66 protein-coding genes and 2 pseudogenes are annotated in these 56,125 nt (G+C 38.4%); 8 read left to right on the forward strand and 60 right to left on the reverse strand.

The window, feature by feature from the left end; genetic code table 11:
* Positions 1 to 321 (forward strand): annotated as a pseudogene (locus B5D30_RS13730) (IS1634 family transposase); the annotation flags it as partial.
* 241 nt (positions 322 to 562) lie between these two features.
* Here B5D30_RS13730 and B5D30_RS08925 read toward each other — a convergent pair.
* The 7 genes from B5D30_RS08925 to glmS all read right to left on the reverse strand — a co-directional run bounded on the left by B5D30_RS08925 (position 563) and on the right by glmS (position 10,523).
* Positions 563 to 2,755 carry a UvrD-helicase domain-containing protein gene (locus tag B5D30_RS08925; RefSeq protein ID WP_078807728.1) on the reverse strand — a complete coding sequence of 731 codons (2,193 nt, stop codon included), beginning with the start codon at positions 2,753 to 2,755 and terminating at the stop codon, positions 563 to 565.
* Between the two features lie 419 nt (positions 2,756 to 3,174).
* Positions 3,175 to 4,938: an aspartate--tRNA ligase gene (aspS, locus tag B5D30_RS08930; protein WP_078807729.1), complete on the reverse strand. Its 1,764-nt coding sequence runs from the start codon at positions 4,936 to 4,938 to the stop codon at positions 3,175 to 3,177.
* A 28-nt stretch (positions 4,939 to 4,966) separates the two neighbouring features.
* Positions 4,967 to 5,320: a DUF2200 domain-containing protein gene (locus tag B5D30_RS08935; protein WP_078807730.1), complete on the reverse strand. Its 354-nt coding sequence runs from the start codon at positions 5,318 to 5,320 to the stop codon at positions 4,967 to 4,969.
* A gap of 24 nt (positions 5,321 to 5,344) precedes the next feature.
* On the reverse strand, positions 5,345 to 6,019 hold the full coding sequence (locus tag B5D30_RS08940; RefSeq protein WP_078807731.1) for a hypothetical protein: 675 nt from the start codon (positions 6,017 to 6,019) through the stop codon (positions 5,345 to 5,347).
* Between the two features lie 74 nt (positions 6,020 to 6,093).
* Entirely contained in the window at positions 6,094 to 7,377 is a 1,284-nt protein-coding gene (gene hisS / locus B5D30_RS08945; protein WP_078807732.1) for a histidine--tRNA ligase, read from the reverse strand.
* A gap of 306 nt (positions 7,378 to 7,683) precedes the next feature.
* The gene (locus B5D30_RS08950; RefSeq protein WP_234984649.1) at positions 7,684 to 8,499 is read right to left on the reverse strand and encodes an MIP/aquaporin family protein; all 816 of its coding nucleotides are present in this window, start codon (positions 8,497 to 8,499) and stop codon (positions 7,684 to 7,686) included.
* Positions 8,500 to 8,711: 212 nt separating this feature from the next.
* Entirely contained in the window at positions 8,712 to 10,523 is a 1,812-nt protein-coding gene (glmS, locus tag B5D30_RS08955) for a glutamine--fructose-6-phosphate transaminase (isomerizing) (RefSeq protein ID WP_078807733.1), read from the reverse strand.
* A gap of 304 nt (positions 10,524 to 10,827) precedes the next feature.
* Between glmS and B5D30_RS08960 the strand changes: the two genes are divergently transcribed.
* Positions 10,828 to 12,042, forward strand: a complete 1,215-nt coding sequence (locus B5D30_RS08960) for an FtsW/RodA/SpoVE family cell cycle protein (protein WP_078807734.1) — start codon at positions 10,828 to 10,830, stop codon at positions 12,040 to 12,042.
* Positions 12,043 to 12,099: 57 nt separating this feature from the next.
* On the opposite strand, the gene B5D30_RS08965 is transcribed toward B5D30_RS08960, so the two are convergent.
* The 5 genes from B5D30_RS08965 to B5D30_RS08985 all read right to left on the reverse strand — a co-directional run bounded on the left by B5D30_RS08965 (position 12,100) and on the right by B5D30_RS08985 (position 16,155).
* Entirely contained in the window at positions 12,100 to 13,257 is a 1,158-nt protein-coding gene (locus B5D30_RS08965) for a hypothetical protein (RefSeq protein ID WP_078807735.1), read from the reverse strand.
* On the reverse strand, positions 13,235 to 13,936 hold the full coding sequence (locus B5D30_RS08970) for an ATP-binding cassette domain-containing protein (RefSeq protein ID WP_078807736.1): 702 nt from the start codon (positions 13,934 to 13,936) through the stop codon (positions 13,235 to 13,237). The genes B5D30_RS08965 and B5D30_RS08970 overlap by 23 nt, the downstream gene beginning before the upstream one ends.
* Before the next feature lie 101 nt (positions 13,937 to 14,037).
* Positions 14,038 to 14,349 (reverse strand): hypothetical protein, encoded by a 312-nt coding sequence (locus B5D30_RS08975; RefSeq protein WP_078807737.1) that lies wholly within the window; start codon positions 14,347 to 14,349, stop codon positions 14,038 to 14,040.
* A gap of 254 nt (positions 14,350 to 14,603) precedes the next feature.
* Complete coding sequence (locus B5D30_RS08980; RefSeq protein WP_078807738.1) at positions 14,604 to 15,260, reverse strand: ABC transporter ATP-binding protein; 657 nt, start codon at positions 15,258 to 15,260, stop codon at positions 14,604 to 14,606.
* Positions 15,253 to 16,155: a hypothetical protein gene (locus B5D30_RS08985; RefSeq protein ID WP_078807739.1), complete on the reverse strand. Its 903-nt coding sequence runs from the start codon at positions 16,153 to 16,155 to the stop codon at positions 15,253 to 15,255. Before B5D30_RS08985 ends, B5D30_RS08980 begins: the two co-directional genes overlap by 8 nt.
* Positions 16,156 to 17,147: 992 nt before the next feature.
* On the opposite strand from B5D30_RS08985, the gene B5D30_RS08995 reads away from it, so the two are divergent.
* Complete coding sequence (locus B5D30_RS08995) at positions 17,148 to 17,891, forward strand: helix-turn-helix domain-containing protein (protein ID WP_078807741.1); 744 nt, start codon at positions 17,148 to 17,150, stop codon at positions 17,889 to 17,891.
* A gap of 186 nt (positions 17,892 to 18,077) precedes the next feature.
* Here B5D30_RS08995 and dnaX read toward each other — a convergent pair whose 3' ends face one another.
* The 39 genes and pseudogenes from dnaX to rpsL all read right to left on the reverse strand — a co-directional run bounded on the left by dnaX (position 18,078) and on the right by rpsL (position 43,637).
* The gene (gene dnaX / locus B5D30_RS09000; protein ID WP_078807742.1) at positions 18,078 to 19,766 is read right to left on the reverse strand and encodes a DNA polymerase III subunit gamma/tau; all 1,689 of its coding nucleotides are present in this window, start codon (positions 19,764 to 19,766) and stop codon (positions 18,078 to 18,080) included.
* A gap of 617 nt (positions 19,767 to 20,383) precedes the next feature.
* Complete coding sequence (gene rplQ / locus B5D30_RS09005) at positions 20,384 to 20,764, reverse strand: 50S ribosomal protein L17 (protein ID WP_078807743.1); 381 nt, start codon at positions 20,762 to 20,764, stop codon at positions 20,384 to 20,386.
* A gap of 49 nt (positions 20,765 to 20,813) precedes the next feature.
* Complete coding sequence (locus B5D30_RS09010; RefSeq protein WP_078807744.1) at positions 20,814 to 21,752, reverse strand: DNA-directed RNA polymerase subunit alpha; 939 nt, start codon at positions 21,750 to 21,752, stop codon at positions 20,814 to 20,816.
* 87 nt (positions 21,753 to 21,839) lie between these two features.
* Positions 21,840 to 22,226 (reverse strand): 30S ribosomal protein S11, encoded by a 387-nt coding sequence (gene rpsK / locus B5D30_RS09015; RefSeq protein WP_078807745.1) that lies wholly within the window; start codon positions 22,224 to 22,226, stop codon positions 21,840 to 21,842.
* A gap of 23 nt (positions 22,227 to 22,249) precedes the next feature.
* The gene (rpsM, locus tag B5D30_RS09020) at positions 22,250 to 22,615 is read right to left on the reverse strand and encodes a 30S ribosomal protein S13 (RefSeq protein ID WP_078807746.1); all 366 of its coding nucleotides are present in this window, start codon (positions 22,613 to 22,615) and stop codon (positions 22,250 to 22,252) included.
* Positions 22,616 to 22,638: 23 nt separating this feature from the next.
* Positions 22,639 to 22,755, reverse strand: a complete 117-nt coding sequence (rpmJ, locus tag B5D30_RS09025) for a 50S ribosomal protein L36 (RefSeq protein ID WP_002288710.1) — start codon at positions 22,753 to 22,755, stop codon at positions 22,639 to 22,641.
* Positions 22,756 to 22,780: 25 nt separating this feature from the next.
* Entirely contained in the window at positions 22,781 to 22,999 is a 219-nt protein-coding gene (gene infA / locus B5D30_RS09030) for a translation initiation factor IF-1 (RefSeq protein ID WP_078807747.1), read from the reverse strand.
* A 116-nt stretch (positions 23,000 to 23,115) separates the two neighbouring features.
* On the reverse strand, positions 23,116 to 23,763 hold the full coding sequence (locus tag B5D30_RS09035) for an adenylate kinase (protein ID WP_078807748.1): 648 nt from the start codon (positions 23,761 to 23,763) through the stop codon (positions 23,116 to 23,118).
* 72 nt (positions 23,764 to 23,835) lie between these two features.
* The gene (gene secY, locus B5D30_RS09040) at positions 23,836 to 25,161 is read right to left on the reverse strand and encodes a preprotein translocase subunit SecY (RefSeq protein WP_078807749.1); all 1,326 of its coding nucleotides are present in this window, start codon (positions 25,159 to 25,161) and stop codon (positions 23,836 to 23,838) included.
* A complete protein-coding gene (gene rplO / locus B5D30_RS09045; RefSeq protein ID WP_078807750.1) occupies positions 25,161 to 25,601 on the reverse strand; it encodes a 50S ribosomal protein L15 in 441 nt (146 codons plus the stop codon). Before rplO ends, secY begins: the two co-directional genes overlap by 1 nt.
* A gap of 34 nt (positions 25,602 to 25,635) precedes the next feature.
* Positions 25,636 to 25,818, reverse strand: coding sequence for a 50S ribosomal protein L30 (gene rpmD / locus B5D30_RS09050; RefSeq protein WP_078807751.1), 183 nt, complete (start codon positions 25,816 to 25,818; stop codon positions 25,636 to 25,638).
* 13 nt (positions 25,819 to 25,831) lie between these two features.
* Positions 25,832 to 26,332: a 30S ribosomal protein S5 gene (rpsE, locus tag B5D30_RS09055; protein WP_078807752.1), complete on the reverse strand. Its 501-nt coding sequence runs from the start codon at positions 26,330 to 26,332 to the stop codon at positions 25,832 to 25,834.
* A 20-nt stretch (positions 26,333 to 26,352) separates the two neighbouring features.
* A complete protein-coding gene (rplR, locus tag B5D30_RS09060) occupies positions 26,353 to 26,718 on the reverse strand; it encodes a 50S ribosomal protein L18 (RefSeq protein WP_078807753.1) in 366 nt (121 codons plus the stop codon).
* Positions 26,719 to 26,845: 127 nt separating this feature from the next.
* The gene (rplF, locus tag B5D30_RS09065; RefSeq protein WP_078807754.1) at positions 26,846 to 27,382 is read right to left on the reverse strand and encodes a 50S ribosomal protein L6; all 537 of its coding nucleotides are present in this window, start codon (positions 27,380 to 27,382) and stop codon (positions 26,846 to 26,848) included.
* 30 nt (positions 27,383 to 27,412) lie between these two features.
* Entirely contained in the window at positions 27,413 to 27,811 is a 399-nt protein-coding gene (rpsH, locus tag B5D30_RS09070) for a 30S ribosomal protein S8 (RefSeq protein ID WP_078807755.1), read from the reverse strand.
* A gap of 36 nt (positions 27,812 to 27,847) precedes the next feature.
* On the reverse strand, positions 27,848 to 28,033 hold the full coding sequence (locus tag B5D30_RS09075) for a type Z 30S ribosomal protein S14 (RefSeq protein ID WP_078807756.1): 186 nt from the start codon (positions 28,031 to 28,033) through the stop codon (positions 27,848 to 27,850).
* A 15-nt stretch (positions 28,034 to 28,048) separates the two neighbouring features.
* Positions 28,049 to 28,591 (reverse strand): 50S ribosomal protein L5, encoded by a 543-nt coding sequence (gene rplE / locus B5D30_RS09080; RefSeq protein WP_078807757.1) that lies wholly within the window; start codon positions 28,589 to 28,591, stop codon positions 28,049 to 28,051.
* 25 nt (positions 28,592 to 28,616) lie between these two features.
* Positions 28,617 to 28,922, reverse strand: a complete 306-nt coding sequence (gene rplX / locus B5D30_RS09085; protein WP_078807758.1) for a 50S ribosomal protein L24 — start codon at positions 28,920 to 28,922, stop codon at positions 28,617 to 28,619.
* A gap of 31 nt (positions 28,923 to 28,953) precedes the next feature.
* Positions 28,954 to 29,322: a 50S ribosomal protein L14 gene (gene rplN / locus B5D30_RS09090; protein ID WP_078807759.1), complete on the reverse strand. Its 369-nt coding sequence runs from the start codon at positions 29,320 to 29,322 to the stop codon at positions 28,954 to 28,956.
* Between the two features lie 45 nt (positions 29,323 to 29,367).
* A complete protein-coding gene (gene rpsQ / locus B5D30_RS09095) occupies positions 29,368 to 29,631 on the reverse strand; it encodes a 30S ribosomal protein S17 (RefSeq protein WP_078807760.1) in 264 nt (87 codons plus the stop codon).
* 19 nt (positions 29,632 to 29,650) lie between these two features.
* Entirely contained in the window at positions 29,651 to 29,839 is a 189-nt protein-coding gene (rpmC, locus tag B5D30_RS09100; RefSeq protein ID WP_078807761.1) for a 50S ribosomal protein L29, read from the reverse strand.
* Positions 29,839 to 30,261 carry a 50S ribosomal protein L16 gene (rplP, locus tag B5D30_RS09105; RefSeq protein ID WP_078807762.1) on the reverse strand — a complete coding sequence of 141 codons (423 nt, stop codon included), beginning with the start codon at positions 30,259 to 30,261 and terminating at the stop codon, positions 29,839 to 29,841. Before rplP ends, rpmC begins: the two co-directional genes overlap by 1 nt.
* 3 nt (positions 30,262 to 30,264) lie before the next feature.
* Positions 30,265 to 30,921: a 30S ribosomal protein S3 gene (gene rpsC / locus B5D30_RS09110; RefSeq protein WP_078807763.1), complete on the reverse strand. Its 657-nt coding sequence runs from the start codon at positions 30,919 to 30,921 to the stop codon at positions 30,265 to 30,267.
* Positions 30,922 to 30,935: 14 nt separating this feature from the next.
* Positions 30,936 to 31,283, reverse strand: coding sequence for a 50S ribosomal protein L22 (gene rplV, locus B5D30_RS09115; protein WP_078807764.1), 348 nt, complete (start codon positions 31,281 to 31,283; stop codon positions 30,936 to 30,938).
* A gap of 17 nt (positions 31,284 to 31,300) precedes the next feature.
* Entirely contained in the window at positions 31,301 to 31,579 is a 279-nt protein-coding gene (gene rpsS / locus B5D30_RS09120; RefSeq protein WP_078807765.1) for a 30S ribosomal protein S19, read from the reverse strand.
* 75 nt (positions 31,580 to 31,654) lie between these two features.
* Positions 31,655 to 32,488, reverse strand: coding sequence for a 50S ribosomal protein L2 (gene rplB / locus B5D30_RS09125; protein ID WP_078807766.1), 834 nt, complete (start codon positions 32,486 to 32,488; stop codon positions 31,655 to 31,657).
* A gap of 20 nt (positions 32,489 to 32,508) precedes the next feature.
* On the reverse strand, positions 32,509 to 32,799 hold the full coding sequence (locus tag B5D30_RS09130; protein WP_078807767.1) for a 50S ribosomal protein L23: 291 nt from the start codon (positions 32,797 to 32,799) through the stop codon (positions 32,509 to 32,511).
* Positions 32,799 to 33,425 carry a 50S ribosomal protein L4 gene (rplD, locus tag B5D30_RS09135; protein WP_078807768.1) on the reverse strand — a complete coding sequence of 209 codons (627 nt, stop codon included), beginning with the start codon at positions 33,423 to 33,425 and terminating at the stop codon, positions 32,799 to 32,801. The genes B5D30_RS09130 and rplD overlap by 1 nt, the downstream gene beginning before the upstream one ends.
* Before the next feature lie 25 nt (positions 33,426 to 33,450).
* Positions 33,451 to 34,083, reverse strand: coding sequence for a 50S ribosomal protein L3 (gene rplC, locus B5D30_RS09140; RefSeq protein WP_078807769.1), 633 nt, complete (start codon positions 34,081 to 34,083; stop codon positions 33,451 to 33,453).
* Positions 34,084 to 34,109: 26 nt separating this feature from the next.
* The gene (gene rpsJ, locus B5D30_RS09145; RefSeq protein WP_078807770.1) at positions 34,110 to 34,418 is read right to left on the reverse strand and encodes a 30S ribosomal protein S10; all 309 of its coding nucleotides are present in this window, start codon (positions 34,416 to 34,418) and stop codon (positions 34,110 to 34,112) included.
* A gap of 483 nt (positions 34,419 to 34,901) precedes the next feature.
* Positions 34,902 to 35,486, reverse strand: a complete 585-nt coding sequence (locus B5D30_RS09150; protein ID WP_078807771.1) for a YdcF family protein — start codon at positions 35,484 to 35,486, stop codon at positions 34,902 to 34,904.
* A 103-nt stretch (positions 35,487 to 35,589) separates the two neighbouring features.
* A complete protein-coding gene (locus B5D30_RS09155) occupies positions 35,590 to 36,546 on the reverse strand; it encodes an LptM family lipoprotein (protein WP_078807772.1) in 957 nt (318 codons plus the stop codon).
* Between the two features lie 32 nt (positions 36,547 to 36,578).
* Positions 36,579 to 37,547 (reverse strand): LptM family lipoprotein, encoded by a 969-nt coding sequence (locus B5D30_RS09160; RefSeq protein WP_078807773.1) that lies wholly within the window; start codon positions 37,545 to 37,547, stop codon positions 36,579 to 36,581.
* A 351-nt stretch (positions 37,548 to 37,898) separates the two neighbouring features.
* Positions 37,899 to 38,511, reverse strand: a pseudogene (locus B5D30_RS09165) (hypothetical protein).
* Positions 38,512 to 39,282 (reverse strand): TMEM175 family protein, encoded by a 771-nt coding sequence (locus B5D30_RS09170; RefSeq protein ID WP_078807774.1) that lies wholly within the window; start codon positions 39,280 to 39,282, stop codon positions 38,512 to 38,514.
* Positions 39,283 to 39,467: 185 nt separating this feature from the next.
* The gene (locus tag B5D30_RS09175; RefSeq protein WP_078807775.1) at positions 39,468 to 39,884 is read right to left on the reverse strand and encodes a pyridoxamine 5'-phosphate oxidase family protein; all 417 of its coding nucleotides are present in this window, start codon (positions 39,882 to 39,884) and stop codon (positions 39,468 to 39,470) included.
* A gap of 111 nt (positions 39,885 to 39,995) precedes the next feature.
* A complete protein-coding gene (gene fusA / locus B5D30_RS09180; RefSeq protein WP_078807776.1) occupies positions 39,996 to 42,080 on the reverse strand; it encodes an elongation factor G in 2,085 nt (694 codons plus the stop codon).
* Between the two features lie 233 nt (positions 42,081 to 42,313).
* Positions 42,314 to 42,784: a 30S ribosomal protein S7 gene (gene rpsG / locus B5D30_RS09185; RefSeq protein ID WP_078807777.1), complete on the reverse strand. Its 471-nt coding sequence runs from the start codon at positions 42,782 to 42,784 to the stop codon at positions 42,314 to 42,316.
* Positions 42,785 to 43,223: 439 nt separating this feature from the next.
* Positions 43,224 to 43,637, reverse strand: coding sequence for a 30S ribosomal protein S12 (rpsL, locus tag B5D30_RS09190; protein ID WP_078807778.1), 414 nt, complete (start codon positions 43,635 to 43,637; stop codon positions 43,224 to 43,226).
* A 314-nt stretch (positions 43,638 to 43,951) separates the two neighbouring features.
* On the opposite strand from rpsL, the gene rpiA reads away from it, so the two are divergent.
* Positions 43,952 to 44,632, forward strand: coding sequence for a ribose-5-phosphate isomerase RpiA (rpiA, locus tag B5D30_RS09195; RefSeq protein ID WP_078807779.1), 681 nt, complete (start codon positions 43,952 to 43,954; stop codon positions 44,630 to 44,632).
* A 136-nt stretch (positions 44,633 to 44,768) separates the two neighbouring features.
* On the opposite strand, the gene hisJ is transcribed toward rpiA, so the two are convergent.
* The 3 genes from hisJ to B5D30_RS09210 all read right to left on the reverse strand — a co-directional run bounded on the left by hisJ (position 44,769) and on the right by B5D30_RS09210 (position 47,941).
* Positions 44,769 to 45,608: a histidinol-phosphatase HisJ gene (gene hisJ / locus B5D30_RS09200; protein ID WP_078807780.1), complete on the reverse strand. Its 840-nt coding sequence runs from the start codon at positions 45,606 to 45,608 to the stop codon at positions 44,769 to 44,771.
* A 23-nt stretch (positions 45,609 to 45,631) separates the two neighbouring features.
* Entirely contained in the window at positions 45,632 to 46,828 is a 1,197-nt protein-coding gene (locus B5D30_RS09205) for an acetate kinase (protein WP_078807781.1), read from the reverse strand.
* A 114-nt stretch (positions 46,829 to 46,942) separates the two neighbouring features.
* The gene (locus tag B5D30_RS09210) at positions 46,943 to 47,941 is read right to left on the reverse strand and encodes a class I SAM-dependent methyltransferase (protein ID WP_078807782.1); all 999 of its coding nucleotides are present in this window, start codon (positions 47,939 to 47,941) and stop codon (positions 46,943 to 46,945) included.
* 235 nt (positions 47,942 to 48,176) lie between these two features.
* On the opposite strand from B5D30_RS09210, the gene B5D30_RS09215 reads away from it, so the two are divergent.
* The 4 genes from B5D30_RS09215 (at position 48,177) to B5D30_RS14340 (ending at position 49,656) form a co-directional block, all read left to right on the forward strand.
* Positions 48,177 to 48,767, forward strand: coding sequence for a hypothetical protein (locus tag B5D30_RS09215; RefSeq protein WP_078807783.1), 591 nt, complete (start codon positions 48,177 to 48,179; stop codon positions 48,765 to 48,767).
* A gap of 162 nt (positions 48,768 to 48,929) precedes the next feature.
* On the forward strand, positions 48,930 to 49,136 hold the full coding sequence (locus B5D30_RS09220; protein ID WP_078807784.1) for a hypothetical protein: 207 nt from the start codon (positions 48,930 to 48,932) through the stop codon (positions 49,134 to 49,136).
* Between the two features lie 42 nt (positions 49,137 to 49,178).
* Entirely contained in the window at positions 49,179 to 49,373 is a 195-nt protein-coding gene (locus B5D30_RS09225) for a hypothetical protein (RefSeq protein ID WP_078807785.1), read from the forward strand.
* A 151-nt stretch (positions 49,374 to 49,524) separates the two neighbouring features.
* Positions 49,525 to 49,656, forward strand: a complete 132-nt coding sequence (locus B5D30_RS14340; protein ID WP_268802114.1) for a hypothetical protein — start codon at positions 49,525 to 49,527, stop codon at positions 49,654 to 49,656.
* 48 nt (positions 49,657 to 49,704) lie between these two features.
* Here the strand turns inward: B5D30_RS14340 and B5D30_RS09230 are convergent, their stop codons facing one another.
* The 6 genes from B5D30_RS09230 to B5D30_RS09255 form a co-directional block, all read right to left on the reverse strand.
* Positions 49,705 to 50,046: a P-II family nitrogen regulator gene (locus B5D30_RS09230; RefSeq protein ID WP_078807786.1), complete on the reverse strand. Its 342-nt coding sequence runs from the start codon at positions 50,044 to 50,046 to the stop codon at positions 49,705 to 49,707.
* A gap of 31 nt (positions 50,047 to 50,077) precedes the next feature.
* Positions 50,078 to 51,313: an ammonium transporter gene (locus tag B5D30_RS09235; RefSeq protein WP_078807787.1), complete on the reverse strand. Its 1,236-nt coding sequence runs from the start codon at positions 51,311 to 51,313 to the stop codon at positions 50,078 to 50,080.
* A 262-nt stretch (positions 51,314 to 51,575) separates the two neighbouring features.
* Entirely contained in the window at positions 51,576 to 53,042 is a 1,467-nt protein-coding gene (gene galT, locus B5D30_RS09240) for a UDP-glucose--hexose-1-phosphate uridylyltransferase (protein WP_078807788.1), read from the reverse strand.
* Positions 53,043 to 53,064: 22 nt separating this feature from the next.
* Entirely contained in the window at positions 53,065 to 53,271 is a 207-nt protein-coding gene (locus tag B5D30_RS09245; RefSeq protein WP_078807789.1) for a hypothetical protein, read from the reverse strand.
* A gap of 247 nt (positions 53,272 to 53,518) precedes the next feature.
* Positions 53,519 to 54,553 (reverse strand): aldose epimerase family protein, encoded by a 1,035-nt coding sequence (locus B5D30_RS09250; RefSeq protein WP_078807790.1) that lies wholly within the window; start codon positions 54,551 to 54,553, stop codon positions 53,519 to 53,521.
* 114 nt (positions 54,554 to 54,667) lie between these two features.
* Positions 54,668 to 55,834, reverse strand: a complete 1,167-nt coding sequence (locus B5D30_RS09255) for a galactokinase (RefSeq protein ID WP_078807791.1) — start codon at positions 55,832 to 55,834, stop codon at positions 54,668 to 54,670.
* Positions 55,835 to 56,125 lie beyond the last annotated feature (291 nt).

The following is a 56,125-nucleotide window of genomic DNA, read 5'->3' on the forward strand; positions in this document are numbered from 1 at the left end:
CGAATCATGAAAAGTGAATTTAAAGCTCGCCCTGTTCATCTTAGTCGTGATGATAGGATTCAAGCACATTTCATTACTTGTTTTATTTCGATAACGATTTTCCGTATTCTTGAGAAACTTCTTCACGAGCAATTTTCGTCACATGATATTATTACAACGTTAAAAGAAATGAATTTCTTAAATGTACATGGGGAAGGTTATATTCCAACGTACACACGCACTGAGTTAACGGATAGATTACATGATTTAGCAGGGTTCAATACAGATTATCAATTGCTCTCTCAAAAAAAAATAAAAAATATTTTAAAATCCTTAAAATGAGAAAAACGTACGCACTTTTGAGGTGACACGGAACTCCCTATAAATGTTAGTATACCAACGTTTATAGGGAGATTTTCTTTTGTCAACTGTCAAACTTGGGATTATAAATCAATTTTAAGTGTTACGCAAGCAGTTGTTAAGAATTTTTAGACATTCTGCACATTTGTGCTACTCTTGTATTCAAGTTTTACTCTACTTCTAAAAAATAGGCAACTCACAAGGAATCACCTATCGTTCTTCGCTATTTCTCTACAACTTCCACATCAATTTTTTCCAAATATTCTCCTAAATCTTCTTTTTCCCCTGTCGATTCATTTTTTACTTCCCAAGTTTTTCCGATTTCTTGCTCTAAGTTCATCTCTTTCAAATAAGGTGATATTTCCCGTGGGTCATCAAAAACAAATGTCATAGAGTTTTTCACACGTGTTATCGCTACATAAAAAATACGCCTCTCCGTTTCTAGTTGTTCTGGTGTTTTAGCATGATGAATAGGCCATGTTCCATTCGTACTTGATAAAATATAGGTGTGGTCATACTCTCTTCCTTTCGTTCTAAAAGCTGTTGTCAAGTGAATATTCGCTCCTATATTCATTTTTTCATCATACGAATTTTTTGTCTTTCTCAAGTCAACCATAAATTTATAGAAATCATCTCGATAACTTTTTGCTAACAGCGACAATTGCTCTAATGGAGGTTCTAAATGAAACATATCGTCTTTTCCGAAGGCTTTTTCAAAGCTTAAAAAATCTTTTTTCAATAATTGAATCAGTTCAGCGACTGTTTCTGTTTTGAAAAATTCCTCCATTATTCTCGCTAGTGACGCTTGGTGGTGAATTAAATTTTTGCCCCACTTTATTTTTTCAGAATCAGGCATCTTCGCAATCATTTTTTTCATCTCCTCCAAAGTCCGAACCTCATCATATCGCCTACCAACATGATTCAAAAACACTTCTTTTTCTTTCTTCTTTAACTTATACTTAAAAATCGTTTCTATCAACGTCATATAATTCTCTGATTCCATATATGCCAATGCTTCTTCTGTCTTTCCTTGTTCATATATCATTTTTATTTTCAGAAGTTCTATAATGTCATCAAATGCACCCCCAATGAAAATATTTAAATCATCCTCTGAATAAAAAGAGATTTTGTGGTGATTTAGTAAAACTTGTAATGGCACTAAATGAGATTTCTTTCTTGCAATAATGCCAACTTTTTCGTTTTTCTCGTGATTTTCTTTTATTCTATCCAACAAATCCTCCAAACCATCTTCTACATTCAAAAATTCTACCTTTGCATTTTCTTGCACATATGCTGATATTTCCTTTTTTTCTCTAAATGTATTATTGTTTATCAGTTGTTGAGACATCTCAATAATATTTTTAGGCGATCTATAATTTACATCTAAAACATACGTTGTAAATTCTTCATTTAAGATTTTTTCAGGTTGTAAAATAATGCCCAACGCCGCTCCTCTAAATTGATAAATCGACTGATCATCATCTCCTGCTAAAACTATGTTGGCATTATAATGTTTTTTCAACTCATTTAACATAAAAACATCTAAGGGGGAGCTATCCTGAAATTCATCTACAATCAATGTCATCTTCTCATTCGAATCCTCTTTTTCCCAATGAGTATTGATATATAAAAATGTCAAATAAAGCTGGTCAGTAAAAGTATATCTAGCATTTGTAAACAAGCGTTCTTTAATTTCTTTTGAAAATCTCAATAGTTTCAGCAGTGACGTAAGCGTTACATTTTCAATTTCCTCGTTAGCTATTAACTCTTGCTTGCTAGTTGTTTTCTCAGATTTTCTAAATAATTCCTCAACCGATACTAAAAAATCTGATAAAAATTCTTCCGAACCTATCTCTTTCAAAAATCGAATATGTTCTTCTATCTTGTCTTTCTTCTCCACCATATCATCTGTAAACCCAAGCAATTTACTGTTTTCAATTAAATCAAAAATTTTCTTTTGCTTATTAACTGCAACTCCACCTTTTTTATGAATTAATTCAGCAATATACTCAAATTTTTTCTTTTGAACAATATCACCACAAAAATTGGTCAAAAGCCTGTTTTTCTCATTTTCTTCAATGAGTTTGGGATAAACTTTGAAGAATCCTTTACGTATAAAACTATCACCAAACGAATTCAACGTCATCACACAGAGTTTGGATTTTATTTCACTAAATTGCTCCTCTCTATTTAACCTTTCTTCAATTTCTCCTGCTGCTGCTTTCGTAAAAGAAAATAAAATAAATTTTTGATTCTTATCTTTTTCTATTTTTCGTTTACAAAACTGTAGGATGCTTTCTGTTTTTCCACTTCCTGCAGGTGCTAAAAGTTTAATAAAGTTTTCATCACTATTAATAAACTTCTGTTGACTCTCGTTAATTAAAAATAACTCTTTCTTTTTTTGTTGTTCAATCATTTTTTTCTCCTATTCTATTTTGCAAGCCTTTTCAATTCGAAAATACTACCACTCCTAATATCGGTAAATTCAATATTATTCTTCTCCTATAATGATTGAAATTATTCATTATTGAAAAAACAACCCTCCTGTCAAATTATTTTGAATAATTATCATTGATAAAATCACTAAACTCTCTAATTCACTCCTGTTTCTGTTATCATTTAGATGAGTAGTTAGGGCTGCAAGTTCTAACTACTTTGTAGTGTACTACAAAGGCTTTTTCTTCTATTTTATATCGCAAAATCAAAAAAAGAGTGGGACAAAATTCAAAGTCTAGTCTAAATGAAACAATAGAAAAATCGCATGAAATCAACATTTGAGAAAATGAAATTCCTGCGATTTTTCTATTCTTGCTAGTTTTGTCCCAAGTTTTACCTCTATTCTTCCACAACTCTAAGCCTCAACTCACCAAGTTGTTCCGCACTCACAACGCTTGGTGCATCACTCATTGGGTCGCTTGCTTTTGCATTTTTCGGAAATGCGATGACTTCACGGATATTGTCAGTATTTGCCAAAATCATAGCGAAACGATCAAGACCTAGGGCTAATCCGCCATGCGGTGGGAAACCATAGTCAAGTGCTTCAAGTAAGAAACCAAATTGCTCATTGGCTGCCTCTTGTGTAAATCCTAGAGCTTTGAACATTTTCTCTTGCAATTCTCGGGTGAAAATACGCAAACTTCCTCCGCCAAGCTCATAACCATTTAACACAATATCATATGCCTCTGCATAAACATTTGCCAAATCATTGTTCTCTAGCTTTTCTATATCCTCTTTAAAAGGTAGGGTAAATGGATGATGTGCCGACATATAGCGATTTTCTTCTTCACTCCATTCAAACATTGGCCAATTCACAACCCAAAGGAAATTGAATTTACTCTCATCAATCAAGCCCAACTCTTTTCCAAGGCGTGTGCGAAGTCCGCCAAGTGTCGCTGCGACTATTTCTTTCGTATCCGCTGCAAAAAGGAGCATATCGCCAGATTTTGCCTCACACAACTCTAGCAATTCACTTTCAATCTCGCCCAAGAATTTTGCAATCGGACCTGTTACTCCCTCATCCGTTACTTTGACCCATGCAAGACCTTTTGCACCATATTGTGTGGCAATTTGTGTTAATTTATCAATATCTTTTCGAGAATATTTTTCAGCTGCTTGAGGAACGCAAATCGCTTTGACTTGCCCGCCATTTTCAAGAGCAGAGCTGAAAACTTTAAACTCTACGTTTTTTGCGATTTCGCTCAAATCAACTAATTCCATACCAAAGCGTGTGTCAGGCTTATCACTTCCGTATCTACTCATCGCCACGTCATAATCCATACGTGGAAACGGAAGAGTGACATCAATTCCTTTCACTTCTTTCATCACACGTGCAATCATGCCCTCTGTTAATGTTTGAATTTCTTCTGCTGATAAGAAACTTGTTTCTAAGTCAATTTGCGTAAATTCTGGCTGACGGTCACCACGCAAATCTTCATCACGGAAACATTTAGCAATTTGATAATAACGGTCAAATCCTGCATTCATCAACAACTGCTTGAAAATCTGCGGACTTTGTGGCAATGCGTAAAAATGCCCTTCATGAATACGACTAGGCACAAGATAATCCCTCGCACCTTCTGGTGTCGATTTGTTCAAAATAGGTGTTTCTACATCTATAAAATCTTGTTCATCCAAGAAATGACGTGCCGCTTTTGTCAATTTGTGACGAAGTTTAAAGTTTTCAAGCATTTCAGGACGACGTAAATCGAGATAACGATAGCGTAAACGCGTGTCATCACTAGCCGTCGTGTCGTCTGTAATCTCAAACGGTGTCGTTTTAGAAGAACTCAAAATTTCAACTTCGTTCGCCTCAATTTCAATGCCTCCTGTTTTTAGTTTGTCATTCTTGCTTGTTCGTTCAACGACTTTCCCTGTGATTTCCACCACAAACTCGCTCCTAAGTTTTTCAGCAGTCGCTACAACATTCTCGCTTGCCAACTCTGGATTCACCACCACCTGCACAATGCCTTCACGGTCACGAATATCCAAAAATACAAGCCCGCCAAGATTGCGACGACGTGCCACCCAGCCTTGAACGGTCACTGTTTGATTGAGGTATTCCTCTGTAATATTTCCACAATAGTTTGTTCGTTTTTTCATGATAGTTCCTTTCAATTTCTTTTTTTCCTTACGCTACTCTCAAAATCTTTTCCATCGCCTTGCCTTTGGCAAGTTCATCAATCAACTTATCCAAAAAACGCACTTTTTGCGTTATCTCGTCCTCAATATCTTCCACACGCACACCGCAAACCACGCCTTTTATCAAACAGGCATTGGGATTGAAAAGTGGGGCTTGTTGAAAAAATTTTTCCAGTTCAAGCTCCTCTTGAAGTGCTTGTGAAAAAGTTTCTTGATTGTATCCTGTCAGCCAGAAAATGATTTCATCAACTTCGGCTTTCGTACGTCCTTTTCGCTCTGCTTTTTGGATATAGGCAGGATAAACGTCAGAAATTTTGATTGTATAAATCCTCGGTTTTTTCATTACTTCGCCACTCCATTCTTTTTGCTACGCTTTTTTCGTCCAGCGTATCTCCGTAAAACCAATAGTAAATCCCGCTTGAATTGCCACATTCATGCTTTTTACATGAGAAAATTGCGTGCCGTATAACAATAAATTTTCCGGATAATCCGCTAACGTCTTGTTTTTCATTGCACGCACGAGTTTTGAGGCAATTCCTCTGCCTTTTGCTTTTTCGCTCAGCAGTTCAACTCCTACTTCCCACGCAAATCGTCCGCCCTCGCTCGCTCCAGCAACTGCCAACATTTCACCTTGCTCAATAAACGCCGCACCTAATTTGTCAGGAAATGCTTCGTCAAATGAGAACGAATGAACAAATCGTTTGTCCTCTTTGAATTGCAAAATTTCTTCTGGCGAAAAAAACTGAATCTCTTCCCCAAGCGACACGTTTTCCTCCGTATTCGGAATGAAAAACGGTGCCACCCCTGCAATCTCAAAGCCAAAATCGTCCAATACTTTCCGCAACTTAACGAGATTCACTTCTTCCATAAACCATTGATTTTCCTCTAAAGCATAGAGTTCTTGCAATTTATTCGTCAATTTTTCGCAATTTGTCCGCACGAACATTTTGCCGTCAAGCAACGCAATACAGCCGTCCGACTTCGCCCAAAAACGCATTTCATCCTTTGGCTCTGCCGTTTGAAAAATCGTCCGTTGCCTCATCAATTCCTCAAAAGGAGTCACATAATCGAGAGCTAGTTGTTTATATAATAATTTCTTTTGATTTTCTATTTTCCTCACCCTTTTATCAAATCATCGTAAATCACAGAAAAATCACGGTACAATTCTTTTAATGGATAGGCTTTTTCTTCACGTGTATCGGCATTTTTCACATTTGCCTCTGCTTTTTCTAACTCACCCTCACCAATCGTAATCACAAGTTTTGCCGCTAATTTGTCAACCGTCTTAAACTGAGCTTTCGCCTTACGATTGAGAAAATCTCGTTCTGCCGAAAAGCCTTGCTTACGAATAGATTGCACCAACTTCAACGTCTCAACATTTACCGCTTCACCAAGGGATACTACATAAACGTCCACTTGATTTGGATTAGGAATTTCTACTTTTTCTTCCTCAAGCAAAAGTAGGAGACGCTCAATTCCTAGTGCAAAGCCAAAACCGCTCGTTTCAGGTCCGCCAAAATATTCTACTAGCTTGTCATATCTGCCACCTGCTGCAACGGTCAATTCCTTGCCAGAAATAGTTGCCATCAATTCAAAAATCGTATGATTGTAATAATCCAGCCCTCGAACCATATTGGTATCAATCACATAAGGAATTTCCAATGCCTCAAGCATTGTTTTCACCGTTTCAAAATGTTTGCTACTTTCTTCATCTAGGAAGTCCAATATAGACGGAGCATTTTTGACAACTTCTTTGTCCTTAGCATCTTTTGAGTCCAACACACGCAACGGATTTTCATGTAAACGACGTTTAGAATCCTCACTTAATTCCTCAAAATGTGGCATGAGAAAATCAATCAACGCCTTGCGATAATTTGCCCGACTTTCAGTATTTCCTAGCGTATTAATATGCAAACTTGTGTTTTTTATCCCAAGTTGCTCAAAATACGTCATCACCATCGCCATACTTTCCACATCTGTCGCAGGATTGTCGCTACCAAAAACTTCCGCACCTATCTGATGAAATTGACGATAACGCCCTTTTTGCATACGCTCGTAGCGGAACATTGCACCAGCATAATAAACTTTGTACGGTTTTTGATATTCTGGAGCGAACAATTTATTTTCCACAAACGCACGTACAACAGGAGCCGTTCCCTCTGGTCGTAGCGTAATATGCCGTTCCCCTTTATCGTAAAAATCGTACATTTCTTTTGAAACAATATCCGTCGTATCTCCCACGCTTCGTGAAATCACCTCATAATGTTCAAACAACGGTGTACGGATTTCTTGGTATTGATGTCCGCCAAACACGAGACGTGCTTTTTCTTCTACGAATTGCCATTTGTAACTTTCACTCGGTAAAATGTCATTGGTTCCTTTTGGTCGTTGTAACTTCATGCTATCCCTCCAAAAAATAAAACTCACCCTAGAAAAATCTCTAGGGCGAGTAAAGTTCATCATCACACGCGGTACCACCTATTTCAAAGGGAATTTCCCTTCCTCAAACGCTATATCGGTGCGTACCGTTTCCCTCCAGATTGTCCATGACCTCTCTTGCACTTCTTTTCAGCAAACAGAAGTTCTCTTTGCCAAGAGTATTGTCAATAATTTCTTTCATTGGTACCCTTACTATACTTTGGTATCTTCGTTCTGTCAAGAGGTAGGTATAAAAAAACCGAGATTTCTCTCGGTAGTTTGGTAAATTTAGCCCGCAAGTCCGCCATAAAGGAATTTGAATAACGCTACGGCTAAAACACTTGCTAAGATTGGTGCTACAACTGGAATCCAAGCGTACCACCATTGACTGTCGCCTTTGTTTTTAAGGATTGATTTCGGTAGTATTGCGTGCAACATACGTGGACCTAAATCACGTGCCGGGTTCAATCCCGGTCCTGTTGGGCCCCCAAGAGAGGCTACAAGCGTCATTACTAGAAAACCAAGAGCCAAATGTCCGATTTCTAAACTTCCCGCATGGAAACCTTTTTCCGCCACTTCTGCACCGAAAAAGTTTTTCGTGATACAAAGTGCTGCAAAAAATAGAACAAATGAACCGAAAAATTCATTTAAAAATCCATTCAAGCGAGTTCCTGCGTTATCAATCGTAGAAAACGAACCTAAAATGTGGTTTGTTTCTGTCGTTTTGTTAAAGAACGGACGATAAACTGCCACGACAACTAATTGCCCTGCAATCGCACCTAAAAATTGAGCGATAATGTACGGTGCAACGTGTGCCCAAGGAAAATAGCCTGAAACTGCCAATCCTAGTGTAAATGCTGGATTGATGTGGTTTCCTGAGATATTCCCAAACATAAGTGCTGGAATCATTACACCTGCACCATATCCCCAAGCAATTGTCATCCAGCCTGAAGCATGACCTTTTGTGCCACGCAAATCAACGTTTGCGACCGCACCATTTCCTAAAATAATCAAAAATGCTGTTGCTAAAAATTCTGTGATGTACTTTAGTGTCCAACCATTTGAGTTGGCAGCGTCCATCAATTGTGTCCATGATACACCCATGAAAGTGACCTCCTAATGATAATCGCTTTAAAACCACGCCTTAAAGCAATCTCCGTCTGAAAAATTTCCGATAATATTTTTATAAATATAGCTCAATTTTAGATTTTAGCAAGTTTCATGGAAAAAGTAAATCTTTTTCACGCAATGGAAACGATTTTATTTTTTCAATAAGAATAAAGTCTACCTACTCTAAGAATAGATAGACTTTTCCTTTATTCCACGGTAACAGATTTCGCAAGGTTTCTTGGTTTATCCACGTCTAAACCACGCTGTAATGTTGCGTAGTAGGCAATCATTTGCGTTGGTACGACCATTGCTAGACTGGTCAAATACGGGTGAACACTTGGGACGATAATGTCGTCGTCCTCATTTGCCAAATCATCACTCACAACCGTCAAAACTTTCGCCCCACGGCTGATTACTTCCATTATATTGCCACGTGTGTGTGGAGCAAGTGCTTTGTGTGAGAGTATCGCTTGAACTGGTGTATTTTCCTCAATCAAAGCAATCGTCCCATGTTTCAACTCTCCTGCTGCAAATCCCTCGCATTGAATGTAGGAAATTTCTTTTAACTTGAGTGCAGCCTCCATGGAAACATAATAATCTTCACCTCGACCAATGTAAAACGAATTGCGAGTTCCTTTTAGATGTTCTTCCACTTTTTCAGCAATCCGTTCTTTTTCTGCCAAAACGGCGACCATACTTGTTGCGACAAGACTTAATTCTTTCACCAAGTGAAACTCACTTGCTGCTATATTGCCAATGTAATCTCCTACCGCTTTTGCCAAAACTGCCATGACAGAAATTTGAGCCGTGTATGCTTTGGTGGAGGCAACCGCAATTTCTGGCCCCGCGTGAAGTGAGAGTGTGTAATCCGCCTCACGAGAGAGCGTTGAGCCTGCGACATTGGTAATCGTGAGTGCTGGATAACCAAGGGCTTTCGTTTTTACTAACACTTGACGAGAATCTGCTGTTTCACCCGACTGAGAAATATAGATAAATAGCGGTTTTTCGCTTAACAAAGGCATATTATAGCCAAATTCAGAGGCAATGCACAACTCAACAGGAGTTTTGGTCATCTCCTCAAAAAATGCTTTCGACGCAAATCCCGCATGATAGCTCGTTCCCGCCGCTACGATGTAGAGTCTGTCCGCCTGTTGAATGGCTTTTAAAATTTCCTCATCTATCTTGTATTGACCGTCCACATAATAATGCTGTAAAATGCGACGCAAAACTGCTGGTTGTTCGTCAATTTCCTTGAGCATATAGTATGGATACGTTCCCTTGCCAATATCTGACAAATCAAGCTCTGCCGTGTAAGGTGCTCTCTCCATTTTCTCGCCAGTTTGGTTAAAGATTTCCACGCTGTCCTTTTTGACAATGACCATTTCGTTATCCTGAATTTCCATAAATTCCTTCGTTTCACGAATCATCGCCATTGCATCACTTCCAACAAGGTTGAATCTATCCCCTAGCCCAATCAACAAAGGCGATTTATTTTTCGCCACATAAAGCGTAGTAGCGTCATTCTTATCAATCATCGCAAACGCAAAAGACCCTTCAATCACACTCAACGCTTTTTGAAATGCTTCTTTTGTGGATAAATTGCCTTCCTCAGCAAATTTTCCAATCAAATGAACCGCAATTTCCGTATCGGTTTCTCCGATAAAATGGTCATTTGCCAAGTATTCAGTTTTCAGCTCTTTATAATTTTCAATCACGCCATTATGCACTAGCACAAAACGACCGCTCTCACTTGTGTGCGGGTGAGCATTGTTTTCCGTTGGTTTTCCATGCGTTGCCCAACGTGTATGTCCAATTCCGATACTGCCATTCACTTCAATCCCAATTTTTTCTTGTAACGCACTAATTCTCCCTACCGCCTTTACAAGAGACTCCCGATTTTTTTCATCTGTTACAAAAATACCAGACGAATCATACCCTCGATATTCCAATTTCTGTAATCCTTGAATTAAAATATCCGTTGCATTCCGACTTCCTACGACACCTACAATTCCACACATGATAAAATCTCCTTATGATTATATTTTTTGGTCTAATGCGTATTTCTCGATTGCTTAGGCAATTGGTTTATACCATTTCGAATTGGTATAGTTTATAATACGATTAAGAATATACCATTTATAAAAGTTTTATGCAAGAATTTTATACTTTTAAAGAAATTGGTCTATACAGTTTTCGGTTTTTACACTCATCTTTTTTAAATTCGTAAATTCTTAAAACATCTCCTAAAACGTTTTGCCTATATGCTTGGTTAAGTATATAATAGAAGAGATAAATAAAAATTAAAGCGGGAGTATTTTATTCATGGAAAACAGACGTCGTCGGCAAATTGATAATCGGATTGATTACGGAGTGATTTTGCCAGTATTCTTACTTTGTCTTATCGGGTTACTTGCCCTTTATATCGCGTATTCACATTCTGGAACGGGAGAAAATGTGCTAAGCAAAGTGGCTCAACAAGGAATTTGGATGGCAATCGGGGTGTTTGCTGTATTTATTACCATTCATTTTTCTAATAAAATGCTTTGGCTACTCACCCCGATTTTTTACGGAGTTGGCTTGATTATCAATATTTTGCCAAGATTTTTTTTCAGTCCTGCACTTCTTGAGCGGACAGGGAGTTACAACTGGATTGTCATCGGCAACAAGCAACTGTTTCAGCCAAGCGAATTATTGAAACTTGCTTACATTCTCGTTTTGGCATACGTTATCACTCAGCACAATGCTTATTATACTCACCGAGTAATGCGTAGTGATGTTTGGCTTATTTTGAAAATGAGTGCTTTGACCGCACCAATGGCAGTATTATTATTGTTCGTCCAAAACGACTTCGGAACATTTTTAGTTTTCGTTGCGATCTTTTTAGGAATGTTACTTTTAACTGGGATTTCTTGGAAAATTCTCGTGCCACTTTACACCGTCGTCATCTCCTCCGGTGCCTTAGGGTTGTTCCTTGTCACCAATGACGTAGGACGTGAATTTTTACGCAAATTCGGTGTGCAATCTTATAAATTCGCTCGTATCGACACATGGCTTGACCCTTGGAAATATTCTTCTGGCAACGGGTATCAACAGGCAAGAGGATTACTAGCGATTGGTAGCGGTGGGTTAACAGGGAAAGGCTTCAATGTTTCACAAGTTCACGTACCCGTACGTGAAAGTGATATGATTTTCACCGTTATCGGCGAAGATTTTGGTTTTATCGGTAGCACATTTGTCATTTTACTCTATTTTATCCTTATCTATCGTATGGTTCGGGTAACATTTGAGTCAAATAACGAATTTTACACCTATATTTCAACTGGAATTATCATGATGATTCTTTTCCACGTACTCGAAAATATCGGAGCAAATATCGGTCTTTTACCACTAACAGGGATTCCTCTTCCTTTTATTTCACAAGGGGGAACCAGTCTAGTCGGCAATATGATTGGAATAGGATTAATCCTCTCCATGAAATATCACCAAAAACCCGATTTTGAGGAATGGAAAGAAAGTCGCAGCCGTCGAAGAGTTTAACAATAAAAATCGCAGAAACATCACTTTCTAAAAATGATGTTTCTGCGATTTTTCTCCTTAAATTTCTAATTTGTTCATTCTTCTAGCGGTCAAAGCATACAAAATGCCTGATAACAATAGAAGATAAATCATTCCTATAACAAATGAATGTTTTGGAAAATATAAATCCGTCTGCGTTATAACGCCAAATGTATCAAGATAGCTGTAAGGAACGAAAGGACTTATCATTTTCATAAAATCCATATCTTTAATCAGCGTAAAGCCGTAATAACTCAACAAAAATATCCCTAGACTTAACAGCGTTTTTTGTAGATAACTCCCTAAAAATAAAAAGAGAATAATCAAAAACAACAATACAATAAAATAATAAGGAATATACATTAATAGTAATTGCAATGCAGAAATAAATGACAAGTTGTCCACATTGTTACCTATGGCAACTGGAACTTGCGAGACACCAAAGCCTGCTATCATTCCTTTAATGAAGAACATTAACGGAAACGCGACACTTGAAACCACTACTGCTACCAAAAATTGAACAATTAATTTAAAACTTAAAATACTCCTCTTCTTTTTAACAGTAAATGAGTAGAGATAAATAGTTGATTTTTCAAAGTTATTTGTTAAAAAATCACAAAACAGAATGGCGAATAACATAATCAAAATAAAGCTAGAAAACGTTGCTAAATCTATTGATAAAGCCCCCCACGAACTCTTTGGCATTGCAAGGTCTTCTGTAATAGGAATTTTTTTATCGACCATATATTTTCTCTGCTCTAAATCTTTTTTTGACGCCAAATATCTCTTAGGATCTTTTTGTTTCAAATATTCTAACCCGTCACCTGTATTTGCTCCGCCTTCTGCAAATAATAATTTCGCTCTTTTCTGCTCTAATGTGTAAAATTCACTCCAATCTTCTCGTCTTAAAGCCGTTATTTGCTGACTACTGATTTCGTTTATTTTTTCCGTGTTCTCTAAACTCTTTAACCAGACTTCATCTTTTGCATTTCTTGCCTCTTCTTTTTGCTCCTCTAACCCTTTAGAATTGACTCTTATATCCTCTTCTAAAACAGGAATTAAGCTCTCGTTATTATTAAAATTTGAAAAAAATAACGATACAAAACTTAGAAAAAACGTTGCCGATAATAATACAATCAGTATGATATTTTTCACCGTAAGAAACGTTTTCCACTCAAAAATCAATCTCTGCTTCATCTAACCCCTCCGTTATTTTTTCAAGATAAAGACTTTCTAATGACATCGAATCAATCTCTTCCTCCAGTTTTTCCAATCCTTCATCGTGCAAAAAATAAATCTCATCAGATACCTCTGAAACCTCCATTAATTGATGTGAAGAAAGGAAAATAATTTTTTCTTTTTTTAATTTCAACAATAAATTCATCGCTTTTCTACGATTGATTGGATCTAAACCATTTAAAATTTCATCAAATATCAAAATAGGCACATCAAAACTACACGTTAAAATGATAAGCAAAATTTGTTTCATTCCAAGAGAATAACTTTTCACTTTTTTCTTTAACAAATCATGTGCTACAAAATATTCGATTAATTTTTCCGTTCGCTCCTTTTGCTCTTTCGGTAGCAAAAGAAGGTGTTCTCTCCCTGTCAAATTTTCCATAAGTGTACTTTCACTTACAAAAAAAGCAAGCGAGTGAAAACTCTCCTTTGTTGAAAATATTTCCTTTGTATCGAAGAAAATATTCCCTTCATCTTTATGTAAAATCCCAGCAATCACCTTTAAAAGTGTGGTTTTCCCCACTCCATTAGGACCAACAAAAGTAATAAGAGAATTTTTCCGAATTTCCAAAGAAACATTCTCAAAAACTCGATGTTTTTTGAATGTTTTCCCAATGTTTTTTAAAATAACAACCATTCACTCTCTTCCTTTCATTCGTATGAGGAGGTTGAGACGATAATCAAATTTGTATTAAGTAGTAAACAAACACTTTCTCCCAACCTCGTCATGCTGTAAAATTATCTAACTGTAACTTTATAATGGTCTACATACCATATAATCCCATAATGTATTCCATTGATTCTTTCTCTATACGAAAAGCTCGAGCTAATACTATTCGTAAAAGCGAACTCTCTACCGTATTTAGTTACACGTCTATAACTTCCATTTATATAGGTTTCTTGTGCTGTCATCACCCATGCCATACGCCGAGGTGCTGCTTTGACCTCATTAAAAGAGGTAAACACACCCACTCCAAAGATACCTAAAGCCACCGTAGGAACAACTAATTTTTTCACTAATTTGTTCTTTTTTTCGTTTACGACACTCATTCTATTTCCCTCCATTTTCTGATATTAAGCCTTTCAAAATACCAACCGGTTTTTTGCAAAAGTATTTTTTTAATAGCTTAAATACACTGTAACATATCATTCTTAATCAAAAAATGGCAAACGAGGTCAAATCAACAATGTAAACGGGGTCAAAAAAAGAAAACATTAAGGGTACCTCTAAAAAACATCTACTTTTGATACTAAACAGATTTTTAGAGACACCCTTTAGGAATTTACGTCATTTTTTCGTTACCCTAATTTTCCACCAATTTATAGTTTTCAACGCTATATTTTCGGTCTGCTATCGCCCAAATTCGTTCATCGTGCGAGGCGATAATCACAATTTTTCCTTGCTTACTCAGCTTTTTAAATAATTCTACAATAAACGAAAAATTATCTGCATCTAAATTCGTTGTCGGCTCGTCTGCCAAAATTATTTTAGGGTCAAGCAATAAACTTCGGATAATCGCCACTCTCTGCTTTTGTCCTCCAGAAATATTCTTGACTTTTTTGTCTAAAATTTCTCTCAGGTCAAAGCGTTCTGCCAGACTTTTCGCCTTGTTTTCAGCTTGTGATTTATCCATTTTTTCATTGTAAAACGAGGGCAAAAGGATATTTTCCAAAACCGTATAATCATCAATCAATGCAAAATCTTGCAAAATATATCCTATTTTATCGTTTCTAAATTTACTCATTTGAGAATCGTTTTTCGTCAAAATCATCTGCCCTTGGTAAAAATATTCCCCCTCATCAAATTGCTTGATTCCTGCAATCATATCTAGTAAAGTCGTTTTTCCAATACCACTTTTTCCAGTTAAAACCACAATTTCGCCACTTTCAGCTTTAAAATTGGTACTTAAAAATACCTTTTTCTCTTTGTAAAGTTTTTGAATCCTTTTAAGTTCAATCATTTAAGACACCTTTTAACTTTCTTCTAATAATCAAATAGATGAATCCTGCTAATATGAAATTTAACGCAAACAAGTACAGGTAATCTACAAGCAATATGCCATACCCAACAGCATGGATACAGAAGAGAGACACTATTGCTGCCACAAAAACTGGACTAATTAGCAAGTAGCTAAAATTTCTTTGTATCGCTTTTTTCGACACACCAATCACACGAAACAGACGTATTTCTTGTTTGAAAATTTTGATTGCTGAGGCGATAAGAAAATACGACAATGTTATTACAAAGAGATAAAACAAAATAGTCATCGCTAACGCCCAGAGAAAATTGCCGAAATAGTATTGAAACTCTTCTTTCAGAAGATCCTTTAATGAAAATAAACGTAAATCAACATTCTTCTTTTTGGAAAATTCTTCTAATTTCTTGAAATCTTCTTTGCTAGGATTGAAAACAATCAGTTTATCAATAAAGTTCCCATCCACAAATCCAACTTCGTCGGCATAGAAAAGTTCCTTTTGCAATGTTTTTTCAGTTAAACGTTCTTTTTTTCCGCTTGAAACATCGAGATAAGTAGATTTCCCTGTATAAACGCTCATTTCACTATTAGAATGTAAAAAGAAAGTTGTTAAAAAAGACAAAATTTCCTGTTGTTCTTCTGCGGAATAAGAATAAGCTCTAGCACCTCCTGATTCATTCAGTGCTTCACTTCTAGGATTATGCCGCACTTCGTAGACATCCTCATCAGATTTTGATTGCAAAGCAAACAAATTCGGCAGTATTCTTATAAACCGTGTGGTTTCATTCCAAAAGAGTATATTCATTACGAAAACAATCAAAAGAATAATTCCAAATAAATAAAATCTTTTTTTCAACAATAGTATATTTAATTTTTTCATACGATTCTCCTAAGAAATAAAAATAGATACATATTTTTTAATGTAATTAGCAAAAAACTAAGCAAACATAATATAAAAAGATGACTTTCACGCAAAAATATCGCGAACATTCCGTTAAATACAATGGTACTAAGAAATAAAGAAAAGAAATCTACACAAAAATTTTCAGTCCATTCTCGTTTTTTTGATTTCCCCACGATATAATATACTTGAATCACTCGTTTATTTGCTAAAATTACTGCGATAAAAACAAAAAGGTGTATGAAGATGATCAAGATTGGAAAAACAAGCGAACTCGTTTTCATCTTCATCACAAATAAGTTGAGTAATAAAACAGTGTAAATATCCAAAGCGATGAACGATAGTTTTAGTTTTTTTGTCATGATTGCCTTTCTATTTTTAACAAAACTTGTGCAAGTATAGAAGGGTACTCGAAAACTTACGTTTGCTAAAATTTTCTAATTTTTTAAATAAATAGTTCGTGTCCACTTCACTCTTTCTTGCTTAACGAACACAGCTAATAAAAAAATGATTTCCCCTTAAGTATAGCACACTTTCATTCAGAAAAAACATTCTAAATCATGACAACTTTATTACTAAATTCTAACGTTTTTATTTCAATTTTTTATTCTAAGTAGTTCTTACTTTTCCTCTATTCATGAAGAAAGCACAGCTACTCTAAAAACACCTAAAATCAGCATAGGAACAATCATTTTTTTCGTTTGCTATGCTCGTTCTATTTTCCTCCATTTTTTCATAATAAGCCTCTCAAAATACCAACCGATTTTTTTGCAAAAGTATTTCTCAATAGCTTAAGGATACTATAACATATCCTCTATTATTAAAAAACGGCAAATAAGGTCAAATCAACAATGTAAACGAGGTCAAAAATAAAAAACAATGATTCTTTTGTTGATTTTTCTATTAAATTACTTATAATTATTTTTAAAGAAAACTTGAACAAAATCTATGAGAAGTGGGGAGAGAGGGAAATGGAGAAATTTATTGTTAATAAGCTAAAACAATTTTCAAAAAAGAATCAAGTGCCATTTATTTATTTTTTAGATAAAAACGGGGAAATTCTGTTCAAAAAACATCAAAATGATTTTTTTGAAAACTATAACGAATTTGAAGTTTGGGAACAAAAATTTACACATAAGTGTATCATTTCTTTTCATCTCCATTTAGAAGAAACCGCTATCTTTTTAGACTCGTTCAATCTTTTGATCGCTTGTCAAAACATCTATGATAATGAACAGAAGATAGGAGTTCTTGCATTAGGCGGTTTTCGTCTGCAACACTTTGATTATAGAGAAATCAAACTTTCGTATGAACACTGGGAACTTTTCGATAAACTTCCTGTAATTTTGTCAAAAAAGGAGTTAATAGAGAGAACCTCTCGTTTTTTCTCCAGTACAAAAAACGTTCAACTGGAGAGTAACTTTCAAAAAATCATTGAGCTATTATCAAATGAAATGCACATAAAGCATACTTTGAATAGCATTAGCAACATTTTTCACCTTTCGCCTTCAACAATTAAAAGACTATTCCAGTTGCATACTGGTTATAGCTTTACTACTTTTTATACAGAAATGAAGATAAAGAAAGCACTTCAAATGAGAACAGAAGGGTTAGCCTATCACAAAATACTTGAATATTTGGGTTATAAAGAAAGCAAGTGTTTTCTTGAAAAATTAAAAAAACGCTTGCGTGATGATGTGGAGGACAGTATATAAATTCGCAAAAAACTCACGATTTAAAAAGAGGTTGCTGAAAAAGTTCGTTTTTAGAGAAAATCAAATTCAAAAGTCGCTCAACCATGCGGTTTTCAATCTGTATTTTCCTAAAAACTTATACTTTTTCAGCAACCTCCTTAAAAAATCTGTGAGTTTTTTAGAGGTGCCCTTTATATAATAAAAATTTTATTCTTCCTCATGCACTCGAACCAAATCTCCAAACAACTCCGTAGCCTCTTGAATTATTGGGTCGCTTTTTTGTTTTTCGACTTCTTTGGGAACTTCTTCTGTTGCCTGTGCTGCTCTGAAACTCTCTTTAATCTTGTCCCAACCGGCTTGCGTGACAGGAACTAGCTCTGGAGCGTACCGAGTAAGCCTTGAGAGATTGTTGGAAACGGCGAGTTTTAACCCCTCGTCCATGCTGATTTTTTCTGCTAAAAACGACAAATTGTTCTCAAACATAATCACAACCTCATTTGGCGTTGCAGCAACGATAGAGTAACGTTGGAAATTCGCTCGTTGAGGTGTCGATAGCATACTGAGCATATCTGTCCAGACCTCTCTTACCTCTTTTCTGATTTCCTTCGTTGCGTTTGGCAAAAGTTTTAAAATGCGATCAATCGGATCTTTATAATTTGTCTTAATCGTTACATTTGATCGGTTTTGCGGTGTTGCTTTCGCATTCGGCTGCGGTTGTGTTTTTAGCTCGTTGATTTCCTGTTGAAGAAGTAAAATCTCTTGCTTGAGACCGTCTAATTCCCTACTTGTTGGTACATTCAACTGCGATGTCGCCATTTGTTGTGGTGTAATCATTTGAATCGTCATCACTTCAAGTTGCACTTGAGCGTTGGTGGAACTTGAGAGACTCTCTAGCGTTTTATTCAACACGTGTATCGCTGAGAACACTTCTTCTCTCGTCATTTTTTCTTTGACCGACTTGGCAGAACGATTTTCCCCAGACAACTCCTCAACAAACTTAGGGGCAAAATCTATCATCAACGCATCTCGCAAAAACAAGAGACTATCTTCGACAAAACGTTTCGCCTCTTTTCCAGAAGAAAGCATTTCGTTTATAATCTCTAACGCCACCTCCGCGTTTTTTTCTGTAATTGCAAGAAAGTATTGAGCTAACACTTCACTTGTCATGCTCCCTGTCATTTTCAAAGCAACTTCTTTTGTCAATTGTTCATCTGAAAAACTAATCGCCTGATCCAAAATCGAAAGAGCATCTCGCATACCACCTTGTGCGGCACGTGCAATAATCACAAGAGCTTCTTCCTCAAATGGTTGATTGACTTCATTTAAAACGTGCTTTAAATGTTCTACAATATCATTCATAGAAATGCGTTTAAAATCAAATCGCTGAGTACGACTTAAAATCGTTGCTGGCACCTTATGCACTTCTGTCGTTGCCAAAACAAATAGCACACGCTCAGGCGGTTCTTCCAACGTTTTCAAAAGGGCATTGAATGCTTGGTTCGTAAGCATATGCACCTCGTCAATGATATACACTTTGATTTTCGCTACACTCGGCGGAAACTTGACCGTCTCACGTAAACGGCGAATTTCTTCCACACCATTATTACTTGCCGCATCAATCTCAATTACATCTTCTAAACTTCCTTGTGTAATTTCTTTACACGTTTGACATTCATTGCACGGCTCTCCGTCATGCGTAGAAGTACAATTCACCGCCTTGGCAAAAATACGTGCAGCACTCGTTTTCCCAGTTCCTCTTGGGCCTGTAAAAAGATAGGCGTGGCTCATTGTCCCATTCATCACTGCATTTTTCAAAGTCTTACTAATAAGCGATTGTCCAACTATATCACCAAATCGTTGCGAACGAAAGGTTCTGTATAATGCTTGATATGCCAATTTATTTCCTCTTTTCGTTTGTGCGTACCTCTAAAACTTTTAGAGTCACTTTAACTTCTCACTCTAGTATAACACAAAAAAGGCAAGTTCCAGGCTCACCTTTTTGTGATTTCAGTTTGTGAAATCTTAAAAATTGACCTCCGCTTATCCAAGCTGGGTCTTTACGAACAAGAGTCCGCACATTGTTTACATTCTCTCAAAATCTATTTACTGATTTGCTACTGTTTTATTATCTCAAAAAGAAAGAGAGATTTCAAATAAAACGGAGTGAGAGGTGTGTTCTAAATAAAAACTGAATTTCTTTCGCATATGGGCACCTCTAAAAACTCCGCTTAAGACTAAATTAGCTAGTTTTTCGATTTTCGAGAAAATCGACGAAAGCTATGTGGTTCATAGGTTGAGGAGATTGACAAAGAAAATCGGAAAACTAGCAATTTAGGATAAGTGCGAGTTTTTAGAGGTGCCCATATATTAAAAGGGTCTACGCTTTTCGATAAAATAAAAAAACACCATTTGATGAGTGCCTTCTCCGAGTCTGTTGACCCGGAGAAGCTCAGAGCTAGACTAGGGAAAATTCCCACCATCATAACACTCAACAAAAAGTGATAAATTTTGTTTTAGACAAGTTCGATAATCGCCATTGGTGCTGCATCCCCACGACGAGGTTCAGTTTTTAAGATACGAGTGTATCCACCATTGCGTTCTTTATAACGTGGTGCAAGATCGTTAAATAGCTTTTGCAATGCAGTTTCTACTACAATGTCATCTCCATCTTCCTTGATAGAGGCAACTTCGTTGCGAACGAATGCTGCTGCTTGACGACGTGCGTGCAAATCTCCACGTTTACCCAACGTAATCATTTTTTCAACTGTCTTGCGAATTTCTTTCGCACGTGTTTCAGTTGTTACAATGCTTTCGTTGATAATCAAATCCGTTGTTAAATCACGTAGTAAAGCTTTACGTTGAGAGCTTGTACGTCCTAATTTACGGTAAGCCACGAGATTTCCTCCTTATAATTAGTTTCAATTTTTGTAAGTTCCAGCTAGATTAGTCTTCTTTACGAAGTCCTAAGCCTAAGTCATGCAATTTCATCTTGACTTCATCAAGCGATTTGCGACCAAGATTGCGAACCTTACTCATTTCGGCTTCTGTTTTGTCTGCCAACTCTTGAACGGTGTTAATTCCCGCACGTTTCAAACAGTTGTACGAACGAACAGATAAGTCCATTTCTTCGATAGTCATCTCTAACACTTTTTCTTTTTGTGTTTCTTCTTTTTCAACCATCATCTCAGTATCTTGAGCAATGTCTGTCAAAGTCACAAAAATTCCCAAATGCTCCGTCAAAATCTTCGCAGATAAACTTAAAGCATCTTGAGGTGTAATAGAGCCATCTGTCCAAAGTTCCATTGTTAGTTTGTCGAAGTCATCACGTTTCCCAACACGTGCAGTTTCTACTTGGTAGTTTACACGTTTTACTGGAGTGTAAATAGAATCGACTGCTAATAAACCAATAGGTGCATCTTTGCGTTTATTTTCCTCTGCAGGAACATAACCGCGACCCGGTTTTGCTGTCAATGTCGCTTGCAAGCGGGCACCTTCAGCTACTGTACAAAGATATAAATCTTTGTTCAATACTTCTACATCACTGTCTACTAGAATATCACCTGCTGTTACTCTGGCAGGTCCAGTAATATCAATGTGTAGCTGTTTTTCTTCTTGCACATAAAGCTTCATTGCAAGTCCTTTGATGTTAAGAATGATTTGCGTAACATCTTCACGTACACCTGGTACAGTCGAAAATTCATGCAAAGCTCCTTCAATCTCCACACTTGTAATAGCACTTCCCGGCAAGCTAGATAGTAAAATACGACGCAGAGAGTTGCCGAGCGTAGTTCCATATCCTCTTTCAAGGGGTTCTACGACGAACTTGCCATAATCTTTGTCTTCATCAATTTTTGCAAATTTTGGTTTTTCAAACTCAATCATTCTTATGTGCCCCTTTCAAGTTTGAGTGGTCAAACTTCTCATCTTGTATCTTTTTTCATTATACACCACAAGAGTTAAATGAAAAAACTATACACGACGACGTTTTGGAGGGCGAGCACCATTGTGAGGTACTGGAGTTACGTCACGAATTGCTGTAACTTCTAGTCCATTTGCTTGAAGTGAACGGATAGCCGCTTCACGACCTGCACCCGGACCTTTTACAGTTACTTCAACTGATTTCAAGCCGTGTTCCATTGCTGCTTTTGTAGCTGCCTCAGCTGCCATTTGAGCGGCAAATGGTGTTGATTTTTTGCTTCCCTTGAAACCAAGAGCTCCTGCTGAACTCCAAGCAAGTGCGTTTCCATGAACGTCTGTAATCATAACGATTGTGTTGTTGAATGTTGAATGGATATGAGCAATCCCAGATTCAATATTCTTTTTCACACGACGTTTGCGTGATACTTTCTTAGCCACGAATTTTCCTCCTTACTTACGAATTATTTTTTCTTCCCTGCTACTGTTTTAGAAGGGCCTTTACGTGTACGTGCATTATTTTTCGTGTTTTGTCCACGAACTGGTAATCCACGACGGTGACGGATTCCACGGTATGAACCGATTTCCATCAAGCGTTTGATGTTTAGGTTTACTTCACGACGAAGATCCCCTTCAACTTTTAATTTGTCCACTTCTGAACGGATTGCATCCGTTTGTTCGTTTGTCAAATCTTTCACGCGGATTTCTTCTGAAACACCAGCTGCTGCTAAAATATCTTGTGCTGTTTGTTTCCCAATTCCATAAATGTAAGTAAGAGAAATTACTACACGTTTTTCACGAGGAATATCTACTCCTGCAATACGAGCCATGTTTACTGTTTCCTCCTTTCAAATTATCCTTGACGTTGTTTGTGTTTAGGGTTTGCTGGGCAAATCACCATAACACGACCTTTGCGGCGAATCACTTTACAATGTTCGCACATTGGTTTTACTGATGGTCTTACTTTCATGATTATACCTCCTAGAATGGATACATTATTTAAAGCGGTACGTAATGCGGCCACGTGTCAAATCATACGGTGACATTTCTACCGTTACTCTGTCGCCTGTCAAAATACGAATATAGTTCTTACGAATTTTTCCAGATACAGTTGCTAAGATTTGATGACCATTTTCAAGCTCCACTGTAAACATTGCATTCGGCAAAGTATCGACGACTGTTCCTTCGATTTCAATCATATCTTCTTTTGCCACGCACAGTACCTCCTGAATTTCTTTATCAGATTTTTTTGTTTTGTCCTTAAAAAATCAGACTGTGGTATTTTACCACATTTTTGCTGTTTCGTAAAGTTCAGCGCATGGCGAAAATATTAGCGTTCAATGATTTTTTGAACATCGTTGAATACCGCATCTATTTCACGATTGCCATCCACTGCTTGAACAAGTCCTTTTTCAGCGTAAAAATCTAAAATTGGTTGACCTTGTTCGATATTGACGCTTAGACGATTTTTTACCGTTTCTGGTTTGTCGTCTTCACGTTGATAAAAATTGTGTCCGCCACATCTATCGCAAGTATTCTCTACTTTTGTAGGGTTGAACACTTTGTGATAGGTCGCTCCGCAATCACGGCACATGAAACGTCCACTCAAACGTTCAACAAGAATTTCACTTGGCACATCAATATTAATGACCGCATCGATTTTCTTGTCTAGTTCTTTTAACATTTCTTCAAGTGCTTTTGCTTGCTCTAGCGTACGTGGAAAACCATCTAGCAAGAAACCTTTTTCAGTATCTTTTTCCGCTAAACGTTCCTTGACAATTCCGTTGGTGACAGAATCAGGAACCAATTCTCCTTTATCCATATAGGATTTTGCTTCAAGTCCAAGTGCAGTTTCATTTGAGATAGCCGCACGGAACATATCTCCAGTAGAAATATGTGGAATGTGATACGCATCAATGATACGTTCAGCTTGTGTCCCTTTTCCTGCACCGGGAAGCCCCATTATCAATAAATTCATTGGAAACCTCCAATAATATGCAAAGATAAAAATAGCCTGGAACTATTTTTATCTTTGTTATTATTTAACAATCTATTTAGTTGTTGTCTCAGCTGTTGTATTGATAAAGCCGACATATTTGCGTTTTAGCATTAAACCTTCTAGTTGTTTACTTGTCTCAAGTGCCACACCGATTACAATAAGCAAACTTGTTCCACCTAGACCGATAGATTTCGGTAAAGTGAACGCCATTGCAGCCACAATCGGTAGTAAAGCAACAAGTCCTAGGAAAATTGAACCTACTGTTGAAAGTCGCATTAACAGGCGAGATACCCATTCTTCCGTTCCTTTTCCGGGACGAACTCGTGGAATATAGCTGCCTTGTTTTTGCAGATTTTCAGCCAATTTTTCAGGATTGACTTGCACAAATGCGTAGAAGAATGTAAAGGCAATAATCAGAACCGTATAAATCGTTGCACCGGGAATGGTGTTGTAATTAAAGATTTCTGTCATCACCTTGTACCAGCCAGCTCCTGCATTTTTCTGAGCGAAGAATTGCAGAATTGCATTCGGTGTTGCGATAAAACTTGATGCAAAGATTACTGGGATAACCCCAGCAGCATTTACTTTCAGTGGCAAATAGCTACTTGTCGGAGCACCCGCAACACGTTTTGTGTATTGGATAGGAATTTTACGCTCTGCTTGTTGCATGAATGTTGTTGCAGCCACAATAATAATGATTGCAATCAACAATACAGCGACAAAGGCATAAGATTGCCATGAACCTGCATTTTTCCCATTTACGAAATGGTCAATGTAAATATCATGAACAGATTTTGGAAGTCCCGCTACGATACCACCAAAGATAATCATAGAAGTCCCGTTTCCAATTCCTTTATCCGTAATCATTTCCCCAAGCCAAGTAACAAACATCGTACCGCAAGTCAGAATTAGTCCGATTACGACATATGTTTCAACCGTTGCTTTAGGAACAAGTTTATCACCGTATTGACTAAGCTGGTTGAATCCAGCTGTTATCCCGATAGATTGGACGAAACCTAATACTAACGTGAGATAACGTGTCGCTTGATTCAATTTTTTACGCCCAACTTCTCCCTGTTTGCTCCACTCTACAAATTTTGGCACAATGTCCATTTGTAAAAGCTGAATGACGATACTCGCTGTAATATATGGCGATACCCCCATAGAGAAAACAGAGAAACTTTGCAACCCACCACCGCTGACCATGTTTAACATGCTGACAAATGGTAAGTCTACAATTTTGGTTAATGCTTTCGCATCCACACCCGGCACAGTAATTGCCGCACCAAGACGGAATACGAAAAGAACAAAAACAGTAAATAAGATTTTTGACCGAATGTCTTTTACTTTAAAAGCGTCTTTTAAAAGCTTGAACATTAGATCACCTCAACAGTCCCTCCAGCAGCTTCGATTTTTTCTTTCGCAGCTTCTGAAATTTTTGTTACTTTTACTGTAACTTTTTTACTTAATTCACCAGTCGCAAGCACTTTGATTCCAGCTTTTACGTCTTTCACGTAACCAGCTTCTTTCAAAGTTTCAGCACTGATGATTGCACCTTCTTCAAAGCGGTTCAATACATCAAGGCTTACGATTGCGTATTCTTTACGGTTAATGTTAGTAAATCCACGTTTTGGCAAACGACGGAACAATGGTGTTTGTCCACCTTCAAAACCAAGACGTACGCCACCACCACTACGAGATTTTTGACCTTTTTGGCCACGTCCACTCGTTTTACCGTTACCAGATGATGTTCCACGTCCTACGCGGTTACGAACTTTACGGCTACCAGCAGATGCTTTTAATTCATGAAGTTTCATTGCGTTCACACACCTCCTTAAATTTTCGAATCAATTATTTTACTTCTTCAACGTCCACAAGGTGTGAAATCGTGTTAATCATACCACGAATGGCAGCATTGTCAGGTTTCACAACTGTTTTGTGCATTTTTGTAAGACCAAGTGTCTTAGCAGTAATGCGTTGGTTTTCAGGACGCCCAATTGGTGATTTTACTAATGTAATTTTTACTTCAGCCATTTATTCGTCCTCCTTACCCTTGAAAATGTTCTACTGAAAGGCCACGCAAAGCAGCAACCTCTTCAGCTTTTTTCAATTGTTTTAACCCTTCAACTGTTGCACGAACTACGTTGATAGGTGTGTTTGAGCCAAGTGATTTTGAAGTAATATCTGCAACACCAGCAAGCTCCAATACGGAACGAACAGGTCCACCTGCAGCAACCCCAGAACCTTCTACGGCTGGTTTCATCAAAATGCGTCCACCGCCGAATACTCCGATTACTTCGTGAGGAATCGTTGTACCAACTGTTGGTACTTCAATTAAGTTTTTCTTCGCATCTTCAATTGCTTTACGGATTGCTTCAGGTACTTCTTGAGCTTTCCCTGTTCCAAATCCTACGTGACCGTTTTTGTCACCAACGACAACAAGAGCAGCAAAACGTAGACGACGTCCACCTTTTACAACTTTTGTTACGCGGTTAATGGCAACAACGCGGTCTTCAAGATCTAATGTTTTTGGATCGATAAAAACCATGAATGGTGTTCCTCCTTCTATTAAAATTCTAATCCATTTTCACGAGCAGCTTCAGCTAAAGCAGCTACGCGTCCATGGTAGAGGTATCCACCACGGTCAAATACTACTACTTTGATGCCTTTGGCAGTTGCACGTTCTGCAACTAATTTCCCAACAGCAGCTGCAACTTCAGTTTTTGTTCCACCTGAAATTTCTTTATCTAAGGCAGAGGCACTTGCTAGCGTCACACCCGCTACGTCATCAATCACTTGCGCGTAGATGTTTTTGTTCGAGCGGAATACATTTAAACGTGGGCGCTCAGCAGTACCAGAAACGTGATTACGCACACGCATGTGGCGTTTTTGACGTTTTTTGTTTTTATCTGGTTTTGAAATCACAATTTTCACCTCTTGTTTTTTGGTTTATTGCGAGAATCTCGCTGAATTTGTTAATAAGCGTAAGTTCTTCCTTTCAAGCTGTTCATAGAACATTGCTTGAAAGAGAGAATACACTATTTTAGAGAAACTGTTAAAATTATTTACCAGTTTTCCCTTCTTTACGACGAACGTATTCGCCCTCGTAACGAATCCCTTTCCCTTTATAAGGTTCAGGAGAACGAAGCGAACGGATATATGCTGCAGTTTCACCTACAACTTCTTTTGAAATACCTGATACTGTAATTTCAGTATTGTTGTTTACTTCAAAAGTGATTCCTTCTGGTGCTTCGACTTCATCAGGGTGAGATTTCCCTACGCTCAATACAAGTTTTTTCCCTTGTAATTGTGCACGGTACCCTACCCCGATCATTTGTAGTTTTTTAGAGAAACCAGCACTTACACCTTCAACCATATTGTTGAAAAGAGCACGTGTAGTTCCATGAATTGTTTTCATTTCTTTCGTATCGTTTGGACGAGTGAACGTAACTGTTGTACCGTCTTGCTCGATAGTAATATCAGAGCTTAACGCACGTGACAATTCGCCTTTTGGTCCTTTTACCGTTACAACGCCTGCGTTTTGTTCAAACGAAACGCCTGCTGGTAATTCAACGACTTTATTACCAATACGACTCACTTAAGGCACCTCCTTAATTTGTTAAAAATCTTACCAAACGTAAGCTAGAACTTCTCCGCCAACGTTTTTAGCACGAGCTTCCTTGTCTGTTACAACACCTTCACTCGTAGAAATAATCGCAATACCTAAACCGTTCAATACTTTTGGTACATCGGCACTTTTCACGTAAACGCGAAGACCCGGTTTAGAGATGCGTTTCAAGTTTGTGATAACACGTTCGCCGTCACGTCCGTATTTCATAAATACGCGAATAACGCCTTGTTTGTCATCCTCGATATATTCAACATCCTTCACGAAACCTTCTTTTTTCAAGATTTCAGCGATGTCACGTTTGATTTTTGATGCAGGAACTTCAAAACTATCATGTTTAACCATGTTTGCGTTACGAATACGCGTTAAGAAGTCTGCGATTGGATCTGTCATGACCATTGATGAGTTACCCTCCTTTTATTAGAGTTGTGTAAATTACCAGCTTGCTTTTTTCACACCCGGAATTTGTCCTTTGTAGGCAAGTTCACGGAAGCAAACGCGGCAAAGTTTGAATTTACGATATACAGAGTGCGGACGTCCACAACGTTCGCAACGAGTATATGCTTGCGTAGAAAACTTAGCTGGACGCTTGTTTTTTGCAATCATAGATTTTTTCGCCATGAATTTTGCCTCCTATTATTTTTCAAATGGCATTCCTAAGCCTGCCAATAGTTCACGTGATTCTTCGTCAGTATTTGCAGTTGTAACAATTACGATATCCATCCCACGAACTTTATCAATCAAATCATAATCAATTTCAGGGAAGATTAATTGTTCTTTCACACCCAATGTGTAGTTTCCACGACCGTCAAATGCCTTTTTAGAAACCCCATGGAAGTCACGTACACGTGGTAATGCAACAGAAACCAATTTATCTAGGAATTCGTACATACGTTCTCCACGCAATGTTACTTTTGCACCGATTGGCATACCCTCACGTAAACGGAAGCCAGCGATAGATTTTTTTGCCTTTGTGATTAATGGCTTTTGACCAGCAATCAACGCCAATTCTTCTACTGCCTTGTCAAGATTTTTAGAGTTGCTTACAGCATCTCCCACACCCATGTTCAAAACAATTTTTTCAACTTTAGGTACTTGCATTACAGAAGTATAACCAAATTTTTCAGTCAAAGTAGGAATTACTTCAGCCGAATATTTTTCTTTTAAACGGTTAGCCACTTAAAGTGCCTCCTTTCCTTGCAAATTAATCTAGCACTTCACCAGATTTTTTGTTGTAGCGAACTTTTTTGTCGCCATCCATCTTGTAACCAACGCGACCTGCAACGCCGTTTTTGTCAAGCACCATCACGTTTGATACGTGAATAGCAGCTTCCATTTCGACGATACCGCCGTTCGGGTTCGCTTGAGATGGTTTTTGGTGTTTTTTGACTTTGTTGACACCTTCAACAACCACTTTATCTTTTTTAGGAAGAGCAGAAAGCACTACACCTTCTTTTCCTTTGTCTTTACCTGTGATTACTTTAACTTTGTCACCTTTTTTTACGAACACTTTTTTGCACCTCCTTCATTGGTGTTGGAAATTATAGCACTTCTGGTGCGAGGGAAACAATCTTCATAAAGTTTCCGTCACGCAATTCACGCGCAACAGGACCGAAGATACGTGTTCCACGAGGAGATTTATCGTCACGGATGATTACCGCAGCATTTTCGTCAAATTTGATGTAACTTCCGTCAGTACGACGTGCACCAGATTTTGTACGAACGATTACCGCTTTTACAACATCACCTTTTTTCACAACTCCACCTGGAGTAGCTTGTTTTACGGTCGCAACAATAATGTCTCCAATGTTCGCTGTTTTTCTACCTGAACCACCAAGAACCTTGATAGTAAGAATTTCGCGAGCACCTGAGTTATCAGCAACTTTTAAACGACTTTCAGCTTGGATCACTTGTGAATCCTCCTTTCAGATTTTGTTTCAATCTATACGGAACTCTTAGATGATTACTGCTTTTTCAACGATTTCGAGTAAACGGAAACGTTTTGTAGCTGATAATGGACGAGTTTCCATGATACGCACGATGTCGCCAACTTTTGCTTCGTTGTTTTCATCATGTACTTTGTATTTCTTTGTATAGTTCATACGTTTACCGTAGATTTTGTGGTTTACTTTTGTTTCAACAGCAACAGTTACGGTTTTATCCATTTTGTCACTTACCACGCGTCCTTGGTATACTTTACGATTGTTACGTTCAGTCATGCGAGAAAGCTCCTTTCAATTATTTGTCGTTTTCACGCATAACTGTTTTAATGCGTGCAATTGTTTTACGCACTTCTTTGATACGTGCAGTGTTTTCTAATTGACCAGTAGCCAATTGGAAGCGAAGATTGAACAATTCCTCTTTCAATTTAGCTTCTTCTTGAGCTAAGTCAGCAGATGATAATTCACGAATATCTTTAATTGTCATTATTTATCCCCCGCTTCCTCACGTTTTACGATTTTTGTTTTTACTGGCAATTTGTGGCTTGCAAGGCGAAGTGCTTCACGAGCAACCTCTTCAGATACGCCTGCGATTTCAAACATGATTTTTCCACGTTTCACAGGTGCTACCCATCCTTCAGGAGCCCCTTTACCAGAACCCATACGTACACCAATTGCTTTAGCTGTATATGATTTGTGAGGGAAGATTTTAATCCATACTTTCCCACCACGTTTCATGTAACGCGTCATGGCGATACGTGCCGCTTCGATTTGGCGGTTTGTAATCCAATGAGAGTCTACGGCTTGAAGACCCCATTCACCAAAAGCAACTTCTTTTCCACCTTTTGCTTCCCCGCGCATTTTTCCACGGAACTCACGACGGTGTTTTACACGTTTTGGTACTAACATAGATTACTCTCCTCCTTTCTCAGCTTTCTTTTTAGTTGGAAGAATTTCACCACGGTAAATCCAGACTTTTACACCTAGTTTTCCATAAGTAGTGTCAGCTTCTTCCCAAGCGTAGTCGATGTCTGCACGAAGTGTATGAAGTGGAACAGTCCCTTCAGAATATCCTTCAGCACGGGCAATATCTGCACCGTTCAAACGACCACTTACTTGTGTTTTGATTCCTTTCGCTCCAGCACGCATTGTACGTTGGATTGCTTGTTTTTGAGCACGACGGAACGCCACACGGTTTTCTAATTGACGAGCGATTCCTTCGCCGACCAATTTTGCATCTAAATCTGGTTTTTTGATTTCCACGATGTTAATGTGAACATTTTTACCAGTCATTTTGTTTAAGTTTTTGCGTAATGCATCAACTTCGCTTCCGCCTTTACCAATAACCATACCAGGTTTTGCAGTGTGCAAGCTTACGTTTACACGGTTTGTGCTACGTTCGATTTCGATTGTAGAAATTGCCGCATCACGAAGTTTGGTTTGGACATATTTACGAATGCGTAAGTCTTCATGTAGGAAGTCCGCATAATCTTTTTCTGCATACCATTTTGCATCCCAATCACGGATGATACCTACACGCATGCCAATTGGATGTACCTTTTGACCCACTAGTAAAACCTCCTTTATTTCTCCGTAACAACCACAGTAATGTGAGAAGTACGTTTGTTAATTGGTGAAGCAGAACCTTTTGCACGAGGACGGAAACGTTTCATTGTTGGTCCTTCGTTTACAAATACTTCGCTCACGAATAAGTTTTCAACATCTAAGTCGAAGTTATTTTCAGCATTTGCGATTGCAGAGTTTAACACTTTTTCTACAATACCCGCTGCTTTATTTGGTGTAAATTTCAAAATTGAAATTGCTTCGGCAACTTGTTTGCCTCGAATCAAGTCCACTACAAGACGAGCTTTACGAGGAGAAACGCGAACTGTTTTCGCAGTTGCTTTGGCAGATAAAATTTGTTCTGACATAATAGCCTCCTATAAAATTAACGTCTAGTTTTCTTGTCGTCTGCAGCATGACCTTTGTAAGTACGAGTTGGAGCAAATTCTCCAAGTTTGTGACCTACCATATCCTCTTGGATATACACTGGAACGTGTTTGCGTCCGTCATAAACTGCAATAGTCAATCCAACAAATGATGGATAAATTGTTGAACGGCGAGACCAAGTTTTGATTACTTGTTTTTTCTCTGCGTTTGCTTGAGCTTCCACTTTTTTCAACAAATGTTCATCAGCGAAAGGCCCTTTTTTCAAACTACGGCTCATTGTGTTTGACCTCCATTTAATTTTGTACCACACTAACTGCTAAGGTTAGGCTGGCTGTTTGGTCTAAATAATAGATTATTTAGTGTTGCGACGACGAACAATAAGTTTGTCAGATTTCGCTTTTTTGTTACGAGTTTTGTACCCAAGAGCTGGTTGACCCCAAGGTGAAACTGGTGCTTTACGTCCGATTGGTGCTTTACCTTCACCACCACCGTGTGGGTGATCGTTCGGGTTCATTACAGAACCACGTACAGTTGGGCGTTTGCCTAACCAACGAGAACGTCCTGCTTTACCAATATTGATAAGGCTGTGTTGTTCATTCCCAACAGTTCCGATTGTTGCACGACAAGCAGCAAGAATCATACGAACTTCACCAGAGTTCAAACGAATTAACACGTATTTTCCTTCTGTACCAAGCAATTGAGCGCTTGTTCCAGCAGAACGGATTAATTGTCCACCTTTACCTGGTTTCATTTCGATGTTGTGAATCACAGTACCAACTGGGATATTTGCAAGTGGAAGTGTATTTCCTACTTTAATATCTGCATCTACTCCAGAGTAAACTTCCATTCCTACTTCCAAACCTTTTGGAGCAAGGATGTAAGATTTCACACCGTCAGCATACACGATAAGTGCAATGTTTGCACTACGGTTTGGATCATACTCGATAGTTTTTACGATTGCTTTGATACCGTCTTTGTTACGTTTGAAGTCTACCAAGCGGTATTGACGCTTGTGTCCACCACCATGGTGACGAACAGTAATGCGACCGTTGTTGTTACGACCAGCATTTTTCTTCAATGGCTCAAGCAAACTTTTTTCAGGTTTGTTCGTTGTGATTTCAGCGAAGTCAGAACCTGTCATGTTTCTGCGACCATTTGAGGTCGGTTTGTACTTTTTAATCGCCACGTCTTTTCCCTCCTATATTATTATTCAGCAGAAAAGATCTCGATGTCTTTTGAGTCTTCTGTAAGAGTTACGATTGCTTTGCGTTTTTTCTTTGTGTAACCTGCGTATTTACCTACACGTTTTTTCTTAGGTTTCACGTTCATGATGTTCACTTTTTCAACTTTCACACCATCAAACGCTGCTTCAACCGCTTGTTTTACCAAAGTTTTGTTTGCTTTTACGTCAACTAAGAAAGTGTATTTTTTCTCGTCAATCGCAAGCATACTTGCTTCAGTAATGACTGGTTTTTTGATTACGTCTAATAAATTCATTATGCAAGAACCTCCTCAATTTCAGAGATTGCAGCTTTTGTTACGATTACTTTATCCGCATTTGCAATATCAAGTACGCTTGCACTTTGTGCAGTTGTAAATGCTACTTTTGGAAGGTTGCGAGCTGATTTTTCAGCTGTTTCATTTCCTGCGTTTTCTACGATAACAAGAACTTTTGAATCTACATTCAGATTTGATAAAACCTGTTGAAATTCTTTTGTTTTTGGTGCATCAAAACTTAATGTTTCAATTGCAACCAATTTTTCTTCTGCTACTTTACTTGAGTAAACAGATTTCAATGCCAATTGGCGAACTTTTTGAGGATATTTGAACGCATAACTGCGAGGAGTTGGTCCAAATACGATTCCTCCGCCACGCCATTGCGGGCTACGGATAGAACCTTGACGAGCACGCCCAGTTCCTTTTTGACGCCACGGTTTGCGACCGCCGCCAGAAACTGCACTACGGTTTTTTACAGCGTGTGTTCCTTGACGTTTGCTCGCACGTTGGCTAAGAATTACGTCAAAAACTACTGCTTCATTTGGTTCAATTCCAAATACCGCATCGTTCAATGTAACTTCTCCGGCTTTTGAACCGTCTTGTTTGAATAATGCTACGTTTGCCATTTCCTAAAGTTCCCTCCTTTTTCGATTATTTTCCAGCTTTAACTGCTGATTTGATAGTAATCAATGATTTTTTCGCACCTGGAACATTTCCTTTGATAAGGATAACGTTTTTGTCTGCGATTACTTTTGCAATCTCAAGGTTTTGAATCGTTACACGATTGCCACCCATACGACCAGCAAGTTTTTTATTCTTGAATACACGGTTTGGTGCCACAGGACCCATTGAACCTGGACGACGGTGATAACGAGAACCGTGAGCCATAGGACCACGAGATTGACCATGACGTTTGATAACACCTTGGAATCCTTTCCCTTTTGTCGTACCTGTTACATCCACAATGTCGCCTGCTTGGAATGTTTCTACTGTTATTTCTTTTCCTACTTCATACTCTCCAAGCTCAACATTTCTGAATTCACGAATGAAGCGCTTAGGAGCCGTGTTTGCTTTCGCAACATGACCTTTCGCAGGTTTGTTACTCAATACTTCACGCATATCTTGGTAACCAACTTGAACTGCTTCGTAACCGTCATTTTCAACAGTTTTCACTTGCAAAACAACGTTTGGTGTTGCTTCTACAACAGTTACTGGAATCAATTCACCTGATTCTGTAAAGATTTGAGTCATTCCCACTTTTTTCCCTAAGATTCCTTTGGTCATGAGTACACCTCCATTTTTCTCTTAGATTAAAGTTTGATTTCGATATTGACACCACTTGGAACATCAAGTTTCATCAAAGCGTCAACTGTTTTTGGCGTAGGGTTCACAATGTCAATCAGACGTTTGTGTGTACGCATTTCGAATTGCTCACGAGAGTCTTTGTACTTGTGAGTCGCACGAATGATTGTGTAAAGGCTACGTTCTGTTGGAAGTGGAATTGGACCACTCACACCTGCACCTGTACGCTTTGCTGTATCCACAATCTTATCCGCAGCTGTGTCTAAAATACGGTGTTCATACGCTTTTAAACGAATACGAATTTTTTGCTTTGCCATCTTGTTACCTCCTTCGTCTATTTTGAAAATAGGCTTAGCTCCATAGGAAAACCGACATAGGTTGCGTGGCAATGCAACCGGGTGTGTCGCAACCTCCTACTTCATAGCCGCACGAAAATTTCTTCCGTGCAGTGCTTGTTTTTCAGCCTTCTGAAAAGACACCTTAGCTATCTTATCATCTTTTATAGTTAAGTGCAAGTCTTTTTAATTGATTTCTCGATTTTCTCTATCTTTCTATCCAATTTTTTCTCTCTCTATTTTTCTTTCATAATGAAAATGTTCGGATTTTTTTCTGAAAACAACTAGAAAACCTTAATATATCAAGGTTTATACCTTGTTTTTCTTTTTTAATCCGACACTCTCGGGCGAGTTGTTATGGAAACCCTGCGTATTATTCGTGTTTTTTTCTTTAAAATTTCTTTAAGATTTCAAAAAGAAAAAGCCAAGTTCCAGCCCTCAGCTTTCTTAAAGACACCTCTAAAATTAACGATCAAATATCAAAGCATACCCCAACGCTAAAACTTCTCGACAATAATTAATCGGAGTAACAGCCGTTGTACTCGGAGCAGATTCTAAACTTGCATTTTCCACCCCACATCGCCTTGCCAACATTTTCGAGCGAAACGTGTGAAAATCATTCGTTACAATCGCAACGCTCTCCCCTTTTTCTATCCACTTTTTAGAGTTTTTCATATTTTGCACCGTATCTCGTGATTTCTCTTCTTTGATGATATGCGTTGGTGCAATACCGTGCAAAATCAAATAATTTTCCATACATTCCGCCTCACTAATTGGTTCATCTACTCCTTGACCACCAGAGACGATGACTTTCGTTTCTGGATTTTTCTTCAAATAAAGAAGTGCCGTATCTAATCTTTCTTTTAAAACAGGCGAAGGACGAGCCTCACTTGGTGTTTTCCCAAACACTCCCGCACCTAAAATCAACATTTTATCCGCATGAGGTGCCGCCACACTTTTCGTATCACTCAATATCAAACCAAACATTACACAAGCATAAAGCACTCCGAATGCAACAAAACACCCGACAATTTTTACTAATTTCTTCATACTATTCTCCTTCACACTTTTCCATTATCTTAATATAAAAACGTGAAAAAAACTTTCCTATCTCCAAAAAGATAAGAAAGTTTCATAAAAATTTAGTGATTTTTTATAAATATTTTACCATTCCCTCAGCACGACCTGAAATTCTACCATTCAAGACTTTCTCTCTTAATTTCTCCCCTGAAATTGATAAGTCTTCAATCTGTTCACTTAACCATTTCTTCCCTACATCATTTTTCCGAAGGTCATCATATACTTGTAACGCTGTTAAAACTTTTTCCAATTGTTCACGAGTGAAACCTGTTTTCTCTACCTTTTCATCTGAAATTCCAGCAGTTTGCTTTCCTGAGTTCGTAACTTCCCCCATTAATTCCACTCTCTTAACTTCCATTTCCTTACTCATTTGCAACACTCGATAAAAACGATTCAATTCTGCCGTATTTCCCCCGCTTTCTTCTGGATTGACTGGTTTATATTGTTCAAAATACGTTTGTACTTCTGCTTTTAGCGGTGCAAAATCGCCATTCCAAAGCTGATTCAAGAGAGATTCTCCATTTATTTCTCGTTCTCCATAGTTTTCTACTAACCATTTCTTCCCTAGTTTATTATTTGTTAGATTTGAAGAGTATAAATGGTATGTCGTTATAAAAATTTCGACTTCCTCTTGTGAATAACCTGTTTTAGCGATTTTCTCTTCTGGAATCCCGACAGTTTGGCTACCTATTTCAAATACTCCATTCCACATTTCATATGTCTTATCATAGATTGCTTGAGCATTTTTCATAAGGAAAATAAAATCTTCCATTTCTTTCGTTCTTTGCACAACTTCTTCTTTCGGTTTTTCTGTTGAAACAGGTGTTACTTCTTGTTTGTCGTTCTCCACCTCCTTTTTCACTTCTTGACTCGTCGAAGTGCTAGTTGTTTCTTTTTTCTTCACGCTTGTTTTGATCTCCTCTTTCCCTGCTGAGCTTTTTCCTTTTTGCCCGCAAGCACCTAAAACGGCAGTTAACCCTACTACTGCTGCAAATAGCAATACTTTTTTGATTTTTCCTTTTTGTGACATTTTGTTGTCCTCCTCATAAATTTTTAAATTTTTTATAGATACTCTTGATACCCTCTTCTTATAAATGTAAACGCTCCTTTTTTCAACTTCTCTCTAAGCACTTCAGTAGAAATATTCTCAGCTACCTCGTTTTCTGTTAACCATTGTTTTCCTGCAACATCTTTTTGCATTTCATCATAAATCTTGAATGCTACATAGATTTTTTCAAGTTCTTCACGTGTATAGCTTGTATTTTCTACATCTTCCTCTGTAAAATTCGCTGTTTGAATCCCAAAATCAGCCTTCTCCCCCTTTATTTCCTCCCATTTCGCACTCATTTCATTTCTTTTTCCCAATATTCTATCAAGATTCATGACTTCCGCTATTTTTTTCTGATAATCTTCCGGATAATCTTCCTTATACTTAGTTCTAACTCGAATTTGAGCCAAGTATGGTTTCAACTCTGGCTCAAGCGATGCAAAACTTCCAGCCCAAAACTGACTACTCAATTCATCCGAATCAATCTCTCTTTCTCCATATTGCTCAAGCAACCATTTATTCCCGGGTTTTACTTCCTGCAATTGCCCGTAAAACGCTAATGTAAGTTTTACTTTATCAGCTTCATCTGCTGAAAAACCACTTTTTTCGATATCTTCTTCTGTCAGGTAGTACCCAAGAGGAAAATAGTCATTCGTCAATTCTCCCATCTTATTTTGTATCTCCTGACCGTTTTTCATAATAAAAATAAAATCTTCCATTTCTTTCGTTCTTTGCACAACTTCTTCTTTCGGTTTTTCTGTTGAAACAGGTGTTACTTCTTGTTTTTCCTCCTCATTCTTCACCTCCTTTTTCACTTCTTGATTCGTCGAAGTGCTAGTTGTTTCTTTTTTCTTCACGCTTGTTTTGAACTCCTCTTTCCCTGCCGAGCTTTTTCCTTTTTGCCCGCAAGCACCTAAAACGGCGGTTAACCCTACTACTGCTGTAAATAGCAATACTTTTTTGATTTTCCCTTTTTGTAGCATTTTTTTCTCTCCTTTCTGCGAAATCACTTCGTGATTTCGCAGAAACTTGACCTACGCTTCGCTACGTCCAAGCGGGGTCATTCACGAACTTCGTCCGTTCAAAGTCTTTTCTGCGAAATCACTTCGTGATTTTTTGTTTTTTCGAGATTTTCATTCCCTTTTGTACGCCAAACCCTTTCCTTTCACTTCTCCTCCTTTACTCGCTTGCGTACGGAGCGTCTTTGAATAAATCTTACAAGTGATATTATGACATATTATTTCTTATGTTACAAGTTTTTTACAGAGTTATTTCTTAAATATTTCTTAACTAAAAAACGCACCTATTTTAAAAGTAATAGCTACGTTCTTTTACTATTTGTATTTTTCTTCTAACTTACTCATCCAGAATCGTAGCAATACCCCCGCGATAAACAACAAAACACTTAACAAAACTGTAATAAAAGTAACATTCTCATAACGAATCGCTTCCGTTGCATAAGGATTTGGAACAAGGATTAAGACCGTACTTGCAATGACAAGTCCTAAAATAAAAGGGTACACTCTGGAATGTGCCGTTTGAATGAAATATTCCATTCCTTTTGAAAACAAAAGCATTGCCAAAACGCCACCAATCGCAATCGGCAAAAATACACCCGCTACAAACGTAATCGCTAGACACGCAAAATCAAATACATCTCGATTACTTTTTGAAACAGACTCTTTGAAAAGCGACAGAAGTGTTCCTACAATCGCTCCTGCCCCCCAAAAAGCACAATCATTTGGAAATGTTCAAACAAAAATTCAAGAGGAAATTTTCTTTGAAATTTTCACGAAAATGTGCCATGAATCGCAACATTCTTTCGTAAATCCCAAGAATCGCCGTCAAAACACCACCTGATACCCCCGACAAAATAAATCCTAGGGCGATAACGACTCCTTTTGCAAATCGCACAATCCAATCTTTTACATTTTTTCTATTGTACATCTAAACACCTCCCTCTTTTTTCTCTCTTGAAAAATCATGCACAAAACTCTCCCTTTCTCGATTGCTATTTCTCGTTCCGAGGACAAAAGAGGCGATTGGAAGTGTGATATAAAGCCAATGAGCGATTTTGGGATGATAAAAGGCAAACAGCAGAATGGAAATATTCAACCCTACAAGCAACAGAAAATGTGACAAAGAGTAAATTTGAAATACTTTTCCACGCTTTTCATCATTAACAAAATGTTCACGCATAATCAAATGCGACATTCTATCCAAACTCGCATTAACAATGAGATACACCACACCATAATTCATCACTGAAAAGCTCGTCACTTCACTCATCATCCACTTGGTAAAAAGTGGAATTAAACATAAACCTGCGATAAAGAGCATATCTAGCAATAAAATCCGCTCGTTTAATTCCTCAATATCGGCAAACATTTTGTGTTGCTCGTACCAAAAATTCGCCACGATAAAAAAGCTAATCAAAAAAATCCCTATTGCTTTCAAAAACGCAGCATAGCTACTTTCCTCTGGAATCGGAATTTCAAGCACCATTACCGTGATAATAATCGCCACAATCGCATCTGTAAACACTTCTAAATGTTCACGCAATCTTCTTCGTCGACTTTTCTCCCGCTTTTTAATTTGCCCTTGAAATTTTTGCCATTTTTCTTCGATTGTTCCGTCATTCTCACCTGGAAAACTTTCTAAAAACCTCTCCTTAAATTTACGTTCTCTTTCTTCACGTCTTTCCTCATTCCACTTCATTCTAACCACCTATCCACTCAAATTATCGAGAGTTTTTTATTCAATAATCATACTATAAATAGTTAGAAAAAAATAGTTTTTAGATGTATCCATATTGAAATAAAAAAAAAGGAACCTTACTTTCTCAAAAGGTTCCTTTTTTATCTAACAACGAAGGACAGAAGTCTAGTAGTATCACAACCCTCTTAATATTCCTGACGTTTAAATTGTCCGTCTATCGCAAATAATGCACGTTTTGCCGTGAATTTCAGCAAACGATAATTTTCACGTTCTGCATTTTGGAAATAGACTTTTTTGGCAAGCGAGCGAATTTCCTCTATTGTTGCTTTGTCATCAATGACTTCGATTTCACCAAAAATTGTTACCGTGTCATTTCCTTTATGAAATTCAAGCCCTGCTTTATTGTTGGCAAGAAATTGTTTGACTTTCGTTGGACCTTCCGCACGTTCCACCGTTTCAAAATAAATTTCTTGAATCCCTTTAGAAAATATTTTCGTCATTGCCATAGGTCTTGGATACCCTTCCTCAGCAATTGAGGCAAGCGTTACAGCTTGTGCTTCTTGCAAAATCACTTCTGCACGTTCTTCTAAATAAGTTGGCATAAAATTCCCTCCATTTTTATCATTTTTAACTTAGTGTCTATATCCATTTTACACTAAAACGCTAAAAATAATCAGCAAAACCCCCTGCAAAATGCAGAGGGCTGTTATCAATTATGCGTTGCCGCCATTTTTCTTGATGATTTCTTCTTGGATAGATTTTGGTACATCTTCGTAGTGGTCAAATACCATCATGAATGTACCACGACCTTGTGTTGCAGAACGAAGTGTTGTTGCATATCCAAACATTTCAGCAAGCGGAACAATCGCATTAACGATTTGGCTGTTCCCATGTGCTTCCATACCTTCAACACGTCCACGACGAGCTGTAACGTGTCCCATAATATCTCCAAGATATTCTTCTGGAACAGTAACTGTTACTTTCATCATAGGCTCAAGAATTACTGGATTTGCTTTTTTCGCTGCAGCTTTCAATGCCATAGATGCGGCTACACGGAACGCCGTTTCATTTGAATCGACATCGTGGTAGCTACCATCATAAAGTTTTGCTTTAATGTCAACCATTGGGTAACCAGCAAGCACACCGTTATCCATAGATTCACGCAATCCTTTTTCAACTGCTGGAATGTATTCACGAGGAACCACACCACCAACGATTGCATTTTCAAACTCGAATCCTTTTCCTTCTTCGTTTGGTGTAAATTCAACCCATACGTGACCGTATTGACCTTTACCACCAGACTGACGAACGAATTTACCTTCCGCTTGTACCATTGGTGCACGGAATGTTTCACGGTAAGATACTTGAGGAGCACCTACGTTTGCTTCTACTTTGAACTCACGACGCATACGGTCAACAAGTACGTCAAGGTGCAACTCACCCATACCAGAGATAACTGTTTCTCCAGTTTCCACGTTTGTTTCAACACGGAATGACGGATCTTCTTCCGCAAGTTTTTGCAAAGCAATACCCATTTTATCTTGGTCAGCTTTTGATTTTGGTTCAACGGCAACTTGGATAACTGGTTCTGGGAACTCAATAGATTCCAAGATTACTGGTGATTTTTCATCACACAATGTGTCTCCTGTTGTTGTATCTTTCAAACCAACTGCTGCTGCAATATCTCCAGAGAATACACGGTCAATTTCTTGACGAGTGTTTGCGTGCATTTGAAGAATACGTCCGATACGTTCTTTTTTACCTTTTGAGGCATTTAAAACGTAAGAACCGCTATCTAGCACACCTGAGTAAACACGGAAGAATGTTAAACGTCCTACGAATGGGTCAGTCATTACTTTAAATGCAAGTGAGGCAAATGGTTCTTCGTCACTTGCTGGACGAGTTGTTTCTTCTTCAGTTTTAGGGTCAATCCCTTTGATTGCTTCAATGTCTGTTGGTGCTGGCAAGTAGTCAAGCACAGCATCAAGCATTAATTGAACCCCTTTATTTTTAAACGCAGAACCTGCAAGAACTGGGAAGAAGTCTACGTCGATTGTCGCTTTACGGATAGCAGCTTTCAATTCTTCTTCAGTGATTTCTTCACCTTCCAAGAATTTCATCATCAAATCTTCGTCAGTGTCCGCCACTGCCTCGATAAGTTTTTCACGCCATTCGTTTGCCAATTCAACATAGTCAGCTGGAATGTCTGTTTCTTCAATATCAGTTCCAAGGTCATTTGTGTAAATTTCAGCTTTCATTTTTACAAGGTCAATCAATCCTGTGAAGTCATCTTCAGCTCCAATTGGAATTTGGATTGGATGAGCATTTGCGTTCAAACGGTCATGCAAAGTAGATACTGAGTACAAGAAGTCTGCACCGATTTTATCCATTTTGTTACAGAATACAATACGTGGAACTTTGTATTCATTTGCTTGACGCCAAACTGTTTCAGTTTGTGGTTCTACACCAGATTGTGAGTCAAGAACTGTTACCGCACCATCCAATACACGAAGTGAACGTTGTACTTCAATTGTGAAGTCTACGTGTCCCGGTGTGTCAATGATGTTTACTCGGTATCCTTTCCACTGTGCTGTTGTTGCAGCAGAAGTGATTGTAATACCACGTTCTTGTTCTTGTTCCATCCAGTCCATTTGTGAAGCTCCTTCGTGAGTTTCACCGATTTTGTGGATTTTACCAGTATAGTACAGGATACGTTCTGTTGCAGTTGTTTTCCCTGCATCAACGTGTGCCATGATACCAATATTACGAGTTTTTTCTAATGAAAATTCGCGTGCCATGAGTGTTATTCTCCTTTTGTTTTTACTTCCTTATTCGGAAAAAATTTTTACTTTTTTATTATATCACATAGACGTCCTAAGACACTTCTTGAACTTTTTAAAGCAAGTAGGCAAAAGAAAATCTTATGATGTCGATAAAAAAAGGACTAGGGCAAAACGCCACAGCCCCTTTTTTATTTGTATTTGTTAAGAAATGTGCAAGTTGTGTATCACTTACAGCAAACCACAAAATCTTACCAACGGTAATGAGCAAACGCACGGTTCGCTTCTGCCATTTTGTGTGTATCTTCACGTTTTTTCACTGATGCTCCTGTGTTGTTTGCAGCATCCATGATTTCTTTTGCAAGACGCTCTTGCATTGTGTGTTCACCACGCAAACGAGCGTAGTTTACCAACCAACGAAGTCCAAGTGTCGTACGACGTTCTGGACGTACTTCGATTGGCACTTGATAGTTAGAACCCCCAACACGGCGAGCTTTTACTTCAAGAACTGGCATAATGTTTTCCATTGCTTGTTCAAATACTTCTAATGGATCATTCCCAGTTGTTTCTTTTACTTGTTCAAATGCTTTATAGATGATGTTTGATGCAACACCACGTTTTCCGTCTAACATTACACGGTTGATTAAACGTGTAACAAGTTTAGAGTTATATAACGGATCTGGTAATACTTCACGTTTTGGTGCTTGTCCTTTACGAGACATTCCAAGTTCCTCCTTGTTAATTAATTCTTAATGTAGTTTTATTTTTTTGTGTTCTCTAAGGAGTGGTTGCTTATCGTGTCTTACTTTGAACTGCGTTCAAAGCGAAACTTCGTTTCGGTCTGCTGCCGCAGACTCAAGTCACTCTTCGCAAAAACATTTCTCTACGCTGAAATGCTTCGCATTTCGACTTCGTTCAATGTTTTTCCTCCTTGTTAATTAATTCTTAATGTAGTTTTATTTTTTTGTGTTCTCTAAGGAGTGGTTGCTTATCGTGTCTTACTTTGAACTGCGTTCAAAGCGAAACTTCGTTTCGGTCTGCTGCCGCAGACTCAAGACACTCTTCGCAAAAACATTTCTCTACGCTGAAATGCTTCGCATTTCGACTTCGTTCAATGTTTTTCCTCCTTGTGATTTCGTTCTTATCAAGAAAAGCTATCGCTTATTTTTTAGGTTTTTTCGTTCCGTATTTAGAGCGAGATTGTTTACGGTCTGTAACACCTGCTGTATCAAGTGCTCCACGAACGATGTGGTAACGTACCCCTGGTAAGTCTTTTACACGTCCACCACGCAATAATACCACGCTGTGTTCTTGCAAGTTGTGTCCGATACCTGGAATGTAAGCTGTCACTTCGATAAGGTTTGACAAACGTACACGAGCGTATTTACGCAACGCTGAGTTCGGTTTTTTCGGTGTCATTGTTCCCACACGAGTTGCAACCCCACGTTTTTGTGGTGAGTTTACGTTTGTTTGAACTTTTTTAAAGCTGTTATAGCCTTTGTTCAAAGCTGGTGAGTTAGATTTTTCAACTTTTGATTTACGGCCTTTACGCACTAATTGGTTAATTGTAGGCATTTCCTTGAAATCCTCCTTATAAAATTGGTCTGCCTAGACCCACACATCCAGGTGGTTCATTTTCTGGCAAAATTAAAATATAGGGTTCAATCCCTATGAGATAAAGCTTCACATCTGTCAGCACGTCTTTTGCATGACTTGCAAACAAAAGACCAAATGCTACGCACAAAGAACATTTTAACACGTGAATATAGCAGTGTCAATTGTTATGTTGAAAAAAATTTCTTCTTTTTTACATTTTTATAGAGAACAACCTTTCATTTTCCTATATAATAGAAGTTGGAATCTATTAGCACAATAAAGGAGCATTCACCATGAACCAAGAAGAATTGAAAAAGAAAGTCGGAATTGAGTCTGCAAAGTATATAAAGGACGGAATGATTGTTGGACTCGGAACAGGTAGCACTGCTCGGCATATGATTGAAGAAGTCGCTCGCCGTGTTCGTGAAGAAAATTTAAATATTGTTGGCGTGACAACGAGTAACGAAACAACAAAACTTGCGAAATCGCTTGGTATTCCGCTAAAAGAAATTGATGAAGTACCTTTCGTCGATGTCGTAATTGACGGAGCTGATGAAATTTCTGCAGATTTTCAAGGGATAAAAGGTGGCGGTGCTGCTCTTTTGTTTGAAAAAATTGTCGCAAGCTACGCTAAACGTGTCATTTGGATAGTGGATAAAAGCAAAATGGTCAACTATCTCGGTGAATTTCCGCTCCCTGTCGAAGTCGTAAAATATGGTAGCGAAAATCTTTTCCGTTTGTTTGAAGATAAAGGTTATAATCCAACTTTTCGTATGAACAAAAACGAAAAACTCACCACTGACGGTGGGCATTACATTATTGATTTACACTTAGGAAAAATCAAAGAACCTCTTGCTCTGTCTGATGAATTGAGCAAAACTGTCGGTGTGGTAGAGCATGGTTTGTTTACGAATATGGTGAATGTTGTGATTGTCGGAAAAGAAGAGGTTGTGGAGACTTTAGTGGCGAGGTAGGATTGCCAAAAAGTACATTTAAAAAACTCTCAAAATACAAATAGCAAGGGCAATAAACCTAAGACCAAACTAGCAAAAATAGAAAAACTGCATAAAATCAGACGCTCAATCGTTGATTTTATGCAGTTTTTTCTATTTACTTCAAGTTCACAACACTTAAAAACTCTTCATATCCACGTCCAACATCTTGCAGGTCATGGCTATCCGAGCCATAGACAAGTTTCACTCCTTGCCCGTACTGTTTCAAAATCTCAACTGGCGGGTACATTTCTAAACAATTTTCCTTGAAAAGTCCTGCCATATTGAAATCAATTTGGAGCTGTTTTTTTCTTAACTCATTAAAAATTTCTTGATAATAAGCATGACACTTTGCGGAAAAATCGGTGTTTTCATTTGTATAGGAACGAAAGAATTTTCTTGCCAAACTAATATGCCCAATACGCTTAGGCTTATACTTGCCTAAATCAGCTTGAATACTCTTTTGCACCATGCGTAAATATTCTTCTTGAGCAGATTGGAAATCTCCGTAATACGTCAAAATTCCCTCATGATAATCTTCTGCTGAATAATCAATCGCACGCAAGCCACCTACTCCATTTAAGAAGTGAACAGACAAAATACTTTCTTCTAAGTACACGCCATACTCTGCTAGAAACTCTCGTGTATCCTCCTCGAAATCAGCTAAATAATCAAGTTCGACACCAACGGTAATTTCTATATCATGCTTGTATTTTTCTTTTAAGCGGAGCATTTTTTTCAAATAATGCTCCCAATCACTCCATGCAATGCCAGCAGTGTCAATGGCATCTTGTGCACCACTCGCAACTTCAAAAAAACTAGTTGGAAGTGGACCATGCTCTGTAATCGAGTATTTCTCAAAACCAAGCTCAATTGCTCGAAGAACTAAACGCTCCGTATCATCAATCGTACCATGCGGGCAATATTCTGTATGTGTATGTCCGTCCCATTTTTTCATCTTTTTTCCTTTTCTCTCAACGCTTACTCAAACCGTTTCAACCTCTCCACATCACGAGCAATCACAAGTTCCTCGTCTGTCGGGATAACTAGCACTTTTACTTTAGAATCTGGTGTTGAAATGTCCCCTTCTACACCGAAAACATTTTTGCTTTCGTCAATTTCCATGCCAAACCAGCTCATTTTTTCAATGACTGCTGTACGCACCCAATTTGAATTTTCGCCAATTCCTGCAGTGAAAACAACTGCGTCAGCTCCGTTTAGCACGGCAAAATATTGTGCAATATATTTGCGAATACGGTCTGTAAACACTTCAAACGCAAGTTGTGCTTTTTCATTTCCTTCTTTGCGTGCTTGAATAATGTCACGCATATCGCTAGATGTATCACTCACACCAAGCAAACCAGATTTTTTGTTTAATACTTCAATCATTTCATTGACATCAGTAATCTCTTCTTTTTCCATGAGAAACGGAATAAGTGACGGATCAATGTCACCAGAACGCGTTCCCATCATCACTCCTGCAAGTGGTGTGAATCCCATAGAAGTATCAATTGAACGCCCATGACGAACCGCTGTAATAGATGCTCCGTTTCCGATATGAGCCGTGATAATTTTCACTTCATCAATGTCTTTTCCGAGCATTTCCGCTGCTTTTTGACTAACGTACATATGGCTCGTTCCATGTGCTCCATATTTTCTTGCTCCGTATTTTTCGTAGTATTCCGTTGGAATAGCGTAACGATAAGCTACTGGTGGCATTGTAGAATGGAACGCTGTATCAAATACTGCAACAGAAGTAATATCTGGCAAAATTGCTTTAAATGCACGAATACCCGCAGCATTTGCTGGATTGTGAAGTGGTGCTAATTCTGCTAAATCCTCAATTTTTTTCAAAACTTCCTCACTAATCACAACAGATTCTTTGAAAATTTCACCCCCTGCTACCACACGATGACCTACACCTGTAATTTCATCGTAAGATGCAAGGATATTAAGATTGATTAATTCATCTAAGAGCATTTGCACCGCAAGTTCGTGCGTTGGAATATCTTCTACTTTTTCAAATTTTTGTCCGTCGCCATATTTCACCGTGAAAATAGAATCATTTAACCCAATTCTTTCTACGATTCCTTTCGCAATGACTTCCTCCTCTGGCATATTGTAAAGTTGCCACTTCAAACTTGAGCTTCCAGCATTGATTGCAATTGTTTTTGACATGTGAATTTCCTCTCTCTAACTAAAATATAGCCGTTCATAACCACATTTCTCCATGTAAAATTATGTTGACACTTCCAAATTGTAACAGGTTTCAACCATTCTGTCATCTATTTTTTATATTTTTGTGAAATCGTTTTTCCATTTCACAAATGCTCGCAAGAATTTCGCTAATATTCCTTTCTCACTCAGACTTGTTAAATGATAAGCAAAAACCTCTTGTTGTTTTGCGTTTTCGCCTTTTCGTTGGAACAAGTAAAGACTTTTTTGCCGTCCTTTTGTTTGGAAAAGCGTTTCTGGCAATTGAATCACCGCTTGCAAGTAAACTTCCTCGACAAGCCATTGTTTCAGGTTGTTCGCTTGCTCACTCAAAAACAAATCCTGCGGCAAAAGAAACAGCCCAAAACCGCCTTTTTTCACTTGTTTCATTGCACTTTCTAGCAATAAATGATGTGCGTAAGTATGTTCGCCACTTTCAAACACCTTGAACTCTTTTGACTTTTCATCGTTCGGATAATACCCAATCGGGAAATCCGAAAGGACAATATCTGGTGCAAAAGACGAAATTTCCGTCAAACCGTCCTGAAGATACAATTCAACCGTCTTATCCATAAGCATACTATTAATTTCTGCCACAGCAATCAGAGCATCATCTACTTCACTTCCTGCTCCTTGCACATTTTTCCCCGCTAACTCTAGCTGATTCATCACCGCAAAAAGCAAATTCCCCATTCCAAGAGCATTATCGTACAAAGTCAACGTTTTTTGTTCTGAGGTTAACTGCTCAAGTAAATACGCAAATAAAAACGCCAAGCCGTCTGGTGTCATCTGATGATTAGCTTGCAAAATTTCTGTTTTTTGACCTTTCAAAAGCGTTAACTGTGCCGTTTTCCGCCAATCTTCAGCAGATAATTCTAACGAGTTCAACTGCTGATATTCCATCTCTAACTCATGAATCACTTCTTCAGAAAAGCCTTGATTATTTTTTACCACTCCGCCATTTCGCACGTTCCAAGCATTTTCAATATAACTATCCAAAAAACTCATGCCACTTTTTTGCTGAAACAATTGCGTTGACTTCAATAGCCCTTCAAAAGATTTTGTTAATTTTGACATAATCCACCTCGTTTTCTTCTTTCACTATTATATACTCTGCAAACCATTTACGCAAAAACTCCGAATACTTTTGCGATAAACTAGACATTCATTGTTAACAAAAAACTACGATTAATACTTTCGTTTTTATTGTCTTGACAGTAAAGGAAGTAACTGATACAATGTTCAACATTACAGTTACTGTCTTGACAGTAACTGTTGAGAAAAACAAAAACTCAAAACAAGGAGATTACAAATGAACACAACCGCAAAAAACAATGTCCGTATACTCACAATCTCAGCATTACTGACCGCACTAGGAATCCTTATTCCATTCGTTATGCCAGTCAAACTCGTTATCGGCCCTGCCTCATTCACCTTAGCTTCTCACGTACCTGTGATGATTGCCATGTTCTTTTCGCCAATTATGGCAATGTTCGTTTCTCTTGGAACAACCGTAGGTTTTATGCTCGCATTGCCTGTTCCAACCATTTGGTTGCGTGCTTTGACGCATTTAATTTTCGCAGTCGGCGGAGCCTATGTGTTGCAAAAACGCCCCGATATTTTGACAAACAAAGGAAAATTACAGGTTTTCAATTTTATCATCGCACTCATTCACGCACTCGCTGAAGTTTTGATTGTTTTCGGCTTTTATGCCCTCGGTTTTGGAAACCTTGATACACAAGCTCTCTTTAATTTCTTACTTTTGATTGGTTTCGGAACAATCGCTCATAGCATGATTGATTTTCAAATTGCATACGTCCTAGCAAATGGACTAAGCCGCATTTACCCAATCCAAGCATTTGAAAAAGCAAGCACCCACTTCAAAAAAAGCAAATTGGCTTAAACCGAAAAGCGAAGTGGGGCGGTTTGAAGTCTGCAACAGCGAACCATGTCGTTTATTTACTTGAAGCTTTAGCTTCAAGCGACATTGTGAGCAGTTGCCAGACTTCAGCCCCTCGTAGCTAGACAAAGAAAAGCGAAGTGGGGCGTTAAGGAGTTTGTCGCAGTGAGCTATGCCATTTACTTGCCTGAAGCAAAGCTTCAGGTGGCATTGCGAACAGCGACCAAACTCCTGCCCCTCGTAGCTAGACAAAGAAAAGCGAAGTGGGGCGGTTTGAAACTTGTCGCAGTGAGCCACAGCATTTACTTGCTGGAAACTTCAGTTTCCAGTGCTGTTGCGAACAGCGACCAAGTTTCAGCCCCTCGCAGCTAGACAAAAAGAAAAGCGAAGAGGGGCGTTAAGGAGTTTGTCGCAGTGAGCCTTGCCATTTACTCGCCTGAAGCAGAGCTTCAGGTGGCATTGCGAACAGCGACCAAACTCCTGCCCCTCAGAGCTAGACAAAGAAAAGCGAAGAGGGGTGTTCTGAAGTCTGTGGCAGTGAGCCGTGCCGTTCATTCACTGCTACACTTCGTTTCGCATACAGTCTTTCTAAGAATCAAAGATTCTTGAAATACTAGCATCAAAACGAAGTTTCGAGCGACACTGCGAACAGCCACCAGACTTCACCCCCTCGTAGCTAGACACAGAAAAGCGAAGAGGGGCGGTTTGAAACTTGTCGCAGTGAGCCACAGCATTTACTTGCTGGAAACTTCAGTTTCCAGTGCTGTTGCGAACAGCGACCAAGTTTCAGCCCCTCGTAGCTAGGCACAGAAAAGCAGAGAGGAGCAATTTGAAGTCTGCAACAGCGAACCATGCTATTTACTTGCTACTACATACAGTCGTTCTAATTTAAAACAAAAAATCATCTAACAACCTTTCAAAAGTTGCTAGATGATTTTTTCTATAATACTTTTTCGCCACGTTCTCCTGTACGTATACGAATAGCGTCTTCTATTGGAATGATGAAGATTTTTCCATCTCCTACTTCGCCAGTTTGTGCCTCTTCGACAATCACTTTCACCAAGTCTTCTACTTTTTCATCTGGTACGACGATTTCAATTTGCACTTTTGCAAGCAAGGTAGTCAAAATCTTTTGTCCACGTATATATTCATCAAAGCCCTTTTGCTGACCAAAGCCAAGAACTTGAGAAACAGTCATACCATTCGCAAGCTCATTCTCGCCGATTTTTTTCTTTAAATCTTCTAATTTTTCCGCACGAACAATTGCTTGAATTTTCTTCATGTTAGCCTCCGTATTTATTTTCTATTATTCATTAGCTGTCCAATCCCATAAAAGTTGGATACGCTGTTTCATCATGCTCTGTATCGTCCATTCCAATCGCTTCTTCACGTTCAGATACACGAATGTTCAGGAAGAGTCCAATTACTTTGATAATCACAAAACTGATAAGTGCCGCATAGACAATTGTAAAGACAATGGATAAGAGTTGTGCGATAAATAATTTTGTTTCTCCGTAAAATAAGCCTGCTCCACTTTCCAATGCCAACTCTTTTGTCGTGAAAATTCCTGTCATAATACCGCCGACAATTCCACCGACACCATGGCAACCGAAAGCATCTAGTGCATCGTCTAAGCCAAGTTTTCTCTTTAATGCTGAGATAAAGAAATAGCAAACTGGCGAAACGACTAGCCCAATGACAATTGCAGAGCCAATTGAGACAAATCCTGCCCCAGGAGTAATACCAACAAGCCCTACAACTGCACCTGTGCAAGCACCTACTACTGTCGGTTTTTTAATCAAAATTCGCTCAATAATTAACCAACTTACCATACCAGCAGCGGCTGCTGTATTGGTTGTTATAAAGGCATGAACTGCCAAACCGTCTGCTGCTAACGCACTTCCTGCGTTAAAACCAAACCAGCCAAACCATAACAATCCTGCACCAAGCACGACAAACGGGATATTGTGTGGTCTGTATTCTAATTGGTGATAATCACGTCTTTTCCCTACCACGTAGGCTAAAACAAGACCTGAAACACCACTTGAGATATGCACAACGTTTCCGCCTGCAAAGTCAATCGAACCAATTTTCGCTAAGAAACCTCCGCCCCATACCATGTGTGCGAGTGGATAGTAGACCAATACACTCCATGCAACGATAAAGGCGACAATTGCTCCAAATTTCATTCGTCCAACTACTGCTCCTGTCAAGATAGCTGTCGTGATAAGCGGGAACATCATTTGAAAAATAGCGAATAATTCATCTGGAATTTCTAGCCCATGCAACGTATTTTTTGTAGCCGAAACGCCACTCATAAACATATGCTCCAGATTCCCGAAAAAGTCGCCATCGCCAGAAAAACTGATGCTGTAACCAATCGCTACCCACATGATACTAGCAATCCCCAACGTGCAGATAACCATCATCATAGTGTTCAAAATATTTTTCCTACGTTCTAGCCCTCCGTAAAAGAATGCCAATGCTGGTGTCATTAGAAATACTAATGCCGAGCAAATCAAAATAAATGCAATACTTCCTGTGTCCATAGTGCAAACCCCTCTCATAAAAAATAGTTTTACTAATTCAAATTAGCAGTTTTTTGTGTTTCATGTTATAAATTCTACCACAGTTTTTTTAATTTCTACTCGTTTTTTCAAATTTTCTGTATCTTTTTCCTGAAACATCTATTTTTCATGTTAGGTTTTATTACATCATTTGCATTTTAGAGATTACTAAACAAAAAAACGAGAGCCTCACTCCCGTTCTCTCATTCTTTCAAATCGCTCTAAACGCTAGAGCCACAAGGTTTTATTTTTGTAGACAATCAAGAAAACGATTCAGTGCATTCTTTCCTTTTTCGTCTTCTTTAAACACGCTTGCGTCTTGTAAAACACGAACGAATTTTTCACCGAGTTCTTCTAAAACAATTTTTCCAGCATTTTCTTCTGTAATTTCACGTCTGCTTAAAATTTCTTCCGCCCAAGGCTTGTGCATTTCTTCTATTTTATGCTCTTTTCCAAGCAAATAATTTTCCACTTCAACGAGTTCCGTTTTCAAGCGTGGCGGGAGAATAGCAAGCCCCATTACTTCAATCAACCCGATATTCTCTTTTTTGATATGCTGAACGTCCTTATGCGGATGAAACACGCCGTCTGGAAATTCCGCCGTCGTGTGATTGTCACGCAAAACCAAATCCAACTCAAAATCCTCATCTCTTTTGCGGGCAATCGGTGTAATCGTGTGATGTGGCACACCATTCGTTTGTGCTATAATTTCCACGCTTTTATCAGAATAACCCTGCCATTTTTCCAAAATAAGCGTTGCAGCTTTAGTTAATTCCTCTAAATCTTTGCCACTTAAACGAATGACCGTCATCGCCCATTCTAAAATACCTGCTTTTATTTGAGGGAATTGTGGTAAGCCAAAATTTCTACGCATTTTCGCATTCGCCATTGGAAGTGTCGCGATCCCTCCTTGGAAATGTTCATGAGTCAAAATAGAACCTCCAACAATCGGCAAATCGGCATTACTTCCGACAAAATAATGTGGAAATTGTTCAACAAGTGCCAAAATCTTGCCAAAAACTTCACCGTTAATTACCATTGGTTGATGAAGTTCATTTAAAAAAATGCAATGCTCTTTGTAGTAGGCATACGGCGAATATTGAAATCCCCACTTTTCGTTTCCTAATCCGAGACGAATAATTCTATGATTGCTACGTGCAGGGTGATTGCTCCGTCCTAGATAGCCCTCATTTTCCATGCAAAGCTGGCATTTCGGAAAGTGAGAGGTCGCTTGCAACTTCGCTTTAGCAATTTCTTTCGGGTCTTTCTCGGGCTTAGAAAGATTAATCGTAATATTTAGCACACCATATTGACTTTTATGCTCAAACTCGATATTTTTTGCAATTTCTCGTGTTTTAATATAATTATTTTCCTCAGAAAGTCGATAAAACACATCTGTCGCTCGCTTAGGAGAATGAGCATAATTTTCTTGGAAACGCTTATTTACCAAACTTGGAAGTGGTGTGAGAAAACTGTATAGTTTGTTCTCAAACATTTCACGACTCCACGAAAGCATCTCTATTCTGCCATTTTCCTCCGCAATATCCGTTAGCGTATCCACGATTTCAAGTGTCGAGTTGTTTTTTATTTCACAAGATAAGTCATCAACACCCTCCAACGCACGAATTTCATTTGCTAAATAAAGCGTATCGAGTTCTTGAATCGCTTCATTTTTTATCGCTTTTTCAATAAATGCTTGTAATAATTCCATGTGTTCTCCTTATTTTCTTTGTCTAGCTACGTGGGGCTGAAGTCTGGCAACTGTTCGCAACGTTGCTCGCAACTTGTGTTGCGAGTAAATAAACAACGTCGCTCACTGTTGCAGACTTCATAACACCCCTCTTCGCTTTTCTTTGTCTAGCTACTAGGGGCAGGAGTTTGGTCGCTGTTCGCAATGCCACCTGAAGCTCTGCTTCAGGCAGGTAAATGGCATAGCTCACTGCGACAAACTCCTAAACGCCCCTCTACGCTTTTCTTTGTCTAGCTACTAGGGGCAGGAGCTTGGTCGTTGTTCGCAACAGCACTGGAAACTACGTTTCCAGCAAGTAAATGCTGTGGCTCACTACGACAAGCTCCATAACGCCCCTCTTCGCTTTTCTTTGTCTAGTTACAAGGGGTTGAACTTTTGCCTACCCAAATCCCCTGCGATAAGAGGCATAATACTTATCGCAGGTTTTTTGTTGTTTTTTAGAAATAAATCTCAAATTTTGTTGTTGAACGAAATCCTCTATCTGGTGTTATCTCAATCTCTCCAAATTGAGTAAATTGCTCTGAACCTGGAGGGTTTTGTGTTTCAAGCGTTACTCCTGAATGATTGGCAAGTTTTTCACCACGCATTTCATAAGTATCTTCACCAAAATTCGCCGTAAAGACGACCACGGAAGTCTCCTCGGTAAACATTTTGATAGAAATATCATCTTTCGGCAACGACAAAACAGCGTGTGGCACATCTTCTGACAATGAATCTAGGAGAAATGGATGATCAATGCCGTCCACTTGATTCTTTTGAGGAAAATCACTCTGAAAAACTTCTCTCAACACTTTCGGTTTACGAAAATCAAATGGTGTTCTATCCACTTTTTTCACCTCACCTATCACCGTATTATCCAGCGGATGTGTAAGTAAAAACATATCTGAGGAAAGTTGAAGCGTATGCTCATCAACCGTTTGACTAGGATGTCCTGTAAAATTAAAATACACGTGGTTGGTCGGATTAAATAACGTTTCTTTGTCCGTTGTCGCTGAGTAGTCAATCGTCCATGTATTTGTATTGTCAAATGTGTAAGTGACTGTAACTGTTAAATTCCCGGGGAAACCATTTTCTCCGTCTGGGCTAAACAGTTGAAACTCAATAGAGGCGGACCTTTCAGTTTCTTTCGTTTTAAACACCCATTTTGCTGAATCAAAACTTGGCGTACCGCCATGCAAAGTATTTCCTAGATTGTTTGTCGGAATATGATAATGGTCGTCGCCAACTTCAAACGTACCATTCGCAATTCGCCCTGCCACACGTCCAATGGTTGCTCCCATAAACGTATCTTTTTCCAAATATTCTTTTGCACTGTCAAAACCAAGCACTAACTCACGAAAACCCTCATCTTTTGGGACTTTCATACTCACAATGCGTGCTCCTAAATCTGAAAACGCAAGTTTCACTCCGTTGTCGTTTTCAAGCGTAATAAGCGTGTATCCTTCACCAAATGGTTCTTGTGTAATTTTCATGTTGTTCTCCTCTTTCTTTTCGCTACGAAATGCAACTGCACTCGCTTTCACGTTTTGTTTTATTGTAAAACATAATGTGATTTGCTACAAGTAAAAAATTACGAGAACATCATTTCACTCCAACACTCCTGCTCCATTGCCAATTTCAGCAGTATAAAAACTTGCTGGATAGCCGATGAGAGAAGTATATGTGCTATCAACCGTATTTTCTAGTTTTTCTACGCTATCCTTATGCACAAGAGCAATGGCACAACCGCCAAACCCCGCTCCTGTCATGCGAGAACCTAAAACACCCTCTACTTTTTGAGCAGTTTCAGCAAGCGTGTCTAATTCTACTCCTGTCACTTCATAGTCATCTTTCAAAGATTGATGCGAAGCATTTAAAAGTTCCCCAAAAGCTACTAAATCTCCCTTTTGCAAAGCGGAGACGGCAAGCATCGTGCGTTCATTTTCGTAAACTGCGTGCTTGGCACGTTTTTCCAAAATATCGTCGTTGATTAATTTACGATTTTTTTCAAATTCTTCCGCTGAAAGTTCGCCCAACGATTGAATAGGCAAGGAAGTTTGCAAGCGTCTGAGAGCTTCTTCACATTCACTTCTGCGTTCATTGTATTTGGATTCCGCAAGTTCACGACGTTTGTTGGTATTCATGATGACCACCACGTAATCACCAAATTCAGCAGGAGCCATTTCGTACTCAAGAGTATTTGTGTCAAGGTAAATCGCCTTATCTTTTTGCCCAAAAGCAATCGCAAATTGATCCATAATACCAGAATTTACACCGATATATTCATTTTCCGTTTTCTTGCCGATTTCAACCAATTCAAGCGTTGATATATCTAGTGCGTAAAGCTCTTTTATCACTACACCAACCAACAACTCAAGCGACGCACTAGAAGAAAGACCTGAGCCGTTAGGAATATTGCCGTGCAAAACTAAATTGAAACCCGTTGAAATTTCATATCCTTTTTCTTTTGCTTTTAAAATATAGCCTTTGACATAATTCGCCCAACCGTCCTCTTTACGATAGGCTAAATCTTCTAAGTTAAATTCTATCACGCCTTTTTCCTCGAAATTCAAAGAATATACGCAAACTAACGAGTCCTCACGTTTGGAGGCAACACCATAGGTTCCGATTGTGATACTTGCAGGGAACACGTGCCCTCCATTATAATCCGTGTGTTCACCTATCAGATTAATTCGCCCCGGGGAAAAGAAAGTGGTCACATTCATTTCTCCAAATAACTCTTTAAATTTACTTCTTACTCTTTCGATTTGCATTGTACTCTCTCCTTTGTCTAGCTGTGGGATTGAAATATGACAAGTGATTACACCGTTGCAAACTTCAAAACGCCCCTCTACGCTTTTCTTTGTCTAGCTGCGAGGGGCAGGGTTTTGGTCGCTGTTCGCAATACCACCTGAAGCACTGCTTCAGGCAAGTAAATGGCATGGCTCACTACGACAAAACCCTGAACGCCCCTCTACGCTTTTCTTTATGACTATATTATAAAATGAAAACGCTGTGATTTTTTTCAACTTTGTGACTTGTTTTTAACATTTTGTGACTTTCTT

Origin of the sequence: Pilibacter termitis (assembly GCF_900167335.1) — a bacterium.
Classification (GTDB): domain Bacteria; phylum Bacillota; class Bacilli; order Lactobacillales; family Streptococcaceae; genus Pilibacter; species Pilibacter termitis.

What these genes read in the sequence shown, in the direction of transcription:
- B5D30_RS08925 (WP_078807728.1), bottom strand. Translation starts at nt 2,755, where the DNA reads ATGATTGAACAACAAAAAAAGAAAGAGTTATTTTTAATTAACGAGAGT.
- aspS (WP_078807729.1), bottom strand. Translation starts at nt 4,938, where the DNA reads ATGAAAAAACGAACAAACTATTGTGGAAATATTACAGAGGAATACCTC.
- B5D30_RS08935 (WP_078807730.1), bottom strand. Translation starts at nt 5,320, where the DNA reads ATGAAAAAACCGAGGATTTATACAATCAAAATTTCTGACGTTTATCCT.
- B5D30_RS08940 (WP_078807731.1), bottom strand. Translation starts at nt 6,019, where the DNA reads ATGAGGCAACGGACGATTTTTCAAACGGCAGAGCCAAAGGATGAAATG.
- hisS (WP_078807732.1), bottom strand. Translation starts at nt 7,377, where the DNA reads ATGAAGTTACAACGACCAAAAGGAACCAATGACATTTTACCGAGTGAA.
- B5D30_RS08950 (WP_234984649.1), bottom strand. Translation starts at nt 8,499, where the DNA reads ATGGGTGTATCATGGACACAATTGATGGACGCTGCCAACTCAAATGGT.
- glmS (WP_078807733.1), bottom strand. Translation starts at nt 10,523, where the DNA reads ATGTGTGGAATTGTAGGTGTCGTAGGAAGTCGGAATGCAACGGATATT.
- B5D30_RS08960 (WP_078807734.1), top strand. Translation starts at nt 10,828, where the DNA reads ATGGAAAACAGACGTCGTCGGCAAATTGATAATCGGATTGATTACGGA.
- B5D30_RS08965 (WP_078807735.1), bottom strand. Translation starts at nt 13,257, where the DNA reads ATGAAGCAGAGATTGATTTTTGAGTGGAAAACGTTTCTTACGGTGAAA.
- B5D30_RS08970 (WP_078807736.1), bottom strand. Translation starts at nt 13,936, where the DNA reads ATGGTTGTTATTTTAAAAAACATTGGGAAAACATTCAAAAAACATCGA.
- B5D30_RS08975 (WP_078807737.1), bottom strand. Translation starts at nt 14,349, where the DNA reads ATGAGTGTCGTAAACGAAAAAAAGAACAAATTAGTGAAAAAATTAGTT.
- B5D30_RS08980 (WP_078807738.1), bottom strand. Translation starts at nt 15,260, where the DNA reads ATGATTGAACTTAAAAGGATTCAAAAACTTTACAAAGAGAAAAAGGTA.
- B5D30_RS08985 (WP_078807739.1), bottom strand. Translation starts at nt 16,155, where the DNA reads ATGAAAAAATTAAATATACTATTGTTGAAAAAAAGATTTTATTTATTT.
- B5D30_RS08995 (WP_078807741.1), top strand. Translation starts at nt 17,148, where the DNA reads ATGGAGAAATTTATTGTTAATAAGCTAAAACAATTTTCAAAAAAGAAT.
- B5D30_RS09010 (WP_078807744.1), bottom strand. Translation starts at nt 21,752, where the DNA reads ATGATTGAGTTTGAAAAACCAAAATTTGCAAAAATTGATGAAGACAAA.
- rpsM (WP_078807746.1), bottom strand. Translation starts at nt 22,615, where the DNA reads ATGGCTCGTATTGCAGGAGTAGATATTCCTCGTGAAAAACGTGTAGTA.
- rpmJ (WP_002288710.1), bottom strand. Translation starts at nt 22,755, where the DNA reads ATGAAAGTAAGACCATCAGTAAAACCAATGTGCGAACATTGTAAAGTG.
- B5D30_RS09035 (WP_078807748.1), bottom strand. Translation starts at nt 23,763, where the DNA reads ATGAATTTATTGATAATGGGGCTTCCCGGTGCAGGAAAAGGGACACAA.
- secY (WP_078807749.1), bottom strand. Translation starts at nt 25,161, where the DNA reads ATGTTCAAGCTTTTAAAAGACGCTTTTAAAGTAAAAGACATTCGGTCA.
- rplO (WP_078807750.1), bottom strand. Translation starts at nt 25,601, where the DNA reads ATGAAACTTCATGAATTAAAAGCATCTGCTGGTAGCCGTAAAGTTCGT.
- rpmD (WP_078807751.1), bottom strand. Translation starts at nt 25,818, where the DNA reads ATGGCTGAAGTAAAAATTACATTAGTAAAATCACCAATTGGGCGTCCT.
- rpsE (WP_078807752.1), bottom strand. Translation starts at nt 26,332, where the DNA reads ATGGTTTTTATCGATCCAAAAACATTAGATCTTGAAGACCGCGTTGTT.
- rpsH (WP_078807755.1), bottom strand. Translation starts at nt 27,811, where the DNA reads ATGGTCATGACAGATCCAATCGCAGACTTCTTAACGCGTATTCGTAAC.
- B5D30_RS09075 (WP_078807756.1), bottom strand. Translation starts at nt 28,033, where the DNA reads ATGGCGAAAAAATCTATGATTGCAAAAAACAAGCGTCCAGCTAAGTTT.
- rpsQ (WP_078807760.1), bottom strand. Translation starts at nt 29,631, where the DNA reads ATGACTGAACGTAACAATCGTAAAGTATACCAAGGACGCGTGGTAAGT.
- rpmC (WP_078807761.1), bottom strand. Translation starts at nt 29,839, where the DNA reads ATGACAATTAAAGATATTCGTGAATTATCATCTGCTGACTTAGCTCAA.
- rplP (WP_078807762.1), bottom strand. Translation starts at nt 30,261, where the DNA reads ATGTTAGTACCAAAACGTGTAAAACACCGTCGTGAGTTCCGTGGAAAA.
- rplV (WP_078807764.1), bottom strand. Translation starts at nt 31,283, where the DNA reads ATGTCAGAACAAATTTTATCTGCCAAAGCAACTGCGAAAACAGTTCGC.
- rpsS (WP_078807765.1), bottom strand. Translation starts at nt 31,579, where the DNA reads ATGAGCCGTAGTTTGAAAAAAGGGCCTTTCGCTGATGAACATTTGTTG.
- B5D30_RS09130 (WP_078807767.1), bottom strand. Translation starts at nt 32,799, where the DNA reads ATGAATTTATTAGACGTAATCAAAAAACCAGTCATTACTGAAGCAAGT.
- rplD (WP_078807768.1), bottom strand. Translation starts at nt 33,425, where the DNA reads ATGGCAAACGTAGCATTATTCAAACAAGACGGTTCAAAAGCCGGAGAA.
- rplC (WP_078807769.1), bottom strand. Translation starts at nt 34,083, where the DNA reads ATGACCAAAGGAATCTTAGGGAAAAAAGTGGGAATGACTCAAATCTTT.
- rpsJ (WP_078807770.1), bottom strand. Translation starts at nt 34,418, where the DNA reads ATGGCAAAGCAAAAAATTCGTATTCGTTTAAAAGCGTATGAACACCGT.
- B5D30_RS09150 (WP_078807771.1), bottom strand. Translation starts at nt 35,486, where the DNA reads ATGAAGAAATTAGTAAAAATTGTCGGGTGTTTTGTTGCATTCGGAGTG.
- B5D30_RS09155 (WP_078807772.1), bottom strand. Translation starts at nt 36,546, where the DNA reads ATGTCACAAAAAGGAAAAATCAAAAAAGTATTGCTATTTGCAGCAGTA.
- B5D30_RS09160 (WP_078807773.1), bottom strand. Translation starts at nt 37,547, where the DNA reads ATGCTACAAAAAGGGAAAATCAAAAAAGTATTGCTATTTACAGCAGTA.
- B5D30_RS09170 (WP_078807774.1), bottom strand. Translation starts at nt 39,282, where the DNA reads ATGAAGTGGAATGAGGAAAGACGTGAAGAAAGAGAACGTAAATTTAAG.
- B5D30_RS09175 (WP_078807775.1), bottom strand. Translation starts at nt 39,884, where the DNA reads ATGCCAACTTATTTAGAAGAACGTGCAGAAGTGATTTTGCAAGAAGCA.
- fusA (WP_078807776.1), bottom strand. Translation starts at nt 42,080, where the DNA reads ATGGCACGCGAATTTTCATTAGAAAAAACTCGTAATATTGGTATCATG.
- rpsG (WP_078807777.1), bottom strand. Translation starts at nt 42,784, where the DNA reads ATGTCTCGTAAAGGACAAGCACCAAAACGTGAAGTATTACCAGATCCG.
- rpsL (WP_078807778.1), bottom strand. Translation starts at nt 43,637, where the DNA reads ATGCCTACAATTAACCAATTAGTGCGTAAAGGCCGTAAATCAAAAGTT.
- rpiA (WP_078807779.1), top strand. Translation starts at nt 43,952, where the DNA reads ATGAACCAAGAAGAATTGAAAAAGAAAGTCGGAATTGAGTCTGCAAAG.
- hisJ (WP_078807780.1), bottom strand. Translation starts at nt 45,608, where the DNA reads ATGAAAAAATGGGACGGACATACACATACAGAATATTGCCCGCATGGT.
- B5D30_RS09205 (WP_078807781.1), bottom strand. Translation starts at nt 46,828, where the DNA reads ATGTCAAAAACAATTGCAATCAATGCTGGAAGCTCAAGTTTGAAGTGG.
- B5D30_RS09210 (WP_078807782.1), bottom strand. Translation starts at nt 47,941, where the DNA reads ATGTCAAAATTAACAAAATCTTTTGAAGGGCTATTGAAGTCAACGCAA.
- B5D30_RS09215 (WP_078807783.1), top strand. Translation starts at nt 48,177, where the DNA reads ATGAACACAACCGCAAAAAACAATGTCCGTATACTCACAATCTCAGCA.
- B5D30_RS09230 (WP_078807786.1), bottom strand. Translation starts at nt 50,046, where the DNA reads ATGAAGAAAATTCAAGCAATTGTTCGTGCGGAAAAATTAGAAGATTTA.
- B5D30_RS09235 (WP_078807787.1), bottom strand. Translation starts at nt 51,313, where the DNA reads ATGGACACAGGAAGTATTGCATTTATTTTGATTTGCTCGGCATTAGTA.
- galT (WP_078807788.1), bottom strand. Translation starts at nt 53,042, where the DNA reads ATGGAATTATTACAAGCATTTATTGAAAAAGCGATAAAAAATGAAGCG.
- B5D30_RS09250 (WP_078807790.1), bottom strand. Translation starts at nt 54,553, where the DNA reads ATGAAAATTACACAAGAACCATTTGGTGAAGGATACACGCTTATTACG.
- B5D30_RS09255 (WP_078807791.1), bottom strand. Translation starts at nt 55,834, where the DNA reads ATGCAAATCGAAAGAGTAAGAAGTAAATTTAAAGAGTTATTTGGAGAA.